Annotated in this window: 53 protein-coding genes; 31 read left to right on the forward strand and 22 right to left on the reverse strand. The window is 52.2% G+C overall.

What is annotated here, in order from left to right; translation table 11 throughout:
* Nucleotides 1–87: 87 nt before the first annotated feature.
* Nucleotides 88–1,923, reverse strand: coding sequence for a DNA polymerase III subunit gamma/tau (locus tag ACS5NO_RS04130; RefSeq protein WP_439413979.1), 1,836 nt, complete (start codon nt 1,921–1,923; stop codon nt 88–90).
* 60 nt (nt 1,924–1,983) lie between these two features.
* Nucleotides 1,984–2,595 carry a DUF6962 family protein gene (locus tag ACS5NO_RS04135; RefSeq protein WP_439413980.1) on the reverse strand — a complete coding sequence of 204 codons (612 nt, stop codon included), beginning with the start codon at nt 2,593–2,595 and terminating at the stop codon, nt 1,984–1,986.
* A gap of 201 nt (nt 2,596–2,796) precedes the next feature.
* Here ACS5NO_RS04135 and sucD point away from each other — a divergent pair, with 201 nt between their 5' ends.
* From sucD to porN, 8 genes are all read left to right on the forward strand, one after another.
* Complete coding sequence (gene sucD, locus ACS5NO_RS04140; RefSeq protein ID WP_114404122.1) at nt 2,797–3,675, forward strand: succinate--CoA ligase subunit alpha; 879 nt, start codon at nt 2,797–2,799, stop codon at nt 3,673–3,675.
* Nucleotides 3,676–3,794: 119 nt separating this feature from the next.
* Nucleotides 3,795–4,955 (forward strand): DUF4271 domain-containing protein, encoded by a 1,161-nt coding sequence (locus ACS5NO_RS04145; protein WP_439413981.1) that lies wholly within the window; start codon nt 3,795–3,797, stop codon nt 4,953–4,955.
* Nucleotides 4,956–4,994: 39 nt separating this feature from the next.
* Nucleotides 4,995–5,780: a uroporphyrinogen-III synthase gene (locus ACS5NO_RS04150; RefSeq protein ID WP_439413982.1), complete on the forward strand. Its 786-nt coding sequence runs from the start codon at nt 4,995–4,997 to the stop codon at nt 5,778–5,780.
* Between the two features lie 244 nt (nt 5,781–6,024).
* A complete protein-coding gene (locus tag ACS5NO_RS04155) occupies nt 6,025–6,993 on the forward strand; it encodes a PorP/SprF family type IX secretion system membrane protein (protein ID WP_439413983.1) in 969 nt (322 codons plus the stop codon).
* A gap of 266 nt (nt 6,994–7,259) precedes the next feature.
* Nucleotides 7,260–8,339 (forward strand): T9SS ring complex lipoprotein PorK/GldK, encoded by a 1,080-nt coding sequence (porK, locus tag ACS5NO_RS04160; RefSeq protein ID WP_138989768.1) that lies wholly within the window; start codon nt 7,260–7,262, stop codon nt 8,337–8,339.
* Nucleotides 8,340–8,427: 88 nt separating this feature from the next.
* Nucleotides 8,428–9,255 (forward strand): type IX secretion system motor protein PorL/GldL, encoded by an 828-nt coding sequence (porL, locus tag ACS5NO_RS04165; protein WP_114404118.1) that lies wholly within the window; start codon nt 8,428–8,430, stop codon nt 9,253–9,255.
* 116 nt (nt 9,256–9,371) lie between these two features.
* Nucleotides 9,372–10,967, forward strand: coding sequence for a type IX secretion system motor protein PorM/GldM (porM, locus tag ACS5NO_RS04170; RefSeq protein WP_439413984.1), 1,596 nt, complete (start codon nt 9,372–9,374; stop codon nt 10,965–10,967).
* A 62-nt stretch (nt 10,968–11,029) separates the two neighbouring features.
* Nucleotides 11,030–12,088, forward strand: a complete 1,059-nt coding sequence (gene porN / locus ACS5NO_RS04175) for a type IX secretion system ring subunit PorN/GldN (protein ID WP_439414568.1) — start codon at nt 11,030–11,032, stop codon at nt 12,086–12,088.
* A gap of 107 nt (nt 12,089–12,195) precedes the next feature.
* On the opposite strand, the gene uvrC is transcribed toward porN, so the two are convergent.
* From uvrC to porW, 4 genes are all read right to left on the reverse strand, one after another.
* Nucleotides 12,196–14,007 (reverse strand): excinuclease ABC subunit UvrC, encoded by a 1,812-nt coding sequence (uvrC, locus tag ACS5NO_RS04180; RefSeq protein ID WP_439413985.1) that lies wholly within the window; start codon nt 14,005–14,007, stop codon nt 12,196–12,198.
* 78 nt (nt 14,008–14,085) lie between these two features.
* A complete protein-coding gene (locus ACS5NO_RS04185; RefSeq protein WP_439413986.1) occupies nt 14,086–15,213 on the reverse strand; it encodes a glycerate kinase in 1,128 nt (375 codons plus the stop codon).
* 96 nt (nt 15,214–15,309) lie between these two features.
* Entirely contained in the window at nt 15,310–17,661 is a 2,352-nt protein-coding gene (locus ACS5NO_RS04190) for a penicillin-binding protein 1A (protein WP_439413987.1), read from the reverse strand.
* Between the two features lie 76 nt (nt 17,662–17,737).
* Nucleotides 17,738–19,951, reverse strand: coding sequence for a type IX secretion system periplasmic lipoprotein PorW/SprE (gene porW, locus ACS5NO_RS04195; protein ID WP_439413988.1), 2,214 nt, complete (start codon nt 19,949–19,951; stop codon nt 17,738–17,740).
* Between the two features lie 156 nt (nt 19,952–20,107).
* On the opposite strand from porW, the gene ACS5NO_RS04200 reads away from it, so the two are divergent.
* The 7 genes from ACS5NO_RS04200 (at nt 20,108) to ACS5NO_RS04230 (ending at nt 24,721) form a co-directional block, all read left to right on the forward strand.
* Complete coding sequence (locus ACS5NO_RS04200) at nt 20,108–20,362, forward strand: AtpZ/AtpI family protein (protein ID WP_114404111.1); 255 nt, start codon at nt 20,108–20,110, stop codon at nt 20,360–20,362.
* 1 nt (nt 20,363) lies between these two features.
* A complete protein-coding gene (locus tag ACS5NO_RS04205; protein WP_138989760.1) occupies nt 20,364–20,726 on the forward strand; it encodes a hypothetical protein in 363 nt (120 codons plus the stop codon).
* Nucleotides 20,727–20,745: 19 nt separating this feature from the next.
* Nucleotides 20,746–21,816 (forward strand): F0F1 ATP synthase subunit A, encoded by a 1,071-nt coding sequence (gene atpB / locus ACS5NO_RS04210; RefSeq protein WP_114404109.1) that lies wholly within the window; start codon nt 20,746–20,748, stop codon nt 21,814–21,816.
* A gap of 160 nt (nt 21,817–21,976) precedes the next feature.
* Complete coding sequence (gene atpE / locus ACS5NO_RS04215; protein ID WP_114404108.1) at nt 21,977–22,234, forward strand: ATP synthase F0 subunit C; 258 nt, start codon at nt 21,977–21,979, stop codon at nt 22,232–22,234.
* 155 nt (nt 22,235–22,389) lie between these two features.
* Complete coding sequence (gene atpF / locus ACS5NO_RS04220) at nt 22,390–22,884, forward strand: F0F1 ATP synthase subunit B (RefSeq protein WP_138989759.1); 495 nt, start codon at nt 22,390–22,392, stop codon at nt 22,882–22,884.
* 76 nt (nt 22,885–22,960) lie between these two features.
* On the forward strand, nt 22,961–23,497 hold the full coding sequence (gene atpH, locus ACS5NO_RS04225; protein ID WP_439413989.1) for an ATP synthase F1 subunit delta: 537 nt from the start codon (nt 22,961–22,963) through the stop codon (nt 23,495–23,497).
* A 165-nt stretch (nt 23,498–23,662) separates the two neighbouring features.
* A complete protein-coding gene (locus ACS5NO_RS04230; protein ID WP_439413990.1) occupies nt 23,663–24,721 on the forward strand; it encodes a CHC2 zinc finger domain-containing protein in 1,059 nt (352 codons plus the stop codon).
* A gap of 3 nt (nt 24,722–24,724) precedes the next feature.
* Here the strand turns inward: ACS5NO_RS04230 and ACS5NO_RS04235 are convergent, their stop codons facing one another.
* Nucleotides 24,725–25,165, reverse strand: coding sequence for a GNAT family N-acetyltransferase (locus ACS5NO_RS04235; RefSeq protein WP_150876183.1), 441 nt, complete (start codon nt 25,163–25,165; stop codon nt 24,725–24,727).
* A gap of 95 nt (nt 25,166–25,260) precedes the next feature.
* On the opposite strand from ACS5NO_RS04235, the gene ACS5NO_RS04240 reads away from it, so the two are divergent.
* Entirely contained in the window at nt 25,261–26,490 is a 1,230-nt protein-coding gene (locus ACS5NO_RS04240) for a DUF6786 family protein (RefSeq protein ID WP_439413991.1), read from the forward strand.
* Between the two features lie 79 nt (nt 26,491–26,569).
* On the opposite strand, the gene ACS5NO_RS04245 is transcribed toward ACS5NO_RS04240, so the two are convergent.
* Both ACS5NO_RS04245 and ACS5NO_RS04250 read right to left on the reverse strand, forming a co-directional pair.
* The gene (locus ACS5NO_RS04245; protein WP_439413992.1) at nt 26,570–28,504 is read right to left on the reverse strand and encodes a D-apionate lactonase family protein; all 1,935 of its coding nucleotides are present in this window, start codon (nt 28,502–28,504) and stop codon (nt 26,570–26,572) included.
* Between the two features lie 3 nt (nt 28,505–28,507).
* Complete coding sequence (locus ACS5NO_RS04250; protein WP_150876181.1) at nt 28,508–29,158, reverse strand: oxidoreductase; 651 nt, start codon at nt 29,156–29,158, stop codon at nt 28,508–28,510.
* An 83-nt stretch (nt 29,159–29,241) separates the two neighbouring features.
* Here ACS5NO_RS04250 and ACS5NO_RS04255 point away from each other — a divergent pair, with 83 nt between their 5' ends.
* Nucleotides 29,242–31,710 carry a TonB-dependent receptor plug domain-containing protein gene (locus ACS5NO_RS04255; RefSeq protein ID WP_439413993.1) on the forward strand — a complete coding sequence of 823 codons (2,469 nt, stop codon included), beginning with the start codon at nt 29,242–29,244 and terminating at the stop codon, nt 31,708–31,710.
* Between the two features lie 18 nt (nt 31,711–31,728).
* Here the strand turns inward: ACS5NO_RS04255 and ACS5NO_RS04260 are convergent, their stop codons facing one another.
* Together ACS5NO_RS04260 and ACS5NO_RS04265 are read right to left on the reverse strand one after the other, a co-directional pair.
* Complete coding sequence (locus ACS5NO_RS04260) at nt 31,729–32,256, reverse strand: PAS domain-containing protein (protein WP_439413994.1); 528 nt, start codon at nt 32,254–32,256, stop codon at nt 31,729–31,731.
* Between the two features lie 95 nt (nt 32,257–32,351).
* On the reverse strand, nt 32,352–33,200 hold the full coding sequence (locus ACS5NO_RS04265; protein ID WP_439413995.1) for a DUF481 domain-containing protein: 849 nt from the start codon (nt 33,198–33,200) through the stop codon (nt 32,352–32,354).
* A 90-nt stretch (nt 33,201–33,290) separates the two neighbouring features.
* Between ACS5NO_RS04265 and ACS5NO_RS04270 the strand changes: the two genes are divergently transcribed.
* The 8 genes from ACS5NO_RS04270 to lgt all read left to right on the forward strand — a co-directional run bounded on the left by ACS5NO_RS04270 (nt 33,291) and on the right by lgt (nt 38,907).
* A complete protein-coding gene (locus tag ACS5NO_RS04270; RefSeq protein WP_439413996.1) occupies nt 33,291–34,274 on the forward strand; it encodes a Gfo/Idh/MocA family protein in 984 nt (327 codons plus the stop codon).
* A 114-nt stretch (nt 34,275–34,388) separates the two neighbouring features.
* On the forward strand, nt 34,389–35,357 hold the full coding sequence (locus ACS5NO_RS04275; RefSeq protein ID WP_439413997.1) for a Kelch repeat-containing protein: 969 nt from the start codon (nt 34,389–34,391) through the stop codon (nt 35,355–35,357).
* 3 nt (nt 35,358–35,360) lie between these two features.
* A complete protein-coding gene (locus ACS5NO_RS04280; RefSeq protein ID WP_439413998.1) occupies nt 35,361–36,533 on the forward strand; it encodes an AIR synthase related protein in 1,173 nt (390 codons plus the stop codon).
* Nucleotides 36,534–36,596: 63 nt separating this feature from the next.
* A complete protein-coding gene (locus ACS5NO_RS04285; RefSeq protein WP_439413999.1) occupies nt 36,597–36,986 on the forward strand; it encodes a tautomerase family protein in 390 nt (129 codons plus the stop codon).
* Between the two features lie 10 nt (nt 36,987–36,996).
* A complete protein-coding gene (locus tag ACS5NO_RS04290) occupies nt 36,997–37,266 on the forward strand; it encodes a DUF167 domain-containing protein (protein WP_439414000.1) in 270 nt (89 codons plus the stop codon).
* 60 nt (nt 37,267–37,326) lie between these two features.
* Complete coding sequence (locus ACS5NO_RS04295) at nt 37,327–37,839, forward strand: RNA polymerase sigma factor (protein WP_439414001.1); 513 nt, start codon at nt 37,327–37,329, stop codon at nt 37,837–37,839.
* Complete coding sequence (locus tag ACS5NO_RS04300; protein WP_439414002.1) at nt 37,836–38,033, forward strand: hypothetical protein; 198 nt, start codon at nt 37,836–37,838, stop codon at nt 38,031–38,033. The genes ACS5NO_RS04295 and ACS5NO_RS04300 overlap by 4 nt, the downstream gene beginning before the upstream one ends.
* Before the next feature lie 13 nt (nt 38,034–38,046).
* Entirely contained in the window at nt 38,047–38,907 is an 861-nt protein-coding gene (lgt, locus tag ACS5NO_RS04305; protein WP_439414003.1) for a prolipoprotein diacylglyceryl transferase, read from the forward strand.
* A gap of 9 nt (nt 38,908–38,916) precedes the next feature.
* On the opposite strand, the gene ACS5NO_RS04310 is transcribed toward lgt, so the two are convergent.
* The 3 genes from ACS5NO_RS04310 to ACS5NO_RS04320 all read right to left on the reverse strand — a co-directional run bounded on the left by ACS5NO_RS04310 (nt 38,917) and on the right by ACS5NO_RS04320 (nt 41,475).
* Nucleotides 38,917–39,474 (reverse strand): hypothetical protein, encoded by a 558-nt coding sequence (locus tag ACS5NO_RS04310; RefSeq protein WP_138989743.1) that lies wholly within the window; start codon nt 39,472–39,474, stop codon nt 38,917–38,919.
* A gap of 121 nt (nt 39,475–39,595) precedes the next feature.
* The gene (gene fabF, locus ACS5NO_RS04315; protein WP_439414004.1) at nt 39,596–40,837 is read right to left on the reverse strand and encodes a beta-ketoacyl-ACP synthase II; all 1,242 of its coding nucleotides are present in this window, start codon (nt 40,835–40,837) and stop codon (nt 39,596–39,598) included.
* A gap of 83 nt (nt 40,838–40,920) precedes the next feature.
* Nucleotides 40,921–41,475, reverse strand: coding sequence for a TetR/AcrR family transcriptional regulator (locus ACS5NO_RS04320; RefSeq protein ID WP_439414005.1), 555 nt, complete (start codon nt 41,473–41,475; stop codon nt 40,921–40,923).
* A gap of 193 nt (nt 41,476–41,668) precedes the next feature.
* Here ACS5NO_RS04320 and hemE point away from each other — a divergent pair, with 193 nt between their 5' ends.
* Together hemE and ACS5NO_RS04330 are read left to right on the forward strand one after the other, a co-directional pair.
* Complete coding sequence (gene hemE / locus ACS5NO_RS04325) at nt 41,669–42,703, forward strand: uroporphyrinogen decarboxylase (protein WP_439414006.1); 1,035 nt, start codon at nt 41,669–41,671, stop codon at nt 42,701–42,703.
* Nucleotides 42,700–42,933, forward strand: a complete 234-nt coding sequence (locus tag ACS5NO_RS04330; RefSeq protein WP_439414007.1) for a hypothetical protein — start codon at nt 42,700–42,702, stop codon at nt 42,931–42,933. The genes hemE and ACS5NO_RS04330 overlap by 4 nt, the downstream gene beginning before the upstream one ends.
* An 11-nt stretch (nt 42,934–42,944) precedes the next feature.
* Here ACS5NO_RS04330 and ACS5NO_RS04335 read toward each other — a convergent pair whose 3' ends face one another.
* The 4 genes from ACS5NO_RS04335 to ACS5NO_RS04350 form a co-directional block, all read right to left on the reverse strand.
* On the reverse strand, nt 42,945–43,385 hold the full coding sequence (locus ACS5NO_RS04335; RefSeq protein WP_439414008.1) for a GNAT family N-acetyltransferase: 441 nt from the start codon (nt 43,383–43,385) through the stop codon (nt 42,945–42,947).
* Between the two features lie 4 nt (nt 43,386–43,389).
* Nucleotides 43,390–44,385, reverse strand: a complete 996-nt coding sequence (locus ACS5NO_RS04340; RefSeq protein WP_439414009.1) for a bifunctional heptose 7-phosphate kinase/heptose 1-phosphate adenyltransferase — start codon at nt 44,383–44,385, stop codon at nt 43,390–43,392.
* Nucleotides 44,386–44,421: 36 nt separating this feature from the next.
* Nucleotides 44,422–45,078 carry an SGNH/GDSL hydrolase family protein gene (locus ACS5NO_RS04345; protein WP_439414010.1) on the reverse strand — a complete coding sequence of 219 codons (657 nt, stop codon included), beginning with the start codon at nt 45,076–45,078 and terminating at the stop codon, nt 44,422–44,424.
* A 231-nt stretch (nt 45,079–45,309) separates the two neighbouring features.
* Nucleotides 45,310–46,593, reverse strand: a complete 1,284-nt coding sequence (locus ACS5NO_RS04350) for a UDP-N-acetylmuramoyl-tripeptide--D-alanyl-D-alanine ligase (RefSeq protein ID WP_439414011.1) — start codon at nt 46,591–46,593, stop codon at nt 45,310–45,312.
* Nucleotides 46,594–46,695: 102 nt separating this feature from the next.
* On the opposite strand from ACS5NO_RS04350, the gene ACS5NO_RS04355 reads away from it, so the two are divergent.
* The 3 genes from ACS5NO_RS04355 (at nt 46,696) to ACS5NO_RS04365 (ending at nt 51,228) form a co-directional block, all read left to right on the forward strand.
* Complete coding sequence (locus tag ACS5NO_RS04355) at nt 46,696–48,960, forward strand: FG-GAP-like repeat-containing protein (protein ID WP_439414012.1); 2,265 nt, start codon at nt 46,696–46,698, stop codon at nt 48,958–48,960.
* Nucleotides 48,961–49,008: 48 nt separating this feature from the next.
* Nucleotides 49,009–49,938: a D-2-hydroxyacid dehydrogenase gene (locus tag ACS5NO_RS04360; protein ID WP_439414013.1), complete on the forward strand. Its 930-nt coding sequence runs from the start codon at nt 49,009–49,011 to the stop codon at nt 49,936–49,938.
* A 264-nt stretch (nt 49,939–50,202) separates the two neighbouring features.
* Nucleotides 50,203–51,228 (forward strand): glycoside hydrolase family 43 protein, encoded by a 1,026-nt coding sequence (locus tag ACS5NO_RS04365; protein WP_439414014.1) that lies wholly within the window; start codon nt 50,203–50,205, stop codon nt 51,226–51,228.
* Between the two features lie 13 nt (nt 51,229–51,241).
* On the opposite strand, the gene ACS5NO_RS04370 is transcribed toward ACS5NO_RS04365, so the two are convergent.
* Genes ACS5NO_RS04370 through ACS5NO_RS04380 form a run of 3 tightly spaced genes read right to left on the reverse strand, consistent with a single transcriptional unit; the run spans nt 51,242 to nt 54,625 of the window.
* A complete protein-coding gene (locus ACS5NO_RS04370; protein WP_439414015.1) occupies nt 51,242–51,529 on the reverse strand; it encodes a UBP-type zinc finger domain-containing protein in 288 nt (95 codons plus the stop codon).
* A 39-nt stretch (nt 51,530–51,568) separates the two neighbouring features.
* Nucleotides 51,569–53,230, reverse strand: coding sequence for an NAD(P)/FAD-dependent oxidoreductase (locus tag ACS5NO_RS04375; protein WP_439414016.1), 1,662 nt, complete (start codon nt 53,228–53,230; stop codon nt 51,569–51,571).
* Between the two features lie 3 nt (nt 53,231–53,233).
* Nucleotides 53,234–54,625 (reverse strand): sensor histidine kinase, encoded by a 1,392-nt coding sequence (locus tag ACS5NO_RS04380; RefSeq protein ID WP_439414017.1) that lies wholly within the window; start codon nt 54,623–54,625, stop codon nt 53,234–53,236.
* Nucleotides 54,626–54,745: 120 nt separating this feature from the next.
* On the opposite strand from ACS5NO_RS04380, the gene ACS5NO_RS04385 reads away from it, so the two are divergent.
* Entirely contained in the window at nt 54,746–56,590 is a 1,845-nt protein-coding gene (locus ACS5NO_RS04385) for an outer membrane protein assembly factor BamB family protein (protein WP_439414018.1), read from the forward strand.
* Between the two features lie 2 nt (nt 56,591–56,592).
* On the opposite strand, the gene ACS5NO_RS04390 is transcribed toward ACS5NO_RS04385, so the two are convergent.
* The gene (locus ACS5NO_RS04390) at nt 56,593–57,636 is read right to left on the reverse strand and encodes an SGNH/GDSL hydrolase family protein (RefSeq protein WP_439414019.1); all 1,044 of its coding nucleotides are present in this window, start codon (nt 57,634–57,636) and stop codon (nt 56,593–56,595) included.
* Nucleotides 57,637–57,671 lie beyond the last annotated feature (35 nt).

Raw genomic sequence — 57,671 nt, forward strand, 5'->3', positions numbered from 1 at the left:
ATGCGGTTGGCTGACGCAAGCTGTAACAAATGCGTCAGCCAACCGCATGGGCGGCCCCGTCTTCATTCTTAACTCTTCATTCTTAACTCAATAATCAACATCCAGGCCCAGCGTTCGTTTCAACTCCAGCAGGGCCGGGTTTTTTTCGGCCAGGTAATTGAATTTGTCCTGGGGCGTGTAAATCATTTTTCGGGTTTCCTGGAGCGCAATCGTATCGGTCAGTTGAATCTGGCTGTTTTGCAATTCCCGCCGGAGATAGGTAAGTAAATCCTGTCGTAGGTCGCTCAAAAGGTTGGCTTGCAGGGAGTTGTCGATCGCAATGTGAATCATGGTCCCTTCCAGGCGAAACTCCCGGTTCAGCATCACCTGCTCCGTTCGCGAACCATCCTGCTGATCGCGCATCCGGGCGTAGGTTTGCCAGACGGTTTTTAACTCCTCAAAAGTGAACGGTTTGTCCACCTTTGGCATTTCGGGAGCCTCGGCCAAGGCCGTCGCGACGGCATCCGCCATGGTGGCCACCGGCCGTTCGACGGAGACCAGATTAGACGTGGTTCGGAGCTTACTGCCCACCGGTTTTGGAATCCCTGCGATCACCGGACTCCGTTCCGGGAGCGGTTTCGCGGTTCCGTTGCCATTCGGCTGGGGATGATAGCCGTTCGTGGGTTCGCTGGTGTGCGACGGCAGGGCGACGGGTTCCCGGTTTGTGGCTAAGGCGTCACTGTCGGCTGAACTGTCCTTTTTTTTTTCAGCCCGTTCCGGGTTCCGGTTTTCGCCGGGTTCTGAATGGTCGGTTAAAACCGGAACGGCATGGATGTCCAGCACATTCGGCAGGTTCGCCAGTTTCATCAGGCAAACTTCTACGTGCAGCCGCTGGTTTTTGGCCGACTTGTAATTCAGATCGCACTGCGCACCGACGCTCAGGGCCGAGAGCAGAAAACTCAGGGGTGCTTCGGTGGCCTGTTGCAAATACTTTTGCTGAATGCTTTCCGTCACCTGTAACAACTGAATGGTTGCTACATCCTTGCAAACCAGCAGGTTCCGAAAATGCTCGCTTAGTCCGACAATGAACTGGTGACCATCGAACCCTTTCCGCAGAATTTCGTCGAACAACAACATGCTCTGCGGCAAATTACCCGCCAGCAGCAGGTCGGTTAGCCGGAAATAGTAGTCGTAGTCGAGGATGTGGAGGTTTTCCAGCACTTCTTTGTAGCGCAGAATCCGGTCTTCCGAGAAGGTCACGTTCAGGTCGAACATCGAAAGCGCATCCCGCAAACCGCCGTCAGCTTTCTGGGCGATGAGTTCCAGGGCTTCGTATTCGGTTTGAATGCCTTCTTTCTGCGCAATGTTGGCCAGATGGTCGGCGATGTCGCGTGGCTGAATCCGGTTGAAGTCGAAGAGCTGACAGCGCGACAGAATCGTGGGCAGGATTTTGTGCTTTTCGGTGGTCGCCAGAATAAAAATGGCGTAGGAGGGAGGCTCTTCCAGTGTTTTCAGGAACGCGTTGAACGCGGCCTGCGACAGCATGTGAACCTCATCGATGATGTAAATTTTATACTGACCCGACTGGGGCGGATAGCGTACCTGATCGATCAGGTTCCGGATATCTTCCACCGAGTTGTTGGAAGCGGCATCTAATTCATGGATGTTGAACGAAGCGTTCTGATTGAAACTCACACACGAGTCGCAGTGGTCACACGGTTCGACGGCTTCGCTTTTTCCGAGGTTCTGGCAGTTGATGGTTTTGGCCAGAATCCGGGCACAGGTCGTTTTTCCAACCCCCCGTGGTCCGCAAAACAGAAATGCCTGCGCCAGGTGATTGGTTAAAATCGCGTTCTTGAGTGTAGTCGTAATATGTGCCTGTCCGACGACGGTATCGAAGGTAGCCGGACGGTATTTCCGGGCCGAGACAACGAAGTTATCCATGTCGGCAAGTTAGCCAAAAAAAATGGTCCGCCGTAAGGTTTGGAACTACGCTGTCCAAAATTACTTTCCTCCCGACCGGTTCTCCGAGTCCGTTTTTTGAACCGATTTTCCGAAGCAAAGCAGTGATAATGAAAGCGTATAGTGGTAAAAATCGACAGGATGAATAGGCAGATTTTTTGATTGACCCACGCGGGTTGCCAGGGCCAGAATCATCACAGCCAACACCACCCAGGTGGCACGCGGGTCCCGACGAACGACGCCCAGAAACGCGATCAGCAGCACGATCACCATGCCCATCGACGGGATTACCGGCTCGAAGGCCCGGATGGTGGGACTTAGCAGCAAAAGCAGAAATAAAACGATGCCGAGCGTGACGGTGACAAAAAAACCGGATCTCGTAATTTTCTGCTTGAGAATCAGGCCCCACACCCCAACGATGACGCAAACGACCCCCAGACTGGCCGCGAGTGTTTCCAGCGAGCGGTGTAACGGCACCACGCCCTGAATGCCCGCAAACACCAGAACGCCGATCAGGGCTGTCATGGAAATGGTAATCAGAAAGAGTCCCCAGAGTACCCGGTTATACCAGCTCAATGCCATAAAATACCGCCAGAAGACCCAGATACCCGTGAAAGCCAGGACGGCATCTGACACCATGTTTGAAAGGTTCATGCTGGAAATAACGATTTTTCGGGGAAAAAGGCAAAAGGGAGTTATGAGTGAAGAGTTATGAGTGAAGAGTTGGCTGACGCGTTTTAACTCTTCACTCATAACTCTTCACTCATAACTTTTTTCTTTAGCCATTTCCCTCTACTTTTGCGCCGGTTCCAAGGGCTTATACCTTCACACGCATAGCACAGCTTTTCATTCATCATGAGCGTATTAGTTAACAAAAATTCCAAGGTTATCGTCCAGGGCTTTACGGGCTCTGAAGGTTCATTTCATGCTCAACAGATGATCGAGTATGGTACCAACGTCATTGGCGGAGTCACTCCGGGCAAAGGCGGACAGACCCATCTCGACCGACCTGTATTCAACACCGTGAAGGAAGCTGTTGAAAAGGGCGGAGCCGATGTCTCGATTATTTTTGTACCACCGGCTTTTGCCGCTGACGCCATTATGGAAGCCGCTGACGCCGGTATCAAGGTGATTATCTGCATTACGGAAGGAATTCCGACGAAAGATATGATGGTAGCCAAAGACTATCTGACCGGGAAAGACGTCCGGCTGATCGGGCCGAACTGCCCCGGTGTGATGACCGCCGAGGAGTGTAAAGTGGGCATCATGCCCGGTTTTATCTTCAAAAAAGGAACCATCGGCATTGTTTCCAAATCCGGTACCCTGACCTATGAAGCCGTTGATCAGCTTTCGAAAGTGGGACTTGGCCAGACTACGGCCATCGGAATTGGCGGTGATCCCATTATCGGAACAACGACCAAAGAAGCCGTTGAACTGCTGATGAACGACCCCGAAACCGAAGGCATCGTAATGATCGGCGAAATTGGCGGAGGCATGGAAGCCGAAGCGGCACGCTGGATCAAAGCCGACGGAAACCGCAAACCGGTCGTTGGGTTCATTGCCGGACAAACCGCCCCGAAAGGCCGCCGGATGGGCCACGCGGGCGCCATCATCGGTGGTGCGGACGACACGGCAGCCGCCAAAATGCGTATTATGTCCGAATGCGGTATTCACGTCGTCGAATCACCAGCCCTGATTGGTGAAACGATGCTGAAAGCCATCGGGAAGAATTAACAAGTGAAGAGTGAAGAGTGAAGAGTTAAGAGTTAAAAGTTATAAGTAGATTCAGGCATAATGCGCCAGCCAACTTTTAACTTTTAATTCTTAACTCTTAACTTAATAATTCCTGACTCGTGCGGATTCGTTTTATTTTGTCCATTCTGGCCCTGGCTCTGTGGGCGTTGGGAAGTATGGCACAGGGAGTCGGGCCGAATCAACAGTTTTTTCCCGTCCACGACTTCCGCAACGACTGGTTGGTCTATGACCAGTCCTATAAATCCTACGTGCCTTTCATCGACGAACAGCACGCTCTGGTTTCTTCCGTTAGTTTTTTTCTGGATATTGAAAGCAACCGCCGGTACAGTCTGCTGATTTCGACCCGGCAGGATGGTTATCTTTTCATCGACGCGGCTCTCAAACACAAACTGGTGGCCAATGAATGGCTGGTGTTGAACCTGGACAGTTTATACCGTGCCTACCGCAAACCGGAACTGTTTCTGACGCTCCACGGGAGCCCCGGTGTCGAGGATAAACTGGTCTTTATCGGCCACCAGAAATCGGCCACCCAGAAAGACGTGGTGGTAACCGACACCCGGCTCAGTATTCTGCCCCGCCGATTGTCGATGTACACCAATTTTTTCACGCTTTGCCTGCTGTTCATTGTAGCCGTCAATGCGTATTTATTCAATTTTCACCACCGCGCTTTCCTCCGGTTTTTCAATCTGGCTGATTTGCTGTCGGTAACGGTTCGGGATGAATTGTTTCTGGTAAACCGGCCGCTGAGCCGAACGAATCTTCTTTTTTTGATGAATCTGGGGTTCATCACGGCGTATTTATACCTGATTATTCAGAGCAAAAACATCGATCTTTTTCTGTCGCGTGCCTTGTTGCTGCGGGGGCAGGGACTGCTGGATCTGACCCTTACGTTTTTTGAGTTGAGCTTTCTGGCTTTTTTTCTGTTGCTGGCAAAATATCTTTTTATCGTGACCATTGGGGGCTTATACCGGCTGGAGGAGGTGGTGAATTTGCATTTCTTCAAGGTCATGCAGTCTTCCTTGATTTTTTTCACCGGCGGCACCATTTGCGTCGCTACCATTGCCGCCAACACCGCTGCCACCAGTACCTGGCCCAGCCTCTGGCTGATTGTTCCGTTTGTCGGCTTTTACGTCATCCGGCTGGCCCTGTTATATGTTGTCATTGCAAACAAAGCGGTTATCAAAAATCTGTATTTATTTTCGTACCTTTGCATCGTTGAATTGATCCCGCTAACCATTGGGGTACGGTTCGCACTGTAGCCAGTGGGCAAGCTTTAAACACAAAACGCGAGGTATTCGATGAGTGAGATTTCTGCTAAGTACGACCAGGAAAGGCTGACCAAAGTAGCCAGTATTTTAGTTACCCAAGCCCGACCTGCCGACGCTAATTCGCCCTATTTTGAAATCGCAGGGAAATACAACCTGCAAATTGATTTTCGTCCGTTTATTCAGATTCAGGGCGTTTCCTACAAAGACTTTCGCAAGCAGAAAATCAATATCCTCGACCATACGGCCATCATTTTTACGAGCCGTAACGCCGTCGATCACTTCTTCCGAATCTGTCAGGAAGCGAAACTGGAAATGCCGGCTGATATGAAGTATTTCTGTGTGACGGAGCAAACCGCCAATTACCTGCAGAAGTACATCGTGATTCGGAAACGGAAGATTTTTACCGGCAATAAAACCGCGGCCGACCTGTTCGACCTGATCCGGAAACACAAGAATGAGAAGTTTCTGTTTCCGTGTTCCAACATCCGGGGCAACGATATTCCGGATTTTATGGACACCAGCGGTTTGCACCTGGCCGAAGCCGTGATGTACGAAACCGTCCCGGCCGATCTTTCGGATCTGGACATTCATTCGTTCGATATCATTGCGTTTTTCAGTCCGTCCGGCGTCAACTCGCTGCTGCATAATTTCCCCGGGTTTACGCAAAACGGCATCCGGATGGCGGCTTTTGGTCCCACCACGGCGCGGGCCGTTACCGAGGCCGGTTTTATTCTGGACATTGAAGCCCCCCTGCCCAATGCGCCGTCGATGGCGGGTGCTCTGGAACTGTATATGAAGAAGGCCAACAGCCACTAGATGGCAACGATTCTGCAAAGCGATTGCGCTGTCCGAATGAACGAAGACCGTGATTTTTTCGAATCCGGCAGGTCATTCAGACCGCGCAATCGGAGTTTAACGGAGTCTCCTTTTTTATACCAATATTTTTGGAAAATCTCCGTTTAATAGGTAACATGCCGCTTAAGCAGGTTTGGCAACTGATCGGGCGGTTGATCCGTTCGGCCGCTTTCTGAAATTAGTCTGGTGATTGTTCTGATCGTATATGAATCGTAAGTTTTACGTTGTCCTGCTTGGTTTGGCCTGTTTCATGACGGCTTTGGGCGTTGAGGCTCAGGATCAGGATCCGCAGTTTAGCTTGTATATGTTTAATCCGGTTTACTACAATCCAGCCGCAGTCGGTTCGGAAGGGGTAACCCGGTTTCAGTTGGTACACCGCACGCAATACCTGGGTTATCAGGGTACCTTTGACGAAGGAGGAGCCCCCAGCACCCAGTTGTTTTCATTCAACATGCCCCTGAATAAAATCCGGGGAGGGATTGGGTTAAACGCGGTGAACGAAACATTTGGTCCGCAGGGATTTCAGAAGGTTCAGCTTGCCTACGCTTTTCGGATACCCCTGAAAAAAGGAACGCTTTCGTTTGGGGCTGAGGGCGGGATTCATAACCGGTCGATCAATTATGACCGGTTTCGGCCCAATGATCCCGGAGATCCGCTGATTCAGAACGGACGTGTCAATCAGACGCAGCCGGATCTGGGCGCGGGAGTTTATTACAATGCTGATACCTATTATGTTGGTGCCAGCATGAAACACCTGACCCAACCTGATTTTAAATTAGGCAACGACACGGGACTCAATCCGCTTTACCGGACTGCTTACCTGACGGCGGGGTATCGGTATGCGTGGAATGAACTCATCGACATCATGCCATCAGCCATTTACAAATTCAACACCAACGCAACGTATTCGTCGATCGAAGTCAGTGCGTTGGCCATGTACGACAAGCGGCACTGGGTCGGTTTTGGCTACCGCCAAGGCGATGCGTTCACCGCAACGGCCGGCCTTAGTTTACTCCGGAATAATGCCCTGCGCTTCGGGTATGCGTTCGATTTTGTGGTCAGTAACCGCGATGCGAAAAGCCCGACGTCGCACGAAATCTTATTGTCTTATTCGCTTCCCGAACCCCGTTCAGGCCGTAAACCGATCATCAGAACGCCCCGATTCCGCTATTGAGAGAACAACTACACAAACTGCCCTCTTTTCATTGCTCCGTTGCCATTTCTACGATTGGCGTAATTATTGTTAGGCTGTTAAAGGCCAAAGTGATAATTTTGAGAAAATTAGTAGGCTACGTGATAGAACTGATCGCAGGTTAGTTTGTACTTTTTTTGAATAATAGATGCATTTAATCAATTCAAATGTACGTATACAATAAAATGCTTTATTTTCGTTCTAAGACTGGTTTGCACGCGAAACAGATTTTAACGTACCCTACAACTATGAGTAACAAGTGGTTTACCGGCAACGCAGCCCGAGGGGTGATGGTGGTGGCAACGATTCTGCTGATGCAGGGTTGCGGGTTTATCAAATCCAAATTTGGTGGTGGAAAAGGCAAGGGCGAAGATGTCGGCATTGTCAATGGAGAAGTCACTGCCAATGGACGAAAAGGCTGGAAACAAACCACTCCGTATGGTATGGTGCTGGTTCCGTCGGGTTCGTTTATGATGGGACAGGCCGATGAAGATTTAGCAGCAACCCAGACGAACATGAACCGGCGGGTAACGATCAGTTCATTCTATATGGATGATACGGAAATTACCAACCACGAATACCGCCAGTTCGTCAATGCCTTGCTGACCGATTCGGTTTCGGTGCTGGGCGAAGAAGAAATCATGACAAAATTCTACCCGGATACGACCGTTTGGAAAAACGATTTTACGTATCACAACGGGGACCCCATGCTGGAGTATTATTTTTCACACCCGGCATTCGACACCTATCCGGTGGTTGGGGTAAGCTGGCAGGCAGCCCAGTATTTTTGCACCTGGCGCACGAACCTGTACAACGATTACCGCACGAAAGAAGGCCAGTTTGTTTCTCCCCGCTATCGTCTGCCTTCCGAAGCAGAATGGGAATGGGCGGCCCGCGGTGGTCATAACTCCGCTAAGTATCCCTGGGGTGGCCCATATGTTGCCAACGGAAAAGGCTGTTATCTGGCCAACTTCAAGCCGCAACGCGGGAATTTTGACGCCGACGGTTATCCATATACCGCCCCGGCCAATGCTTACAATCCGAACGATTACGGCCTCTACAACATGGCCGGCAACGTGGCCGAGTGGACCCGCGATGCCTACGCCGAAAATGCATCGGCCATCGTTTGGGATATGAACCCCGATAACCAGAACGCCGACGAGCCCCGGAAAGTGGTTCGGGGTGGTTCCTGGAAAGATATCGCGTATTACCTGGAAACAGGAACACGGTATTACGAACTCGAAAACAACAAACGGTCGTACATTGGCTTCCGGTGTGTGATGGACAACCTGCAGGGACGAACCGCTTCCCGGGGCGCCCGCCGTTAATCCGGTTCGTTTTCGGAATGGAATAGACTCAACCCCTATTTAATACCTATACACAACACATAATACCCATTTAATTTTTGCTTTAATCATGGCTAAAAAGAACGGTAACGGTTCGAGTGTTTTCTTTGACAAAATCCTTCCGACAATGTATAGTCTGGGTGCTGCCGTCGTTATTCTCGGCGCACTGGGTAAAATTCAGCACTGGGAGGGTGGGGGCACCATCTTGACCATTGGTCTGCTGACCGAAGTAGCAATTTTCGTCTTGTTTGCTTTTCAAACCTTTGCTCAAAAAACGCAGAAAGAACCGGATTGGGAGCGGGTTTATCCCGAACTGTCCGACGATTACGATGGTGAATTGCCCCAACGTCGCCCGGCTTTGCAAAGCAACGGTTTGACCGCCAATATGGATAAGATGCTGGCAGATGCGAAAGTGTCGCCAGAGATTTTTGAAAAACTGGGAACGGGCCTGCGCAGCTTTACCGATACGGTTGGTAAAATGCGTGATGTTTCGGATGCCACCATTGCCACCAACGAATATACCCAGAATGTTCGCCAGGCGGCTAGCTCTATCAATGAAATGAACAAATCGTACGGTGTCGCGGTCACTTCGATGAACGCGATGGCTGATGCAACGCAGGATGCCAAAGAATACCGTACACAATTCCAGAAAATCACCCAGAGCATGGGCGCTCTGAACGCCGTATATGAACTGGAATTACAAGACACCAACAAGCACCTGAAAGCCATGAACGCGTTTTATGGCAATCTGACCAGCGCGATGGAAAACATGTCGGAAGCCAGCCGTGACACGCAGCAGTTCAAAAGCGAAATGTCAAAATTGACCAACAACCTGTCGTCACTCAACAATGTATACGGCAGTATGTTGACGGCCATGCGCGGAAATGGTGCCAAATAATCGTTGAAAGTAACGGAGTTGGTATTTAACGATTTACAATCGTATCGTTAAATACCAACTATAGACTTTAAGCGACACTTTTTTATCTACATTACAAGTTACTCTACCATAAACTAATGGCAGGCGCAAAAGAAACACCCCGTCAGAAAATGATCGGGATGATGTATCTGGTATTGACCGCGATGCTGGCCTTACAAGTCAGTTCGGCTTTACTGGAGAAATTTATCTTATTGAATAGCAGTCTGGAAACGTCGACGGGTTCTGCAAACCGCATCAACCAATCCACGTTAGACAATATCAAGGCCACCGTTGATAAATCAGGAAACCGGGCCGCCGATGTGGCCGTCGTGAAACAGGCGGAAGAAGTTCGGACCATGACCTCCAAAATTGTGGAAGAACTGGAAACTGTGAAACAACAGTTGATCACGGAAGCAGGTGGCGGACTCGATGAAGAAGGCCGGCTGAAAAACCCGAACGAAGAAGACAAGGTTGGGATTATCATGGTGGGTGGCCGCAAAAACGGTAAAGCCTACGAGCTGAAAGAAAAATTGAACCAGTTTACCCAGCAACTTCAGAAGTATAATCCCAACGCTAAATTCACGGCACTGGCGGCTGATGCCAAAGACGATCCAATCGCCAGTCGTTCCAAAGAACAGCGCAACAAGGATTTTGCCGAACTGAACTTTGAACAAACACCGGTTCCGGCAGCTTTGGCCGTGTTGAGCCAGCGTCAGTCGGACATCCGGCGGATGGAAGGCGAAATCCTGGACTACCTGGCGAGTAAAGTAGGAGCGCAGGACATCAAATTTGACAAGATTCTGGCACGGGTCAGTATGGAATCAAAAGTGGTAGTAGCCGGTACCAAGTTCAAGGGCGAAATGTTCCTGGCGGCTTCGTCGAGCGGGATTTCTCCCCGCATGAGCCTGAATGGCGGTGCGGTTCGGGTGGAAGATGGTGTTGGTAAAATTGAATTTACGGCGCAGGGCGGTACTTACGATAAAAGCGGGCTCGCCAAACGTTCGCTGGTTGGTTCAATCAGTTATCAGGCACCGGACGGTATGAAAACCGTTAACTTCAATCAGGAGTACTTTGTCGCCAAACCGTCTTATGAAATTGAAACGGCTTCTATGCCTCCGCTGTATCTGGGTTGCGCCAACAAATTGAGCATTCAGAGCCCGCAGTTGGGTGCCTTGTGGAACCCGACGTTTACGGCCAACGGCGCAGCGGTTTTAACCAGCAGTGAACGGGGTAAAATTACGGTTATTCCAAGTTCAGCTCAGGTAAGCCTGAACGTCAACAACGGCGGTAGCCTGTTGGGAACCAATCAGTTCAAGGTGAACCGGGTGCCTCGCCCGACCTTACGGGTATATGCCGGTGGGGCCGAAATCGACGAGCGCCGGGGGATGCCGGTATCCAGTGTACGGAGTATTCAGGTTCGGGCCATTCCGGATGAAAGCTTTAAAAACTTTATGCCGGACGATGCTAATTTCCGGGTAAAAGGCTTCACGGTTCGTTTGGCGCAGGGCGGTCGTCCCATTGGGGCTCCGGTTTCGTTAGGGCCAAACGGGGGTTCGGTTGGAGCCTTGGCGGCTGATGCCCAACCAGGGATGCGGTATGTTATTGAGGTAGAAGGCGTGGAACGCCGGAACTTCCGGGGAGAGATCAGTGATGTCCCCGTCATTCAGAAGGTTTATACAATTAATTTGAATTAGTCAGTACGATAGCTGACAATCAGTTCGTTATTGTGAAGAATAAACGCAAAAAGCACAAGGTCATGAAACAGGCGGGAAGCGTAGCAGTAGCTGCTGTATTGGCAGTAATGGCAGGAGGGGTGGCACAGGCGCAGGAAAGAGACAATACGAAAACCAATCCATTGTCGGTTCGGGAGATCAACGAGAATGACGTCATGATGAAGAAAACATTATGGCGTCGGGTCGATCTGAACGAAAAGCAGAATCAGGCCATGTTTTCCAAGAACAATCAGATTACCAAATATCTGATTGATGCCGTGAAAGCCGGCGTTCTGGTTGCCTATCCCAATGATTCAGTCAACACGCCGATGCCGGTAGAAAAATTCGCCGAAAAACTGGCCGCACCCGAACAGGGTGCTACCCTGACGGCTGAAGAAAGAGCCGCCGGTTTTGGCAATGAAGACAAAACGAACGATGGTTGGGGTGATGCCGCCAAGGATAAAAATGCGGCAGCTAAAAAGCCGGCGGATGATGGCTGGGGGACACCCGCACCGCAAACCGCCAAGGCAAAACCGGTAGATGATGGCTGGGGAACACCGGCTCCTAAGAAAAAGACAACGGCTAAAAATACCAAAGGTAAAAAGCCTGTAAAACCCGCTCCGGTAGTTCCGGAAGTGCCAAAAGTGGATTCAAGCGCGATGGCAAAGGCGAATCCGTTTACAGGCATTGAACGGCTGAATGACGAATATAGCGTTCTGGATATCAAGGAAGACTGGGTTTTTGATCGCAAACGCTCCCGCTTGTATTATGACATTCAAACCGTTGGTATCGTGATTCCGGCCGATAAAAGTCCATCGGGTCTGGAAACGCAGGTGGCCTATTTTAAATACAAAGATTTGGACAAACTGTTCCGCAGTGATCCGAAGAAGTTTATCTGGTATAATTCACAGAATCAGGCCCAGCACAAGAACCTGGCTGATGCCTTCGACCTGCGGTTGTTCTACGGACGGATCTACAAAGTGTCGAACCCGAAAGACCGTGACCTGATTGGTCAGTACGGTAGCGAACGGGAAGGCCTGATGAAATCGTACCAACTTGAACAGCAGTTGATGGAACAGGAACACGGTTTGTGGGAATATTAATCCCATTTCACTTATAACAAAAAAGGGAGCTTCTGCTCCCTTTTTTGTTATAAGTGAAAGTCAGTGTTCCTTCTTTATTTTCTTGTCTTTACTCTCTTGTCTACTGATCACAACTGAGCGATGGTCTCGAAATACTGCTTGACTTTCTGCGCTTTATCGGCTCCCACAACGGTTACAATATCATCGATGGGTGCTTCCCGGATCTTTTTCACACCTTTGAAATACTTCAGGAGTTTAGCCGCCGTTTTTTTGCCGATGCCTTCAATGTTTTCCAGTTCACTGATCAGGCTGTTTCGGCTGCGTTTGTCGCGGTGGTAGGTAATAGCAAACCGGTGCGCTTCGTCGCGGATGCGCTGGATCAGCTTCAACGACTCGGACTTTTTATCGATATACAGCGGAAGGCTATCTTCCGGGAAATAAATCTCTTCCAGTCGCTTGGCAATGCCGATGATCGGTACCTGACCGTACAGATTCAACTCCTTCAGCGCTTCACAGGCGGCACTCAACTGGCCTTTACCACCGTCGATCACAATCAGATCGGGTAAGCCGCTTTGCTCGTCCAGCACGCGGATATACCGCCGGGAAACGACCTCGTGCATCGAAGCAAAGTCGTTGGGTCCGACAACGGTTTTGATCGAAAAATGGCGGTAATTCTTGGGTGACGGTTTTCCATCGATGAAACAAACCATCGCCGAAACCGGGTTGGTTCCCTGAATGTTGGAGTTATCGAAACATTCGATGCGGTTGGGCAAGGTTTTAAGCTGCAAATCCTGCTTCAGCCGAATCAGCACCCGGTCTTTTTTGCTGGCATTTCCGGTGGCTTCGGCGGCTGCCCGCTCGGCCCGTTCGCGCCGGAAATACAGCACGTTTTTCATCGACATGTCAAGCAGCTTCTTCTTATCCCCGATCTGCGGCACCGTAATTTCGGCTTTCAGATCGGCCTCCAGCGGAATGTTGGTGATAATCTCCTTAGCCTCGCTGCCGTATTGCGTTCGAAACTCAATAATCAACATGGTCAGCAGGTCGATATCGGATTCGTCCAGTTTCTTTTTGACCTCCACCGTATTCGTCTGCGTGATGGTCCCGTTCACCACCTTCATGAAATTGATGTAAGCTGCCGACTCATCCGAGGCAATCGTATATACATCCGCATCCGAAATCTTGGGGTTGACAACCGTCGATTTGCTTTGGAAATTTTGCAGGACATTCAGCTTTTCCTTGTACTGCTGCGCCTGCTCAAACGCCAGTTGATTGGCTGATTCCAACATGCGTTCTTTGAAATACTGCTGGGCCGGTGCCACATTCCCCTTCAGAATGGAATGGATCTGATCGATGTCTTTCAGGTAGTCGGCCTCGCTGACGAGTCCTTCGCAGGGTCCTTTGCAATTCCCGATGTGGTATTCGAGACACACCTTGAATTTTTTGGCTTCGATGTTTTCCGGTGTCAGATTGAGATTACACGTCCGGAGCGTAAACAACTGGCTGAACATCTCCAGCAGGGTATACATGGGCCGGAGTTGGGCGTAAGGGCCATAAAACGTCCCCATCTTCCGGTCGATGCGACGGGTGGTAATCACACGCGGAAACCGCTCGTTGGTGACGCAGATGAACGGATAGGTTTTATCATCGCGCAGTAGAATGTTGTAGCGGGGCTGGAACCGCTTGATCAACTGGTTTTCCAGCAACAGCGCGTCAAATTCCGTATGAACAATGGTGAATTCGATCTTGCGAATCTGGCTGACCAGTCTGAGGGTCTTGCGGTCGTGTTGGTTCGATTTGGCAAAATAGCTACTGACCCGGTTTTTCAGATCCTTGGCTTTGCCGACATAAATTACTTCTCCTGATGCATCAAAATACCGGTATACGCCCGGTTCGTGCGGAACCTTCGCCAGTTCTGGTTTATAATCGAATTCGGCCATTTTTTGGGATGGGAACGCGGATGTAACGGATTAAACGGATTTTCACGGATAGAATCAGTTTTAATCTGTCTGATCCGTTTAATCCGTGTTCCTATTTAACAAACGAAGAACATTAAAAGTTGTCTGCCTGACAGTGTCATGAGCACCGGATAACGCTTCGTCGAGCGACTGGGGATGAGTCAAAACGGAGAAGGCGGCTGTTAAACCGAGGGCCATCAAATCCTGCGGTTCGGCCTCCAGCGTTCCGCACAGGGCAACGGTCGGCACGGCAAACTTTTTGGCTTCCTGAGCAATGCCGTTGATCAGTTTACCCTGCAAAGTCTGGTTGTCGATCTTGCCTTCACCGGTCAGTACCAGGTCCGTACCCGGCAGGTATTCCGCGAAGCGGGTTTGCTCCATGACCACTTTTACACCCTCTTTCAGCGTAGCCTTCAGAAAAAACAGCGCACCGGCTCCCAGTCCACCCGCGGCCCCGGCCCCCGGTTGGTCGGCTAAATCGACGCCAAACTGCGCCTGAATCTGACGCGCCAGATGCCGTAAGCCCTGATCCAGTTTTTCCACATCGTCAGCCGAAGCGCCTTTTTGGGGTCCGTAAACATAAGCCGCTCCGGTAGGGCCAAAAAGCGGATTCGTCACGTCACAGGCAACTTCTACGGAAAGATTCAAGGGCAAAACCGGCGGAACAAGCTGGGCAATACGCTCCAGATTCCCACCGCAGGGAGCAAGGGACTCGCCCTGCGCATCCAGGAACTGCCACCCTAGAGCGGCTGCCATACCGATACCGGCGTCGTTGGTAGCACTACCGCCGATCCCCAGCACCAAATGCGTAACACCCCGGCTGATGGCATCCAGAATGAGTTGACCCGTGCCGAACGTGCTTGCTTTCAGCGGATTCAGTTCATTTCGATGGAGTAACCGCAGGCCCGAAGCCTGGGACATTTCAATGAAAGCCGTTTGGTGATTGGAGGAAATACCGTAAGAAGCCTGAATGGGTCGGTCGAGCGGATCAAGAGCCGGAACCGTAATCCATTGCCCGTCGGTGGCCTGTGTCAGCACTTCGGCGGTTCCTTCTCCGCCGTCGGCCATCGGCAACGCTACAATTTCGGCACCAGGATGAGCCAGCCGAATACCTTCCGTCATGGCGTCACAAACCTGCCGGGCGGTCAGTGAACCTTTGAATTTATCAGGAGCCAGCAGAATTTTCATGAGTAGACGAAAGAGGCTAGAGGTAAGACAAGAGACTAAAGTAGTAGTGGATTGAGTAGTCTCCTGTCTTTCATCTCACCTCTTTTGTCTCACGCATTAATTCAAAATTTCTTCCTCTTCCGACTCGACGACTTTGGGCGCAATATACCGCTGGCTGGAGTCGATGGAATAACCGCCACAATCCAGCGACAGGTTGAAACCGTCGGGTTTTCGGAACGGCACTTTCGGATAGGATCGTCTCAGCGTGGGATCGGCGTAGACTTTCTGCATGTACATGCCCCAGGCCGGCATGGCCACCCGCGCACCCTGTCCCAACGCCATGTCGCGAAAGTGGATACTACGATCATCGCCACCCACCCACAAGCCAGACACCAGATTCTGCGTCATGCCCATGAACCAGCCATCGGAGTAGCTGGAGGTCGTACCGGTTTTGGCCGCAATTTCGTTGCCGCCTTCCAGCAGCTTATACTGGGTCCGGAGCCGTTGTGAGGTTCCATCGGCGTCTTCCACCGCACCGCGCATCAGATAAAGCATCTGGTAGGCCGTATTGGCGTTGATCACCAATTTATTCTCGGCAAAAAAGCTTTTCAGCAGGTTGCCATTTTTGTCGCGGATCTCCAGAACCGTCAACGGTTTCACCCGATAACCGGCATTGGCGAAGGTGCAATAGGCCGCTACCATTTCATAGACCGACACATCGCTCGTTCCCAGACAGAGGGTTGGGTTTTCGGTCAGTTTGCTTTCGATACCGAGTTTATGGGCATACTCGACCACCGACGCCGATTTCGCCTGTTTGATCAGGTAGGCGCTGACCGAGTTCACCGAACGACCCAGTGCCTGCCGCAACGACAGTTGCTGATAGCTCCACTTGCCGTTTGAATTGTGTGGTACCCACGCTCGAGGACCGTTGTTGTCCTCCTGCGGTTCAAACCGAACGGGCTGATCGGTTACGCGGTCGCAGGGCGTCAGGAAGTTTTTGTCGATGGCCGTCAGGTAAACAAACGGCTTGAAGGTCGAACCCGGCTGCCGTTTGGCCTGTTTAACGTGGTCGAATTTGAAATATTTGAAGTTGATCCCGCCTACCCAGGCCTTCACGTGGCCGTTGCGCGGGTCCATCGACATGAAACCGACGTTCAGAAACCGCTTGTAGTATTTGATCGAATCCAGCGGACTCATCACCGTGTCTTTCTCGTTTCGCCGACCGCCATACACGAATACCTTCATCTTCACCGGTTTCCGCATTTCGGCCCAGATTGCCTTCTCGTCGTCGCCATATTCGCGTTTCAGTGCAATATACCGGGGCGTTCGCTTGGCGACCTGTTCGATGAAACCCGGTATTTCGCGGTATTTACCGCCGATTTTCTGGGTCCAGGGATTCCGGCCCCGCCAGTGTTCGTAGAACTTTCGCTGCTGTTCGCGCATGTGTTCGTAAACGGATTCTTCGGCGGCTTTTTGCAAGCGGGAGTCGATGGTCGTCCGGATTTTCAGACCGCTGGTTTCCAGATCCAGTTCATCGTCCGGGTGGGCTTCGTTGTATTCATCCAGCCACTTCTGAATATCACTTTTGATGACAGAACGGAAATAAGCTGCCCGGCCGGTATTCTGGTTTTCGATGTTAAAATCGAGCTTGATCGGTTTCTGTTTGTAGAGCGCAAACTGATCGTCGGTCAGAAAACCGTATTTCCGCATCTGAAACAGCACCACATTACGCCGTAAGAGCGAACGATCTTCATACAACCGGGGATTGAAGCGCGACGGATTCTGAAGCATTCCCACCAGCATGGCCGCTTCCTCGACGTTCAGTTGCCAGGGTTCTTTGTTAAAGTACGTCTTGGCGGCTGTTTTGATCCCAAACGTGTTGTTCCCAAACGAAACCGTGTTCAGGTACATCATCAGAACTTCCTGTTTGGTGTAGTTGCGCTCGAGCCGCACGGCCAGAATCCACTCCTTGGTTTTGTCGATGATGACGCGCACGTAGGGAATGCTGCCGAAGACGCCCCGGAATTTTTCAGTCCGGGTTTCAAACAGGTTCTTGGCTACTTGTTGGGTCAGCGTACTGCCCCCGCCCGAACTGCTCCGGCCCGTCAGAACGCCATTGACCGCCCGGAAAATACTGCGGGCGTCTATTCCGGAATGTTTCACAAACCGCGCGTCTTCCGTCGCCAGAAGGGCCGAAATGACGTTGGGCGAAACCTGGGAAATTTCAATGGGCGTCCGGTTTTCGAGATAATATTTACTGAGCAGAACCCCGTCTTCGGTATAAATTTCCGAAGCCAGGTAACTCTGCGGGTTTTCGAGTGCTTTCAGACTGGGCATTCCGCCAAACAACCACAGAAAATTGAAACTAACCGCAACGATATACAGAATGAGCAGGACAACGCCGGCCAGGGTCAATTTCCAGAGTCTTGCAATCAGGCGTCGATACAAACCCGGTTGTAACTCAAACATAGGGGAATCAGGGATTAAACTTGATACTGGGATACACTTCCGCTTTTGTCAAATGTACACATTTTAACCAAAAACGTCACTTTCGCTTGGCCGTCTGCTGCTCGGCGGCTACCTGCATTTCTCGCACTTTCGGAAGTAAAGAACTGGTTGGATAATCGCGGATGAATTCGATCAGGGCCTGACGGTAAGGCTCTACACCGCGCACTTTGCCAATCAGAATGACGCGCAAAACGGCCATTTTATCTTCAATCAAACTGCCGGTCAACGCACCCAGAGCGGTTTCGGCCCGGCTGAGGGCTTCACTCAGATTATTGGCTTTATACAGTCCGTAGATTTCCGTGTAAACGCGCTGGGCTTCGGTTTCGCCGGTCGCCGTGGGGGCACCATTTGCGCCGGTTTTGCCGACCTGACGGGCATAGGACGACGTTGGGAATTCGGCCAGCAGTTTGTCTTTCCAGGACGAAGTCCGGTTCAACTGGTCGTTCGAAACCATCAGCAGATAATAAACTTCCGGTTTCACGGAAGTGTTCGGATAACGGGTCAATAAGGTTTCGAAGGTCGGAATGGCTTTGTCCGGCTGATTGAACTGAAATTTATACAATTTTCCCAATCGGTAATACGCATCTTCGAGCCGCTGGTTCGATTGGGCCAGCGCTTCCGGACTGAACGGTATGGTCGCATACAGCACATCTTTCTGGGCTTTCCGCTCTTCGGCCGTCAGGGTTACCGGAGCAGAACCGTCGGACCCCGTCGCATTCAGGGCCGTACCGGTTTGGGGGGCCGAGTCAACCGTGGCCAGTTGCGCCGTGGATTCTTTCTGACTCCGGCGCCAGTTGTCTTCCAGTTGCCGGTTGCCCCATTTCTGCGTAAACTCGGTTTTTCCCTGCGTAATCATGATGGGGTTGTACAGAAGCCACCGCTGGTCGGCCGGAATGTCGGACGAGGTGGCGGGGCGGTTCGACGCCTGAGCGGCTATTTCCTGCGCCTGCTTGAGTAAAGCCTGTTGCTGTTTCAGCTTGCGGTCGATGGCTTCATCCAGATGACGGTCCAGAGCCGCCGGGTTCATCTGCGCCAGTTTTTGCAGGCTGTCTTCCGTCAGAATGGTTTGCTGCTGGGCGACGAATTCGTCGAGAAAGACTTTTCGACCGGCCAGCAGTTTGTAGTCGGCCGATTGCTGGGGCAGCAGCGCCAGCGCACTGTCGTAATAAGCCTTGGCGGTGGGAAAATCCAGCAACTTTTCAAAATACAGTTTCCCCATTTCCTGGTAAGTATACGGAATCTGGAGGGTGTTCGTCGTCGTTTCCCTGATGGATTTTTTCCAGTATTCGATAGCTTTCGGATACCGTTCGTTTCGGGCTTCCAGCAAACCCATCGTGTAATAAATCTTATCTTTCAGGTCGATATTTTTCCGGTCGTTCAGCATCCGGCTAAACCGTTCGCTGCTGGTTCGTCCGCCCTGAATGGAATAAATCGTAGCATAAAACGACTGCTCGTAAGTGGGGCGGTTTCGTAACACCGAACGATAATGCGCAACGGCTTTCTCCGATTTGCCGGTTAAATCATAGAGTTGACCGGCAATCAAATGCAAACGGGCCGTGGTTTCACCCTTTTTCAGGAACGGAAACGTGGCGTCCAGCAAAGCCGCCGACACCGCATATTCCTGTTTTTTCTGGTGCAGATACGCTTTCGTTAAATAATAATCCCGCGTATTAACTTTGTTAAGCGGCTGAACGCGAAGGTATTCCGCCACATTCAACCCATTTGCATAATCCGCGATTTCGACGTAAGTCCGCATCAGCAGAATCAACGCTTCGTGCTTTTCGTCCTCGCTTTCTCCTTTCGTATTCACGTATTTGAACACCTCCATCGCATTGCCGTAATCCTGGCGATACAAGCGGGCGGTTCCCAATAAAATATAGCTGTTATCCAGCCACTTGCTGTTTTGATGACGTTCGGCTACCAGCGATGCCTTCTTGATGGCGTCGTCCAGTTGCGCTTTCACAGGTTCCAGTTTGGTGGAATCGAGCGGCAACAGAATGGGCAGCGGTTGGTTGTAATTTTCCTGGTAGGTTTTCTGTTGGTAACGTTCCACTTCCCGAAGCCGGTCGCGCGCGATGAGGTACGCATTGTAGCGGGCGTTCAGGTTGTGATAGGCCACCGGAAGCTTTTTCTGGCTGTATTGCGAACAGCCACTGACCCAAACCGTCAGGACCACCCACAGCAGAGAAAGCCGGAAACCGTCAGCTACGGATGGAGAAATGGAATATCGGTTGAAAAACCCGCCTTGCATGGAAAATGGTGAGATACTTGGTAACCGACGGAAGGCTTTCTACCTTCGCAGAACCAACACTACTGACTAACGACGTCGACGCAAAATCCGTATCGAAAAGTGTGCCACGCCTACAAAAATACGAAATAACTGACACCAAATCCGAAGACCTGACGCATGGAACCCGATAATTCCCATTCCGACGATCCGGAAAAGCCGTTCCGGAAGGTTACCCGCAAGACCAGCTCGTTCGTGCAATACTCCGCGATCGGTTTTCAAATGCTGGCCACGATTGGTCTGGGCGTTTGGGGTGGCATCAAACTGGACGAGTGGCAGGGCAACCAGAAACCCATCTGGACGCTGGTGCTGTCGTTGGTTGCCATTGGTTCGTCTCTGTACCTCTTTATCCGCAGTTTACCCAAACAACCCTGATATGCTCCCGAGTCTTGGGGCCACGGCCCTGCTTGCAATTGTATTTTTTGTAGCCGAACAGTACGGAGCCGAACGCTGGTTACATCCGTACTGGAAGTTCATGCTGATTTTTTTTCTGAGTATTTCGTTTCTGATCCACCGGTTGATGGAGGTTGGTTTTCAGAATAATCGTGAAAAATTCATCCCGTTTTACATGGCGACCATCGTGGCCCGGATGATTCTGTGCCTCGTTTTTGTCGGGTTCTTTTTGTGGCGGGGTGTCGATGGCGTGAAACTGTTCATCCTGGACTTTCTTGCACTATATATATTTTACACAGCCTTTGAAATCTACATTTTGAGTCGTAACTTGCGACGCGGTTTGTGATATATACCATTTACTTCATATGTCTCGTTTCCTGATTCGTAAAGCATTTTTAAGTATTGTATTGTTTTTGAGCACGTTGGCCGCCGTTACGGCACAGCACGACGAGCATCACGACCACGGCGCAACCGGGGAGAAGAAGAAATTCAATGTGGGCGACATGATCATGCACCACATTAAAGACGACCACGGTTGGGAATTTGCACACGGATTGACGCTGCCTTTGCCGGTTATTCTGTATACGCAGGACAAAGGTCTGGACGTGTTTTCGTCTTCCCATTTCGCCCACGAAGCCAATTACAACGGCTATGTAAAAGAGCACAATAAGATTTACCGCGCCGGTGCCAACGGCGAGGCTGACAAGACGATTAAAGTCTACGATTTTTCCATCACGAAAAACGTGGCTTCTCTTCTGTTGAGTGCGGCTCTGCTTTTACTTGTATTTTTCTCCGTTCGGAAAGGCTATGAGAAAAACCGGGGCAAGGCTCCCAAAGGCTTGCAGTCGTTTCTGGAACCGGTCATTCTGTTTGTGCGCGACGAGATTGCCAAACCGAACATCGGTCCGAAATACGCCAAATACCTACCCTTCCTGCTGACGCTGTTTTTCTTTATTCTGTTCAATAACCTGCTCGGTCTGTTACCGGGTGGTGCCAACCTGACCGGCAACATCGCCATCACGATGACGCTGGCGGTGATCACCTTCCTGATTGTCAACCTGAGCGGAAACAAGCATTATTGGGCTCACCTTTTCAAGCCGACCGGCGTGCCGGTGGCGCTGCTGCCAATCATGATTCCGGTCGAGATCGTGGGTGTCTTCATGAAACCGTTCTCCCTGATGGTGCGGTTGTTTGCCAACATCACGGCGGGTCACATCATTATTCTGAGCTTGTTAGGCCTGATTTTCATTGCCAATGACCTGGGCGGTTCCGGGATGGGCTGGGGAGTTAGCCCGCTGATTATCGTTTTCTCGCTCTTCATGAACCTGATCGAATTGCTGGTTGCGTTCCTGCAAGCGTTCATTTTTACCCTGCTCACGTCGATGTACATCGGTAGCGCGATTGAAGACAGTCACGAAGCCGATCACGGGCATTGAGTTTTATAAAGTTTACGGTTGTCAGTTTACGGTTTACGCCGGGCCTTCGAAATGGAGGCTAAATCCTGAGAAATGACGGGTCTGAATACCGAAAACCGTAAACCGAATACCTTTTTTTAGTTTGTATTTTTTTGTTTAACCATAAATCAATTTATCGAGCATGTTTGCAATGTTGCTCTCTATTCTTCTGGAAGCTACGGGTAGCTTCGCAGTAATGGGTGCCGCCATTGGCGCAGGTCTGGCCGCTATCGGTGCAGGTCTGGGTATTGGCCGTATTGGTGGTTCGGCGATGGAAGGTATCGCCCGCCAACCGGAAGCTGCTGGTCGGATTCAGACCGCGATGCTGATCATCGCAGCCTTGATCGAGGCCGTGGCTCTGTTCGCAGCCGTTATCTGTCTGCTGATCTCACTGGGCTAACCAGGAAACCGCATCCGGGTCGCTGATTGCATTAGGCGTTGGCATACGACTCACAAAACTGGAAAAGGCCCGTCGGTATGAATTAGTCAGCCGACGGGCTGATTTCAATCAAAAAAGAAATTCAACGTATTTATATATTCTAATTTCGTACGTCAATGGATCTGCTCATTCCCGACATTGGGTTGTTATTCTGGATGGTGGTCGTTTTCGGGCTGCTCTATTTCATTCTGTCAAAATTTGCCTGGGCACCGATTACGGAAAGCCTGAAAGAGCGGGAAGACGATATTCAGAAAGCCCTGGATATGGCCGAAAAAACCCGGATCGAAATGGCGAAACTGCAGGCCGACAACCAGAAGCTGCTGGCCGAAGCCCGCGCCGAACGGGATGCCATTCTGCGGGGAGCCAAAGAAACCGCCGACCGCGTTATTGCTGAATCACGCGATAAGGCAACGGAAGAAGGCAATCGCATCATTCTGAAAGCCCGCGAAGAATTGCAGACTGAACGTCAGGCCATGGTCGCCGAGGTGAAGCGTGAAGTGATTACTTTGTCGCTGGACATCGCAGAAAAAATTCTGAAAAAGGAATTGAGCGATAAAAAATCACAGGAAGAACTGGTTAAAAGCCTGGTTGCCGAAGCACGATTAAATTAAGAATTGAGAGTTAAGAGTGAAGAGTTATGTGCGTCAGCCAACTCTTCACTCTTCACTCTTAATTCATCACTCCAAGATGGCAGAATCTACAGTAGCATTCCGATACGCTAAATCGCTGATCGACCTCGCGAAAGAGAAGCAGAAGGTCGAAGAGGTGTACAAAGATATGTTGTTTTTCAGCGACGTGGTTCGTAAAAACCGCGACCTGATGCTGGCCCTGAAAAGCCCGATTTTGCGTCATGAGAAGAAACTAAACGTTTTGCGGGCGATCTTTGAAAGCCGTGTCGATCCCCTTTCGTTTACGATCTTCAACATCATTTCGAAGAAAAACCGGGAAGGAATTATGGATAGCATCGCTACCGAATTCGTCCGGCAATACAACGAACTGAAAGGCATCCAGAAGATTCAGGTGACAACGACGATACCGCTGACTGAAGAAATTCGGAAGCAGTTTATCGAGGTCGTTGCCAAGGCAACCGGAAAGCAAATCGAACTCGAAGAAACCATTGATCCGAAGCTGATCGGTGGGTATATTCTCCGGATCGGTGACCGCCAGATCGATGCGTCGATTCGCAACCAACTGGCTGAACTGCGGTTGAGTTTCCTGAATTGATTTTTTGAGATAAAAGAGATTAGACAAGAGAAGTAAGACAAATACCACCTGAGCGGTTAAGTCTTTTATCTCACTTCTTTACTCTATAACAAAAAAACCGGACATCAAAGCATCTGCTTCGATGTCCGGTTTTTTTGTTAACATGCAGGGTCAAACGGTTACTAAATGGATCTGCTCACGCAAACCCGTACCATCGACATCGTCCGCGTTGTAACGGATTTGGGGTATGAACTGCACGAAAACCGCAAGATCGTGTGTCCGTTTCATGCCGAAAAAACGCCGTCGCTGGTCATTTATCCGCAAAACAACTCGTATCACTGCTTCGGATGCGGCAAACACGGAGACGTCATTAACTTCTACGCCGGAGTTGCCAAGCTGGAATATACGGCGGCCATGCACGAACTGGCGTTCAATTACCTGCCCGATTATAAGCCGGAGCTATATAAGAAAGGCCATCTGAATAAAATACAGACACCGGTTTCTGCAAAACCGACGAAAATGGCCTTACCGTCTGATACGAATGCCTACGTTTACCAACCGCTGCACAGCACGATTTACGAAGATTTTCAGCGGATTTGTACGTCACAACCCACTAATGCGGTGCGGGAGGAAGCCTGGCAGTATTTAGTCGGTCGCGGATTTTCAGAAACCACGTTGCGGAAGTTTCGCCTGTTCATCGTCAATGATTATCAGGCGGCACAGGCGTATCTGCGAAGAACCTACACCTTGCCGGATTTACAGGAATGTGGGTTGTTCAACGAAAAAGGCAACCTGATTTTTTACCGGCATCCCATCATCATTCCGTATTACCGGAAGGGCCGCATCGTTTATTTGCAGGGGCGGGTGATCCGAAACCCGTCCGAAACCGTATCCCGGTATCAGTTTCTGAGCGGTGTTCCGGTTGAGTTGTTCAATGCGGATGTAACCGACCTGATCAAAACCGGTCAGACGCTCTACGTCACCGAAGGCGCGCTGGACTGCATGACGCTGATGCAGGAAGGCATGCCCGCCGTTAGTCTGGGCAGCGCGACGATGTTCAAACGGGAATGGATGAAACTCTTCCGGCGGTTCGAGGTGTGTTTTTACTTCGACAATGATGCCGCCGGACAGAAAGCCGCCCGCGAATACGGCGATTTGTTCAGCCAATACCGCATTTCGACCCGAACCAAAACGGTGAAAGAAGGCTACAAAGACGTGAATGATTACTTCTCGAAGCGGGAGTAATTGCTACTGAAACTCCTTCACAAACTTGAAATGCGAGGGCCGGAACGTTAGCTGCTGGTAAAACCGGTGCGTGTGTGTCCGTTTCTGGTTGGCTGTCACTTCGAGATTGACAAAACCGTGGGCTTCGGCGAGTTGTTCCATCGCGGCCACGAGTTGGCGACCAATCTGCTGGTTGCGGTATTCCGGCATCACGTACAGCTCCTGAATTTCGCCCACTTTGCCGGTATGATGCAGCAGGTATTGCACGTGGCAGCTAATGAAACCGACTATATCTTCGTTGATTTCCGCGACTAAATAATGCACCCGTTTGTCGGTCAGGTTCCGTTGAAAAACCGCCCGAAACGCCACCGCATTGAGTTGGGTTTCTTCCAGTTCGCAAATGAAACGGTAAAGCGTTCCAACATCCTGATAATCAGCCGGGCGAATGGTTGCCTCGAAGGTCATGTTCGGAGAAAGATTAAATGAGGTTTTCGGGAAGTGAATAAGAAGTGGTTAATTTCGGAAAATTCTGACAAATCCTAAGCCAAATGATGAAAAAAATGAGTTTTTGGGTAGTCTTGCCCTTCCTGGCGGGCGTCCTGGCCTGCCAATCCACTTCTTCGAATGAAGAAAAAACATCCCAAACCGATACTACCCAAACCCGTATGTTTGCTTCCGACGCAGCCTTCCTACAGCAATACCACCCCGATTTAGTGACCCTTCAAGATGGTAAATCCCAGGTTCTTATCTGTCCGGCGTATCAGGGACGGATCATGACCAGCACCGCCGATGGTGAAACGAGCTACGGCTGGATTAACCGCGAGCTGATTCAGTCGGGGAAATTACTGCCGCACATGAATGCGTTCGGCGGAGAAGACCGGTTCTGGCTTGGGCCGGAGGGTGGACAATTTGCCATTTATTTCAAACCGGGTGCAAAATTTACCGGTGACGACTGGCAAACGCCCGCAGCCATCGACTCCGAACCGTTCGCGCTGGCGTCGAAAGATGAGCGTTCGGCCCGGTTTACGAAAGCCCTTGAACTGACGAATTATTCAGGCACTCAATTCAGCGTGGGTGTAGAGCGTGAAGTCCGGCTGTTGGGCGCAGAGCAGATCAGCCAGATCCTGGGCGCAACCGGTGCGTCTTTAAACGACTCGCTGAAGATCGTGGGAGTCGAATCCGTCAATACCCTCATCAATACCGGAAAAGAGCCGTGGACGAAAGAAAAAGGGCTGTTGTCGGTCTGGATTCTGGGCATGTTCAACGCGTCGCCAGAAGCTACCATTGTGGTGCCGGTTCAACCCGGACCGGGGCAGGCCATCAACGACGGTTATTTTGGTAAAATACCGGCGTCGCGGCTGGTGGTGAACGACAGCGTGGCTTTCTTTAAGGCCGATGCCAATGCGCGCGGCAAAATCGGGGTGCCGCCCGCCCGCGTCAAAAACCGGTTGGGCAGCTACGATCCCGGTTCTCAAACCCTCACGCTGGTCACGTTTACGTTCGATCCGTCCAACCGCGACTACGTCAATTCGGCCTGGGAAATCCAGAAAGAACCGTATGCAGGGGATGTGGCCAACGCCTACAACGACGGGCCGATGAAACCGGGCCAGGTGCAGATGGGAAAATTCTACGAACTGGAAAGCTCGTCGCCCGCTGCTGCGCTCGCGCCCGGTGGTCGCCTGACGCATACACACACGACGCTGCATATCCAGGGCGATGAGCTGCAACTCGACAAAATGGCGCGGCAATGGCTGGGCGTTTCGCTGGCGGAAATTGTGAATGCGTTTTGATAAACCGGACAACGGCTCAGGGCTTATTGGCTAGTCTGAAAAAATATACCAGCCCACGGTTTGAACCGTGGGCTAAACATTAAACGGCCCTGATTTCCCATTCCGCAAAAACCGTTGCGTACGGGGGTAAGCTAAACCGCAACAGCTCTTCATTCTCAGGAATGAGACTTTCGCCCGATGCTTCCCAAAAGGATTCCGGCGTAAAACAAGCTTGGGAAAATGAGGATTCGTCCAGCGTCCGTACGACGACTGTTCGGGTAATCGGAGCAGAAACCGTTTGCGGTTCATCGATCAGGTTAGTCAGGATCAAAACCGCTTTGTCGTCCTTTTGCAGACAGAGCGCTTCGACCTTCAACGGCTGGCTGCTGGTGGTCGGCATTACCCTGCCCTGTTGAAAACCGTTCACGAATCGAAAGATCCAGTACAGCGGAAAAACCATACCAGCTTCGGCAACGAACTGGTTGGGGTAAGCCGACGCAAAATCGCCCTGGACAATCCCCTCTTCACCTACTGTTTCGTAATAGGTAACGGAACGCGCTTTGGCCTGAATCAATCCTTTCAGACTGGCCAGCGTCCAGGCAGCTCCGAACAGCGACATTTGCCGGGGATCTGTTGAAAAAGGTATCTGAACGTTTGCCGGATCGGCATCGTCGCCGGTTGCGTCGGGATTAAAACGCGGTCGCAGCGTAACGGGCGAAATGTGAACGTTCGGCGTCCAGTGCCGGGCATCCCGGACGGTGTCGGGTTGGGCGGTGGTATTTTCCATCAGCGTCAAATTATCGACCGCGTGGGCTTGTGGGCTGATGGCGTAGCTGAGAAAATCGACGGTTTCGAGCGGTGGCGTTTGCCGGTTGACGGCTACAAAAAAAGCATTGGTTCCGGCACCGATCCGGGCATCGGGAAAAGCCTGACGAATGGGCGACGTCACTTCATGCAGCAGCGTTGCCGGGGTTGATTTGGCAAAATTACTGAGAATGGTTACGGAATAAACCAGCGACGGCTCAACCGGTTCTTTCAAAAAACTGTACAGCTCATAATTGGCCAATTGGTTGAAAATCAAAACCAGTTCGAGCTTTAAATCCAGCAAAACCGCATCGCCGACGGCTTTCCGGAAAGTTCCGTGCCAGTCGTGGTGCTGAAAGTTAACCTCCACGCGCAGGTGATGGAAGCGGGCTGCTTTGAGCAGACGCACCGTCGAATCCGTCAATGCTTCCGGGTTGGCACCCAGCCCGATGACGGGCAGTGGAAGCGTTTCGGAATCAAAGGTTAGAGCGGTTTCGTCGGTTTCAGATTCTGAAGTTAAAGGCTGGGAAAACGAACCGACCAGACGAAGTTCAACCGACTGCTGGATGGTATCACCGGTTTGAAGCAGTACCGGAAACGCACGCGAGAGGGGCGTACAATATGTTTTATACGAAGCATCGGTCCAGTTGCGCTGGTCTTCAGTTTCGAAAACATCGCCCACAAACCACAAAACCGCTGAGCCGTCGTTGGAAACCGGCCACTGCATCTCCCGAATGTTCAGAAAAGGCTGGTGGGGGCTGATGCCTTCGGGAAACTGAGCGACCGTCTGGCTGCCATCGGGGTGTGTGAGGGTGCAGGGTTGGCCGGCACATTCGGGAATGGGATGCAGGATGCAGAAACCGGCGCGGTTACGCTGGAAGTCGGCAAGAGCTTCACCGTCGATATTGAATTGGATCGTTCCGTCCGGTTCGCCGATGATTTCGCATTGCCAGCGCAAGTGGACAGTCTCATTTTGGCAAACGCTCGTATAGCGAATGTGAAACGAATCGGTCTGTTGGTCAATGATTTCGTCTTCGATCACCATCGGGGCCGTGGCCCAGTTGGGGTCGCGGACGGCGTGGTAAATCAGGCGGAGAACTTCATGGTTGCCCAGACGGATATACCGGAGAAAACCGTGTTCATACCGCATCGTCAGTGGTCCGGCGCGGAGCATACGGGGTTCCGGCAGCGGCTCAGGCTGCCCATACTGAATCAGGGAGGGAGCGTACATAGGTTAAAAATTCTGCAACTGATCCGATTCAATGATGTGCTTGCCGGTCAGTCCTTCCTGGGCTTTTTGAAACATAGCGTTGGCCACGCTTTCTACCCGGATGCCTTTGTATTTGGCGGGAATCAGCGGATTGAGCAACTTCATCAATCCTTCCCCAATGCGTTCGCCGAGCCGGAATTCGTTACGTTCGCCGAGCAGGAGGGAAGGCCGGAAAATAAACAGGGCCGGATAGTTCAGGGCGGCCAGGTCACGTTCCAGTTCACCCTTGACGCGGTTGTAGAAAATCGACGAATCTGGATTGGCTCCCATCGACGAAACTAAAAAAAATTGCTTCGCCCGGTTGACCAAAGCCCGTTGCGCAACGTCTAATGGATATTTATAATCAATTTTTCGAAAGGCATCTTTGGATCCCGCTTTTTTCATGGTGGTACCGAGGCAGCAAAAAACGTCGTCGGCCTGCACCAGTAAGCCGTTTGGATGGTCAAAATCGTACTGGATTTCCTGTAAACGGGGGTGTTGCCACCCTAACGAATGCCGAACCAGCACTTTAACTTTTTCGTAGGCTGACGAATCCAGCAGGCGATGGGTCAATACATTTCCAACAAGACCAGTCGCTCCAACAACAAGCGCGGTTTTAAGAGTGGGCTTTGTCATTATTTAGGGTTAGTGGCCGTTAAGATTGCTAATTTATGAGCGAGTATTTGTTTTTTTAACACATTATTTTGAAAAACTACCAAATGAATCTACTAAGTGCTTCGTTTCGACGTTTCGGGTGGTTTGTAACCGCATCGGTTTTGCTGGCATTCAGTTTGGACGATGATAAGTTTCCGGTCTATCTGGTCGAACGGTTACAGGCGTTCAATACGGCCTACCCGAAAGAAAAAGTCTATGTTCAGACCGATAAACCGTATTATACTGTTGGCGAAACGATCTGGCTAAAAGGCTATTTGTTCGATGGCCCGTCGCACCTGGCCGATTCTGTCAGCAAGGTTCTGTATGTGGATCTGCTGCAAATCGAGAGCCAGAAAGTGGTGGTGCACCGAATTTTAAAAGCAGAAAACGGATATGCCACCGGTAATATTGCCCTGGGCGACTCCCTGGCGTCGGGCGCGTACCTGCTGCGGGCCTACACGGGCTGGATGCGGAATTTTCCGGAAGACTATTTTTTCAGCAAACCGCTGACCCTGCTGCGAACCGACGTCGGACCTGTTCAGGCCATGACCACTTCGCCGGATTCGCGGCAACCGGACGTGCAGTTTTTTCCGGAAGGAGGCCAACTGGTGAACGGAATCGAGGGGCGGGTGGCTTTTAAAACGCTGAGCCCGGCGGGAAAAGGGCTGGAAACATCCGGTTTTGTGCTGAGTTCGGCGGGCGATACCGTCACCGGTTTTTCGACCAAACACCTCGGCATGGGGTATTTTTCGATCAAACCGGAAACCGGCCAGACCTATACGGCTTTTGTTAAACTCGGCGATGGCAGTACCCATCAATACCCATTACCAGCCGCCCAGCCGGAAGGCTATATGATGGTGGTCGATAACATCACCAACCGCGAAAATGTGCGCATCTACGTCCGAAATAATAAACCGGCCAGCGTTCAGGGGCGTTTTACCGTGATTGCACAATCGCGGGGGAAAGCCGTTCAGGCCGCACAGGGTGAGGTCACGAAAAAAGCCGTCGTGGTGCAAATTTCCAGACAGTTGTTCCCGGAAGGGATTTCGCAATTGACCTTGTTCGACGAAGCCAACCAGCCGGTTTGTGAGCGACTCATTTTTATCGAAAAAAATAACCGGCTAACCATTCAGGTGAAACCATCTAAACCCACGTTCAGTCCGCGCGAGAAAGTGGAGTTGGATGTTTCCGTAACGGATGAGTCGGGAAAACCGGCCCGTGCCAACCTTGCGCTGGCGGCCACTGATGCTGGTCAGGTACTGGACAAAGAACCGTATGCCGCCGATCTGGTGTCGCATCTGCTGCTCAACTCCGATCTGAAAGGCAGCGTGGAGCAACCCGCTTATTATTTCGATCCCGCGAACAAAGAACGATTGCCGGATCTGGATGTGCTGATGATGACGCAGGGCTGGCGTCGGTTTGTCTGGAAAGAGGTGTTGCAGGAAACCTATCCGGCTCCGCAATATCCGATCGAACAGGGGCTGACGCTGTCGGGCCGGGTGGTTCGGCCCAACCAGAAAACGCCCGGCAAAGTCACGTTGACGGTGCTGGTGATGCAGCCCGATAGCAGCCGTGACATCCTGTCGGGCGAAGCGGACGAAAACGGTCGTTTCGGCGTATATGGCCTGTCGTTTCAGGATTCGACGCGGGTGATGATTCAGGCGGTGATGGGCAAAAACAACCGAAATGTGGAAATTCAACTCGACAACCTCGTTAAACCCACGGTGAAGCTGACGCAAATACCGTACAATCCCCTGGTTTTCCAGCGGGATGAACTGGCCGATTACTTGAAACACGTGAAGGAATACCAGGAAATTGAAGCCCAAATTCGGCGAAACCGGGAGATTTTACTGAAAGAAGTAACGGTTCGTAAAAAGCGGGAAGCGCCCACCGATTCCCGGAAAATTTACGGGCAGGCCAGCAATACCATCAAAGTGGATCAAACCATGACGGGCGGGGCCATGACGGTGCTGGACATGCTGCGGGGGCGGGTTGCGGGCGTCAACGTGTCGGGCAGTGCCATGAATCCAACCGTTCAGATTCGCGGTTCCGCCAATTTTGCGGGGGTGGTCGAACCGCTGTTTCTCATCGACGGTATGCCGGTTTCCAAAGAAAGCATTCTGACTGTGTCGGTGTATGATGTGGAGTCCATCGATGTGCTGAAAGGCGCTTCGGCCACAATCTTTGGCAGCCGGGCGAGTGGTGGCGCGATTGCGGTGTATACCAAACGCGGCTCACCGGATTATGACTACACCAAGGACAAGTCGCCCGGAACGCTGGTGGCGGTGGTGCCGGGGTATCGGGCCATCCGGGCGTTTTATGCCCCGCGCTACGACGAACCCAAACCCGAGCACGTCCGGCCGGATTTCCGGTCGACCCTGCACTGGGCACCGATGATTCAAACCGGAGACGACGGGAAAGCGCAGATTACTTTCTTTGCTTCCGACGCCCGCACCCCGGTTCGGGTGGTGGCCGAGGGTGCGTCGACCGATGGCCGGCCGGGCGTTGGAAAGGCGGTTTTCGAGGTGAAGTAAGCGGTTTTGTCCCGTCTGTTACACCTCTTTTTCAAGAGCAATGTAGTGGGTTAGTTCACCTTTTCTGTTCCAGATCGGGTCAATTTCAATGTCGCAGAGATACGGCGACCCGCCTTTTCGGTAATTGACAAGCTGTTGAAAAATGGGTTGCGTACGTTTTGTACGTTGGGCCAGCGCCAGATCGTTCGATAGCTCACGGATTCGGGCAGGGTCCGTGTTTGGTCCCTGCAAAAGCCGGGGTGTGCGGCCGATGACTTCCGTGGGGGTGTAGCCTGTCATGGCCAAAAACCGGTGACTGACCCACAGAATCGATCGGGCTGCGTTCGAAACAATGAGCGTGTAGCCGTCATTGAGCGCCTTTTCGTAGTCGCGGGTGAGTTTCCAGTCAAAAACCTCGGCGAATTCATTCAGTCTGTCCACTTCGCGCCGGTGTTGACGATCCTGAGCCTGGTCGAGTAAAAACACTTCCAGACAGGCCACCGGAAAAGGCCGCGCCGAAGCCGACGTGTGCTGCAGGTAGTCCGTGTAGGATTGGTTCAAATTCATGAAAATGGGCCTGTGGGGGCAGTTACGTATAGTGTGGGTGAGTTCACGAAAGTGGAAAAGATAAGCGGTTTGTGGATGGTTACCAACAATACCCGTTATTTTACCTCCAGCACCAGACCCGTTGTCCACCGGAAATCGTTGTTTTTCCGCCCCGCGGCCACCACACTTTCATACGAATTCTGAACCGCCGTGCGTACACCGATGAGCGAGGTCAGCCGGATTTGGAAAGCCAGATTGCCGTTCCAGCGGAGGTTGGGCTGGTTGAGGGCCGGTTGCATAAAAACCGTATGGCTGATCGAATACCGGCCCTGATCCCACTGGTACTCCCCAAAAATGCGCGTAGAATTTCGTAACACATTGACATCCTGCACCTCAGCCGAGTTGGTGATGAAATCCGTGTATTCGTACAACAGCACATTGGTAACGGACAGGTAAGCATTCTTGCGACTGAGGAGTTTGTAGCCAACGCCCGCTCCGCCAGTGAGCCGCTGGTGGATTTTGCGGAGGTTGCTGATTTCGACGGCCCCAAAACCGAGGTAATAAAACTTGCGTTCGTGGAGGTAGGTTGTGCGAAAATCGGCCAGAATTTCCCGTTCATTCAACTGCTGGTTCTGGCGTCCATAGGCAAAGGAAGGATTGCTCGCAAACCGGAAAAGTTGACTCACCGCCCAGTCGAACGCTCCGCCAACCTGAATCAACGCCCGGTTGACGTTCCCGGCGGTTACGGTGCCGTCGGCCGTAATTTTGTAGTGAAAACCTGTCGGGTCGCTGGCTGCGACCGGTGCCGCCTTGGCTGCTTCCTCTTTTTTCAGGCGGGCGGTAGAATCCGACGCGACCGAGTCAATGGGCGCGGCCGGTTTCAGGGTGTCCGGCGTAACAACTTGAGCGTGGCCCGTTAGCGGTAAAAACAGGCCGAATAGAAGGCTGATTTTAAAGAAAGTCATAGGCAAAAATACGATGGCTTCTTGTCTATAACCCCTGATGCCGTACATTTGGTCTATAGTTATTCCCAAAATGATTCAATTGCCCTGCTTATGGCCGTGATTCGTTGGGGTGTTCTCGGCCTGGGCCGGATTGCCCATAAATTTGTTCAGGATCTCCAAACCGTACCGGATGTCGAACTGCTGGCGGTGGCTTCCACCAGCCAGGAGCGAGCCGATGAATTTGCCGCCCAATACGGTGCCAAACACGCCTACGGTTCCTACGAAGACCTGCTGACCTGCGAGGGCCTGGACGTGGTCTATATTGCGACGACGCACAATCACCACTTCGAAAACACGCTGCTGTGCCTGAATGCGGGCATTGCGGTTTTGTGTGAAAAACCGTTTGCCATGAACGCCGGTCAGGTTCGGCAGATGGTCGAAACGGCGCGGTCGAAACAGGTGTTTCTGATGGAAGCCCTCTGGAGCCGGTTTATGCCGTCGGTGCAGAAAGCCCGGGAACTGACCGAAAATCAGGCGATTGGGCGCGTGAAAGGATTGCGGGCCGACTTCGGTTTCATTGCGCCCGTCGATCCCGAAAAACGGATGTATAACAAGGCGTTGGGCGGTGGTTCGCTGATGGACATTGGGATTTATCCGCTATTTTTGTCGTACGTATTTCTAGGAACTCCCCAAACGATTAAAGCTACGGCGGTTTTCGGTTCAACGGGGGTAGATGAACAATGCGGCATGGTGTTGACCTACGCCGAAAACCAACTGGCGGTTTTGAATAGTACGGTGGTATCGAAAACCGAAACCGACGCGGTGTTGTACGGCGAAACCGGAAATCTGTATTTACCCGGCCGGTTCCACGAAGGCGATTCGGTGGTTCACCAACCCACTAATGGCGAGCCGCAAACGTTTACCTTTGCCCGGACGACCTGGGGTTATGATTACGAAGCCGAACACGTTTCGGACTGTTTGCGGCTGAAGAAAACCGAAAGTCCGTTGTGGTCGCTCGACGACAGCCTGAACCTGATCGGTTTGCTGGACGCCGTCCGGGCCGAAGCGGGGATTGTGTATGAAGAAGATAAGTAGTTTACGGTTTACAGTTTTCAGTTTACGGTGGCTGACGCATGCTGGCTATCGTAGGAACAAGAATGCGTCAGCTAACCGAAAACCGAAAACTGTAAACCAAAAACCCATATTGTTATGAACAAAAAACTCCTTGCCTTTTCCGTCCTGACGCTCCTGAGTCAATCCTGGGTGGTGGCCCAAACCTGGGAGCAGGTCAAGTATAAAAATGAGTGCGAAAAGCGCCACGAAAACGCAGCCGCTCTTGTTGGCGACAGTCTGTATGCCATCGGTGGTCGCGGCATGAAACCGCTGGAAGCCCTGAACCTCAAGACCCTGATGTGGAAAAAGCTGCCGACGCCACCGGTGGAAATGAATCATTTTCAGGCCATTAACTACAAAGGAGAAATCTACGTGATGGGCGCGTTTGAGGGGAAATACCCGCACGAAACGCCGATTCCGAACATTTATATCTACAGCCCCAAAACAGGCGTCTGGCGCAAGGGGCCGGAGATTCCGAAAGACCAATTGCGCGGATCGGCCGGCGTGGTGGTGTATAACGACAAGATTTACATGGTTTGCGGCATCATCGACGGCCATTTTGACGGCCACGTTTCCCGCCTGGACGAATACGATCCGAAAACGAATACCTGGAAACAACTGGCCGACGCACCCCGTTCGCGTGATCACATCAGTGCCGCCGTGGTGGGCAACAAAATGTATCTGGCGGGTGGACGTCGCTCGTCGGCCAAAACCGGGCATGTGATCGATACGACCATGCCGGAAGTGGATGTCTATGATTTCAAAACCGGCAAATGGGAAACGCTTCCGGCCGAAAGCAACTTCCCGACGCTGCGGGCGGGCAGCACGGCGGTGACGAAAGACAACAAAGTGTGGGTGATTGGGGGCGAAAGCGAACAATTGCTGTCGCACAACGAAGCCGAAATACTTGACCCCAAAACCAATCGCTGGACGTCGGGGCCGAAACTGAACGAAGGACGGCACGGTACGCAGGCGGTGGTCTATAAAAATCACATTTATATCCTGGCCGGATCGGCCAACCACGGCGGTGGGCCGGAATTGAATACCGTCGAAGTTTTAAAATAACCAATGAATCAACCAACTGATCGTTACGCGCAGCGGGGTGTTTCGGCTTCCAAAGAAGACGTTCACAAAGCCATTGCCAACTTAGACAAGGGACTGTTTCCCAAAGCATTCTGCAAAATTGTTCCCGATGCACTGGCGGGTGACCCGGACTATTGCACCATCATGCACGCTGATGGCGCTGGCACCAAGTCGTCACTGGCGTATCTCTACTGGAAAGAAACCGGTGATCTGTCGGTCTGGCGGGGCATTGCGCAGGATGCTGTCGTGATGAATACCGACGACCTGATTTGTGTGGGTTCCACCGGCCCACTGCTGTTGTCTTCGACCATTGGGCGGAACAAAAACCTGATTCCGGGCGAAGTCATTGCCGAAATTATCGACGGGACCGAAGAGGTGCTGGTGATGCTGCGGCAACACGGTATCGACATTTCCAGCACCGGGGGCGAAACCGCCGATGTAGGCGATCTGGTCAGAACGATCATTGTCGACAGCACGGTAATTGCCCGGATGCGCCGGGATGAAGTCATTAGCAACGACCGGATTCAGGCCGGGGATGTGGTGGTCGGCCTGGCGTCGTTCGGGCAGGCGACCTACGAAAAAACCTACAACGGCGGCATGGGCAGCAACGGCCTGACCTCCGCGCGGCACGATGTGCTGGGGCATTATCTGGCCGACAAATACGCCGAAAGTTTCGATCCCGCCGTGGACCGGAGCCTGGTCTACAGTGGTTCGAAGCAGCTAACCGACCCGGTTGATGCGACCGGTCTGAACGTCGGGCAGTTGATTCTGTCGCCAACGCGGACGTACGCGCCCGTCGCGAAAGCCCTGCTGGATGAATTGCGTTCACAGATTCACGGGATGGTGCACTGCAGTGGGGGAGCCCAGACCAAAGTGCTTCATTTTATTGATAATCTGCACGTTATAAAAGATAACCTCTTTCCGATTCCACCTTTGTTTGCGTTGATTCAGCAGGAAAGCGGCACGCATTGGCAGGAAATGTATAAGGTGTTCAACATGGGTCACCGGCTGGAAATCTATCTATCCGAAGCGAACGCCCCGCGCGTGATCGACATTGCCGGTCAGTTCGGCATCGAAGGCCGGATTATTGGTCATGTCGAAGCGTTTGAAGGAAAGCGCGTAACCATTCAGAGCGAAGTCGGAACGTTTGTGTATTAAAAGAAATACGGTTTTTTGAGTGTACTTCTTTTGTCTCTTTTCTAACTTCTCTTGTCCGTCACCATGAGCCAGGTCAAGATTTACGGTCTTCAGGAACCGTTGCGGGCTATCCGAAATACCTTGTCGGATGTGATTCATTCCTGTGTGGTCGATGCGTTGCAATTTCCGCTAAACAAACGCGCCCACCGGTTTTTGTATCTTGAACCGGAGGATTTTTTCATGCCGGAAGGTCGCTCGGAAAAGTACATCATCATCGAAATTCTGATGATTGAAGGCCGGACGATGGAGACGAAAAAGAGACTGATCAACCTGCTTTTTGAACGCATCACCCAGCAGACCGGCCTGTCGTTGGCCGATATTGAAATCTGCATTCTGGAAAGTCCGGCCCACAACTGGGGCTTTCGGGGCAAAACCGGCGATGAAGCAGCAATAAATTATAAAATTAACGTGTAACCGTTCGTCTATGGTGCTGCATCTGAAAGTGAAACCCGGCAGCAAAATCGACAAACTCTTTTTCGATGCGGCCGGGCAGTTGAATGCCAAAATCAAAGCACCGGCGCAGGACGGCAAGGCCAATGCGTATCTCGTAGAGTTTCTGGCTCGCCAGTTCGGGATATCTAAATCTTCGGTTGAAATTGTTTCCGGGTTTACCAATCCCCACAAACGACTGGAAATCAGTGCAGAAGGAGATGTTGTTTCGAAGGTCTTATCGGATTTGGAAGGGGTCAATTAAAAAAAGTCAGGCTGCGTGTGACTTTTTCAGACTTTCGGCAACTAATACCCCTGAATCCATTTGTTGACTCCGTCTGTGGCCAAAGCATCCGTACAACAGGAATTTGTGCAGCTCATTGCACAACACCAGAAGCTGATCCACAGCCTTTGCAACCTGTATTATCGGTTGCCGGAAGACCGAAAGGATCTTTTTCAGGAAATTGTACTGCAACTCTGGAAGTCCTATCCTTCATTTAATCACGAGTCCAAAGTTTCCACCTGGATTTACCGCGTAGCACTCAACACGGTTTTTGCCCGAATCCGGAAGGAGAAAGCACAACCCGAGCATGTGCCCTTTTCGGAGCGGGAGTTTCAACTTCCGTCGTCGGAAGTTGACAATGAATTAACGCAGGCGTTGTATCAGGCCATTAGCCAGTTGTCAGACGTTGATAAAGCCATAATCATGCTCTACCTGGACGAACACAGTTACGAGGAAATAGCGGCAATTCTGGCGATGAGTCGAACGAATGTCAGTACGAAAATTAATCGAATTAAAACCCGGTTGGGTCAGCTATTAAAAAAAGAACCGCTATGAATACCGACGACTTGAAACCGATCTGGAATGCCTACAAAGATCAGGTGGGCAAACAATCCCAGTGGAGCGAGGATGAACTGCTGCGCCTGATTCAATCGAAAACCGTCGTCTATCCGTGGTATAAACCATATCAACACGCGGCCCTTAATTTTTGTGTCAGCCTTTTTTTATTGGGCATCACCACGGGCTGCTAATCTCCTGATTTCTATGCTTTCTCACGCATTGGTGTTTATCATTTGGGACTTTGATCCCCAAATTTACACCCTGTCTATTTTTGGGGTCGAATGGCCGATTGCCTGGTACGGGTTGCTATTTGCTGCCAGTTTTTTAGGTGGTCAAATGGTGATGCGTTACATCTATAAACGGGACCAGAAACCGGTTGCAGACCTGGAAATTCTGATTCTGTATGTCGTGCTGGCAACGGTGATTGGTGCGCGACTGGGCCATTACCTGTTCTACGAGTGGGAGTTACTCTTTGCTCAGCCCGGTCGATGGCTAAAATCAATGCTGAGCTTACCGTTTGAAGGACTGGCGAGCCACGGAGCGACAATCGTTATTCCTGTGGCATTGTATCTGTATAGTCGAAAGCGGAGTGATCAGCCTTTTCTTTGGGTCGTCGATCGGTTGGTGATTGCCGTCAGCCTGGGTGGAGCGCTGATTCGGCTGGGGAATTTATTGAACTCCGAGATTTATGGAAAACCGACCACGCTGCCCTGGGGTTTTGTCTTTGTTCGGGAAACCGACCCGGCCTTGCTGCCCCTCGTCCCCCGCCATCCGACGCAACTCTACGAGTCGCTTTTTTGCCTGTTTTTGCTCGCGTTGACCTTCGCCTTGTGGAAGCAGAAACGCTATCGACTTCCCAACGGTTTTATAACCGGCATCTTTCTAATTCTCCTGTTTAGCTTCCGGTTTCTGGTCGAATTTTTGAAAACCAGTCAGGAAGATTTTGAGAATTCTATGGTGCTTAACATGGGTCAGATTTTGAGCATTCCGGCCATTCTGGCTGGTGTTATCCTTTTGTTGGTTATCAGACGTAAAAACCGACCGGTTTTGACTGTAAACTGCTAGTATTCGGTACTAGGGTTTCCACTGTTTCGGCAGGCCGAGTTGTCGGGCATACAGCCCCGGCCCGTGGGTATAAATGAAATCGAGGGCCTGGTTGACATCGGTTTCAAATTCGATGTAATAATCGGGATCGATCTTCTGGAGTTTTTTCAATATCGTCTCCGCTTTTTTGGCCACAAAGGCGCAAGAATTCTGGTTGTGGTGGTTCAGATGGGCAAAAAGGCTCGGCTGAACGTTGAAAAAAGCCGTCAGGATGTAGATGTTCAGTTCGACTTCGCCGTACTTGTCCTTCGTGATTTTGACGTGGTGGGCAATCGCAGAGGTAAGCGAGCGCAGGGCTTTCAACATCCAGCCGTCAGGGTGGGTGTAATGTCCGTGGGCGGTTTCGGCAATTTTCTCTTTCAGGTTGTGCCGCCGTTCCTCGGTCGTGGTTTCGCCCTCGATCAGCACAAAATGCAACCGTTCGACCAGGTCCTTGTCTTTGGCAATCAGCCGCAGCAACAACTTGTCTTTCTCGCCCGGCGGCAGTTTCAGAATTTCTTTCTTGAGGTCTTTTTCGATGGCTGGCATCTCCTAATATTTCCTAATTTGGGTGAAATTAGGAAATATTAGGAGATATAGGAAGTTTCAGAAACCTGCAAGGTCTTCAAGACCTTACAGGTTTTGTCGTGGTTTTGTTGTTTAGGTGATCTTACACCCGCTGAAAGGCCACAATCGCGTTGTGTCCGCCAAAGCCGAAGGTGTTGCTCATGACTACATCAACCGGCGTTTGAACGGCCACGTTGGGGGTCAGATTCAGGTCCGAACTGATGCGTTCATCGCGCTCCTGCAAGTTGATCGTGGGGGGAATCGTGTTGTGCCGGATCGCCAGAATACCGGCAACGGCTTCGATGGCTCCGGCGGCTCCGAGCAGGTGTCCCGTCATCGATTTGGTGGCACTCAGGTGGAGTCGTGCCGGATTCTGCCCAAATACCTTCTGAATCGCCTGGGCTTCGCTGAGGTCACCGACCGGCGTTGAGGTGGCGTGAACGTTCAGATAGTCAACGTCTTCCGGTTTTAGGTTGGCTTCCCGCAGGGCTTCATTCATGGCCAGCGTGGCCCCCAGTCCTTCGGGGTGGGTGGCCGTCATGTGGTAAGCGTCGGCGGTGGCACCGGTGCCCACCAGTTCGGCGTAGATTTTGGCACCCCGTGCTTTGGCGTGTTCATATTCTTCCAAAACAAGGGCGGCTGCCCCTTCGCCCAGTACAAAACCGTCGCGGTTGGCATCGAACGGGCGCGACGCCGTAGCCGGGTCATCGTTGCGTTCCGACAGGGCTTTCATGGCGTTGAACCCACCGACGGCGACTTCCGTGACGACCGCTTCCGAACCCCCGGCAATGATCACCTCGGCCTTGCCCAACCGGATGTAGTTGAAGGCATCAATCAGGGCGTGCGTCGCAGAGGCACAAGCCGAAACCGGCGCAAAGTTGACACCCCGAAAACCGTACCGGATCGAAATCAGGCCCGACGCCATGTTGGCGATCATTTTGGTTATAAAAAACGGATTAAAGCGCGGATTCCGGCCGCCAGCGCCGTAGGCAATGACTTCCTCTTGAAAGCTGTACATCCCGCCAATGCCCGACGCCCAGATCACGCCCACGCGGTTCTGGTCGACTTTATCCTCAATCAGATGTGCATCCCGGACGGCTTCGTCGGCCACCACCAGCGCATACTGACTGTATTCGTCCATTTTACGGGCTTCTTTTTTATCCAGAAACTGGAGTGGATCGAAGCCTTTTACCTCGCAGGCAAACTTGGTTTTAAACAGCGTGGCATCGAATTTGGTGATCAAAGCCGCCCCACTGCGCCCCTGAACCAGTCCGTTCCAATATGCTTCTACGGTATTTCCAATGGGCGTCAAAGCCCCTAATCCCGTTACGACGACTCTTTTCATTTGATCATCCGGATTCATTCATCCGGTCTTTTAATAGATAATAGTTTTTTTTAACCGCCTGTCAATCACGGCCTGAGGTGGTTTTACAGACGTTCGACGGCGCGATTCCGGCAGTCGGTCAGCAATTGTTCATTCCCAAACACTTTCACCAAGACCAGAGAGCCCTGGATTTCGGCAGTAGCCTGTTCGGCCAGCTCACGCGCTTTTTCCGGTGAATGGTTTGTCCGGTAAAGGTGTGCGAGAGCCGCCAGCGCATTGTTAAAATGAACGCGCAACGGTTCGGTAAACGCTTCGGTGACTAAAGACGTTTCCAGCGCCGTATTACCCATTAGACAACCCCCTTCCGACCGCACAATGCCGTTGAACAAGGCATCGAGCAGGTGTTCCAGCCGCTGTTTCGGTGGCTTATCTTCATCATAAGCAATTGAAAAAAGCTGCTTTTCATTGATTGCATTGAAATACAGCAGCACTTCTTTCATTAGGACTTCCTTGCTGCGAAAGTAGTGGTAAAAACTGCCTTTTAACAAACCGCAGGCTTGCGCCAGATCCTCCATCGTGGTTCGGTGGTAGCCCTGCCGTTTGAAAACCAGCATGGCTTTCTGCAAAATCTCCTCCCGCGTGACTTTCTGAACTGGCATGGTGCAAATGTAGAGGGTTGTTTTATTTTTACCAAACGTTTGTTTGATAAAAATAGCGGTGTTTTGAGTTATTTATTGTTTCGCAGAGTTGAGCGGAGTTTAAAAGGGTTCAGCGAAGTTTTTTCTCTGCGAAACTCCTTTAAACTCCGCTCAACTCTGCGAAATAACCTTTTAACCAGACTATCTTTGCACCATGATTTTACAAAATGACCTGTTCCTACGGGCTGCCCGTGGCGAAAACGTAGAACGTGTTCCCATCTGGCTGATGCGGCAAGCGGGCCGGATTCTGCCTGAATACCGGGCGGTTCGGGAGAAAGCCGGGAGCTTCATCAAACTGGCTACAACGCCAGAGTTAGCCGCCGAAGTTACCATTCAACCCGTTGATATTCTGGGTGTTGATGCTGCTATTATCTTTTCGGATATTCTCGTAGTCCCGGAAGCGATGGGGCTGCCATACGAAATGGCCGAGCAACGGGGACCGGTTTTTCCGCAGACCGTTCGCAACCGGCAGGAGCTGGATCGGATCAAGGTTGCTGATGCCGAAAGCGATCTGGCCTATGTGCTGGATGCCATCAAAATCGTTAAAAAAGAGCTGAATGGCCGCGTTCCGCTGATCGGTTTTGCGGGGGCGCCGTTCACGATATTTTGCTACATGACCGAAGGCAAAGGCTCCAAAACCTTCTCGGTGGCAAAGAAATTGCTGTATGCCGATCCGGCCTTTTCGCACGCCTTGCTGCAAAAAATTACGGATAGCACGATCGATTACCTGAAAGCGCAAATCCGGGCGGGTGCCGATCTGGTGCAAATCTTCGATTCCTGGGCCGGTATTTTGTCACCCGATCAATACCGAACGTTTTCACTGCCTTACATCAAACAGATTTGCGACGCCCTGGCCGAAACCACCAGCGTTCCGGTGACGGTTTTTGCGAAAGGCGCGTTTTTCGCCCGCCAGGAAATCGGGCAGTTGAGCTGCTCGGTGGTGGGGCTGGACTGGAACATGGACGCGGCCGAATCGCGGCAGTTGATTCCGGACAAAACCCTGCAAGGCAATCTCGATCCCTGTGTTTTGTACGCCGATTATGGTCAGATCAAAACGGAAGTGACGAAGATGTTGCAGACCTTCGGAACGCAGCGGTACATTGCCAATCTGGGTCACGGGGTCTATCCCGATACCGATCCACAGAAGGTTAAGTATTTTATCGAAACCGTAAAAGAATTCACCGCATGAGCGAGAAGAAGAAAGCCGACGCCGTATTTACCCGGCATTCCGAAGCGGAAATTCAACAGTTCGATACGTCGGAAGAAGCGATTCAGTACCTGGAACAGGGCGCAAAAGACAAAGAAATTCAGCCGGTTGCCGTGATTTCCAATTACAAAGTGGTTTGGCGCTATCATAACAACCGGGGTAAAGACTACACCGACGATTACATCAACGAAATCAGAAGGCAGGCGGAATAAATCAGTCGGTTTCAGCGCCGAATGGCCGAATCATCGAATTTCTCCATCATGGTTTCCGGTTTGGTGAGTTCCGTGAAACCGAATTGCCGGTATAAACCGTGGGCGTCGCGGGTGGCCAGGAGCCAGCGCCGGATGACTTGCAACTCAGGATGGGCCAGAATGGTCGCCATGAGCCACTTCGACAGCCCTTGTCCACGGTAGTCTTCCAGCACGAAAACGTTGCCGAGGTAGGCAAAGGACGTAAAATTAGTCAGCACCTGCGCATAACCAATTTGGTTTTCGCCATCATAGAGCCCGAAATGCAAGGTCGTGTGGTCCAGTTGCTTTTGCAGCGTTTCGCGGCTGATGCCGGTGGCCCAATAGGAGCGGTTGGTCAGAAAATCGTAAATGACCTCAAATTGGAGCCGCGCCGGATCGGTTGAAATGGTGTAGTTTTCCTGCTGAACTTCCATGGGTTTACAGTAACTTTTCTTTGAGGGCTTCTATTTTCAACCGTTGTTTGTCGATGGGCACGACGCCCAGCGATTCGCAGACCAGCCCCCCGGCCAGGTTCGACAGACCGGCGATGAAGCGCGGAGGCAATTCGAGGGCCACGCAACAGGCTGCCACGCTAATAACCGTATCGCCCGCGCCCGACACATCCGAAATCTGGCGGATGTGGGCCGGAAACCGGTGAATTTCGCCCTGAAAATCGATAAAAACGCCCCGCTCCGAGAGGGTAATCAACGCCCCTTTCAGACTCATTCGGGCTTTCAACTGGTCGATAGCCGCCTGAAATTCACCGGTTTTCGTTACATCGAAGTCAATTTTAAGCCCCTCTTTCAATTCTTTCAGGTTGGGCTTGAAAAGCGTGGTGTGGTGGTAGGCCAGAAAATTCCGTTTTTTTGGGTCCACCACCGTCGGAACACCCTGTTCGTTGGCAAAATCCGTAATTTCGGCAATGGCTTCCTGGCTCAGAACACCCTTGTCGTAATCCTGAAAAATAACTACCTGACACGTCGGGATTAGCACTTTTGCTTTCGCAATCAGAAGATTCCGTTCCGATTCGGAGATGTATTGATCGGTTTCCGTATCCACCCGAACCACCTGCTGCGAACCGGCCATGATCCGCTCCTTGATGGTGGTAATGCGGGAATTGCTCCGAATCAGTCCGTCGCAGTTTAAGCCGTTTCCCTGGAGTTGACCGATCAGCCGGTCGCCCGGTTCGTCGGTTCCGATCACGGAGCAAATGATGGGTTCGGCACCCAGCGCCTGGACGTTCAGAATCACATTACCGGCACCGCCCAGCCGTAATTCCCGCCGTTGAACGGTTACAACCGGCACGGGGGCTTCCGGCGAAATCCGATCCACGCGACCCCAGACGTAGGAGTCGAGCATCACGTCGCCGACGATCAGGACGCGGAGCGAATTGAACGCTTCAAAAATTTCTTCCAGGGATGCGGTGTTAATCAATGCGGTACTGGTCAATGCGTTTGGTTTTAATCATTCTTACTTCAGGAGCGGTTTCAGTTTGGCCGTCCAGATTTCGTAGCCTTTCGGACTCATATGCAGGCTGTCGGCCCGGAACAGTTCGCCCCGGATCTGGCCGTTGGCATCGAGCATGGGCGTATAAATATCGAGGTATTGCGCCTGTTTTTGTTTGGCAATGTAGTTCTTAATGAGGTCGTTGGCTTCCATCGTGATCGGCAAAAACTTCCGGCGCGACGGGCTGGGCTTCATCGAAATGAAAACGATGGGCGTTTTGGGCAACGATTTCCGGATTTTCGTAAACAGCGTAACAAACCGGTCGCGCACTTCCTGAGCCGTCACGGTGCCGCTGGCGACGTCGTTTTCGCCGGCGTAAATCACAATCTGTTTGGGTTTGTAGGGGACCGTTACGCGGTCGGCGAAGTAAATGACATCGGGCAATTTGGAACCGCCAAAACCACGGTTGAGCACCTTTTTGTCCGGAAAATCGGCCTGGAGGGTTTGCCAGAGCTTGATGGACGAACTGCCGGTAAACAGAATCACGTCCTGGGGGGGCGACGCGCTGCGGTCCTGTTCCTCAAAAGCCTTGATCTCGTTTTCAAAAGGAACGACTCCCTGAGCGAGCGCAATATATTGAATAACAACGGTTAACAGAAATAGGAGCGGGTATTTTTTCATAAAGGATCATTTAGGAATAAAACAAAAATGGCATTCACTTTTTTGTATAAGCCCACGGTTTTAACCGTGGGGCAGGTTTGTAATTCCCTAATTTACGCTAACCGTTTTAACGGTTTTTTCCGTGGTCAATGGCCAAAACCGTTAAAACGGTTGTTGTGGTTGTCCGTTGTTTCGTTGTAACCCACGGTTAAAACCGTGGGCTGTTTTTTATGCCTTGTCAATTTTGGTGCCTTACAAAAACTGCACAACCGACTCCAACCCCATGCCGCGCGACCCTTTGATCAGGATGGCCGTGTCCTGAAACGGATTGTCCATAATCCAGTTGTGTAACGAAAATTTGTCGGGGAAATAATACGCTTTCGGCAACGCACTGAGCGCATACCGCATGTCCTGCCCGGCCAGAATCACGGTGTCGAACTTCCCCTGAGCAATCAACTCGCCCAAAGCCGCGTGTTCGGCGGGGCTTTCAGGTCCGAGCTCGTACATATCGCCCAGAATCACGACTTTATGAACCGCATCCTGCTTCATGAAATGCTGAATGGCCGCAGCCATCGAACTCGGATTGGCATTATAGGCGTCCATCAAAATGGTGTTGCTGCCTTTCCGGATGAACTGTGACCGATTGTTGGTCGGATTATACCCCGCCACCGCTTCGTTCGCTTCCTCTGCCGGAACGCCAAAAAACTTCCCGATGCAGAGCGCGGCCGCCATGTTGTCAAAGTTGTAACGACCCGGCAGATGCGTGGTGATGACCTGACCGACCTCGTCTTTATAAACCACCGGATTGTCGCTGAGGATCTCGTACTGATCGGTGAGCTGGTAAAAAACAGCCTCGCGGAACAGCCGTTCGGCCGCCATCTCCATCAAAACCGGGCTGTGGGCGTTGATAAAAACCGTTCCGCCCGTTTCGGCCAGAAAATCGAACAGCTCGCCTTTGCCTTTGCGCACTCCCTCAACGCCCCCGAACCCTTCCAGATGGGCTTTTCCGACGTTGGTAATCAACCCGTGCGTCGGTTGGGCGATGGAGCAGAGAAGCCGGATTTCGCCCTGGTGATTGGCCCCCATTTCCACGACCGCCATCTCGTAACCCGCATCGATGGCCAGCAAAGTGAGCGGCACACCAATGTGGTTGTTGAGATTTCCCTGCGTGGCATATGTCCGGTATTTTCGGGACACGACGCTGGCGATCAGTTCTTTGGTGGTCGTTTTTCCGTTCGAACCGGTCAGGCCGATGACGGGAATGGTCAGCGTATTCCGGTGGTAGCGAGCCAGTTCCTGCAAAGCCGTCAGGCCATCGTCGACCAGCAAATACCGGCTGTCGGTCGCCAGTTCCGGCGTATCGACCAGGGCGTAGCGCGCGCCTTTTTCCAGCGCATCATTCGCGAATAAATTTCCGTCGAACTTCTCACCTTTGAGCGCGACATACAGACAACCTTCTGTAATTTTACGGGTATCAGTCGATACGCCCGCGCATTCGCGGAAGCGATCGTACAATTCAGGAATGGATATAACCATTTTCCGGAAAGAAGTAAACCAACGTTATGAGTCTGTTCGTTATGAGTTAACCGCGCGACCAGCTAGTCAGCCCTTGCCACGCGGTTAATGAGCCAAAGTTACATGAAAAAGCTGTTTACCGTACTTTGTTTTCTGATTCTTCAAATCGCCCGGGCTCAAACCGGTGGTTCTTTTTCCTTTCGCTACGAGGCCGGGGCCACCGTCAAAATTGTGGGCCGGAACCTGGCTAATCCGTGGGCGGGCGGCATCAACGGGGCGCAATATTCTACCCTCCACCTCAACACCGATACGGTTGAAGACCTGGTTGTATACGACCGGCAGACCAGCCGAATTATGACCTTTGTGGCTGAAAAACAGGCCGATGCAAGCTACGTCTGGCGGTATGCTCCGCAGTACGAGGAACAGTTTCCGGCCATTACGTTCGGTACCTGGATGCTGTTGGCCGACTACGACCACGACGGCAAAAAAGACCTCTTTACGCACACCAACGGCGGGCTTCGGATTCTGCAAAATACCTCGGCAAACGGCCAATTGTCGTGGAAAACCATTGCCGACCCGGTTTATCACGAAGGACTTTCCGGTACGCTGAATTTATACATCAACTCGGTTGACATCCCGGCGATTCTGGATGTCGACAACGACGGCGACATCGATATTTTGACTTACGACATCAACGGAGGGACGGCGAATCTGTACCAGAACATGAGCGTCGAGCGGAAAAACGATTCGAATGGCCTGGATTTCAAACGAATCGGGTTTTGTTGGGGCAATTTTAAAAGCGACGATCACTGCGACGAATTCATTTTCGGACTGGATTGTGTCTATGTCGGCAACGAAACCGGGGGCGACAATTCGGGTGCGCGGGTGAAGCACAACGGAAATTCCATGCTTGTGATCGACCTCGACGGCGATGGCAACAAAGATTTGCTGACGGCCCACGTCACCTGTCCCAACGTTTCGATGCTGACCAACGTCGGCGGCAACGGCGCTTCGGCCCGATTCATCACATCGACCAGCCGCTTTCCGGCGGTTACCCCAATTTCTTTCGATATTTTTCCGGCCCTTTACGCCGAAGATCTTGATTTTGATGGGATTAAAGACCTCGTTGCGTCACCCAATACGTACGGGAATGAGGGCAATCTGATCGATTACCGGGCGTCCAATTGGTTTTATAAAAATGCCGGAACCAATCAACTTCCCAATTTTCAGTACGTCAGCAAGAGTTTTTTGCAGGAAGACATGATTGATCTGGGCGAAGGGGCAACCCCGGTTCTGGCCGATCTCGACGGCGATGGCGACATGGATTTGCTGGTGGGCAATGCGGGTGTTCGGGCCGCCACGGGCTACCGGGCCAGCATCGCCCATTTCGAAAATACCGGCACCAAAAGCAAACCTGTTTTTGAGTTGCGAACTTCGGACTACCTGAAACTGTCGGAGCAATTTCTGTTGACGGACCTGAAAGTGGCCGTGGCTGATATCGACGGCAACAACAGCTTCGACCTGATTTTTACCGGGAATTCGATCAACCGCGCACCGGAAATCCGCTACATTCTGAATCAGGCCGGACGGGGTGCGGCTTTTCAACTTGACCCGACCAAGGTGCAGCAAATCCCGACGCCCGACCGGCTGGGCGTGATCGATATGCCGACCTGGTATGACGTGGATCGGGACGGAAAAACCGACTTACTGATCGGAAAACAGAACGGAACGATAGAGTATCACCGCAATACTGGGACAGCAACGGCTCCCAGGTATGAACTGCAGCAACAGAATTACGGACAGATCAACGTGGTGCCTGGCGCGACCAGCCCGTCTATCATAGTCATTGACCTCAACGGCGACCAGCGCCCCGAACTGTTGACCGGCACCCGCGACGGTAGTCTGCGGCTCTACCAACTGCCGGAAAAACCCACCGACAAAATGGTATTGCTGGACTCCACGCTGGTGATCAACGAGATTACCCAGACCACGGACAAGGCCACGCCCGGTGCCAATCTGGCCCTGACGGTTGCCGATCTGAACGACGACGGTTTGGCGGATGTGCTGGCCGGAACCAGTGCTGGTGGGGTTCGGTACCTTCGCAACACGTCGGAGAAAGTGATCATTACGGGTATTGAAGACGAAGAAACGAAACTGCCGTGGGTGTACCCGAGTCCGACCGACCGGTTTTTGCGGGTTAAGTCGCCCAACAACGGCGTCGTTCAGGTCATGAATCTGCTCGGTCAACCCGTGACGGCCCGGCAGGGGGTGCAGGCACATACGGAGGCTACGCTGGATTTGGGAACCCTGCCGATTGGCGTTTATTTGATCCGGCTGATTCGCGAAGGGCAACCGGTGCGGCACCAGAAGGTAGTTTTGTCGAAGTAAAAAAGGGGGATTGATTACTTTTACCCTCATACACCTAACACCGCTGGCATGATTGTTTTTGTAAACACCCCCTTGAACGAGTCCGATAAAGCGTATTTTCGTGCACAACTGCCTGATAACTATGAAGTAGTCTTCAAAAAAGACCTTCCCGAAAGCGAACAGCCAGCGGCTTTTCAACGCGCCGACCTGGTGCTGGGAAACCCGCCCCCAGCCTGGTTTTCGGGCGGTACCAACCTGAAATGGTGGCAGTTAGATTCTGCCGGGTTCGACGGCTACAAGAATATCCAACTGAATGCGCCGGTGACCAACATGGGCGATTATTTCGCCTGGCCCTGCGCCGAAACGATTGTGGCCGGGATCATCGCGTTTTACCGGGATATTCACGGACTAGCGGTGTTGCAAACGCAGAAGAAATGGGTGGGTGTACCGCTGCGTTTTAAACTGGGTTTACTCAAAAACAAGAAAGTCGTCATTCTGGGATCGGGAACCATTGGTCAAGCCGTCCGGCAAATGCTGACCGGTTTTCAGTGCGAGGTTAAATTTTTGGCCCGAACCAACCCGGAAGCGGAACTGCACACACCTGAAGAATTAAAAGCCGCCCTGCCCGAAACGGATCTGGTGGTCAATTGCTTACCCGGAACGGCCAAAGGCTTTTTCTCGGCTGAGATGATTGCGGCTATGAAAACCGGTAGTGTTTATGCCAACATTGGCCGGGGCAGCACGACCGACGAAAAGGCGCTGATCGACGCCCTGCAAAGCGGACAATTAGCCGGTGCGGTGCTGGATGTCACCGAAGTAGAACCGCTTCCGCTCGACAACCCGCTGTGGGAGATGCCCAACGTAATTCTGACGCAGCACACGGGTGGAGGGCAGGCGACGGAAGACAAAGGGAAAGTAGACCTGTTTTTTCAGAATCTGAACCGGTTTTCCAACGGAAAACCGCTGGAAAACCAGGTTGAGTTGTCGAAAGGGTATTGAAGCATTCTTGGAAAGAATATCAATGGTACGTATGAACCCCGGAGGGGTAAAATGTTAATAGGAAACAGCGCCCCGTATTTTTCCAAGCTCCGGAGGAGCGTCCTGACCCTTTAGGACGCTCCTCCGGAGCTTAAATTTCTTTCCTGTTAGCGTAACGATTAACATTCTACCTCTCCGGGGTTAGTTTTGTGACTACCAACATTCCACCGCCCTGAAAAAGTTAACGGACTGCTACCATTTTGCCCCCTTTGGACATTTGCATAGATGAAAAAAATATTTCTTTTCCTATTCCTGCTCTGGGCGTCAATTGGCTTTAGCCAAACCCTGACCAATCCGTTGTTGCCGTCGGGGGCCGACCCGTGGAGCATTCACAAAGACGGTTTTTATTACTACACGCACACCACCGGGCGCAACCTGACGCTCTGGAAAACGCGTTCGCTGGCGGATTTGAAAACCGCTGAGAAGAAAATCGTCTGGACACCTCCGGCATCGGGGATGTATTCCAAAGAAATCTGGGCACCCGAACTGCATTTTATCCGGGGGAAATGGTACCTGATTTTTGCCGCCGATGACGGCCAAAACCGCAACCACCGCCTATGGGTGCTGGAAAACGAATCCGCCGACCCCTTGCTGGGCACCTGGACGATGAAAGGCCAGATTAAAACACCCGACGACAAATGGGCGATCGACGGGTCGGTTTTTGAGCACAAAGGCAAACTATACCTGACCTGGTCGGGCTGGGAAGGGGATGAAAATGGACAACAGGACATTTACCTGTGCCAGATGGAAAACCCCTGGACGGCGACGGGCAAGCGCGTCCGCATTTCGTCGCCGACCTACGCCTGGGAAGTAGACGGCAAGATTCCGAAACCGGGGCCGGACGACAAGCCGGTTGTGCTCGTCAACGAAGGGCCGCAGCCCTTGAAGCACGGCAACCGTCTGTTTGTGGTGTTTTCGGCCAGTGGCTGCTGGACCGACAGTTACGTCCTGGGCATGCTGTATATCGACGGTGACAAAGACCTGATGGACACCCGGAACTGGACCAAACTGAATCAGCCGGTTTTCAAAGCCGTCAATGTTTCGGGAACGAATGCCGCCGGTCACAACTCCTTTTTCAAATCGCCCGACGGCACGGAAGACTGGATTCTGTATCACGCCAATCCCGAACCGGGGCAGGGTTGCGGAGGACACCGGTCGCCGAGGGCGCAGAAATTTACGTGGACGTCCGACGGAATGCCGCAGTTTGGCCAGCCGCTCGCGCTTGGCGTAACCCTGCCGGTTCCGAAATAACGTATCACCGCCTTCAGACCGTGGGTAAGGTATACGGCATAATCTGCTCATCGACAAAGCACCACAGCCACGACTCGCCGGGTTCGGCCGAGGCAATAACCGGGTGGCTGGTGGCGTGAAAGTGCTTGGTGGCGTGTTGGTTGGGCGACGAATCGCAGCAGTGCGTCTGCCCGCAAGTCTGGCAGGTTCGCAGATGTACCCAACGATCTCCGGTTTTGACGCATTCCACGCAAACCGTCGGCCGGTCCGGCAGCGTAACGGATTCAACAGCACTCAGATGGGAACAGGCTTTTTGTCTCATGGTAAAGAAAAATCAGTCGTCGGATTCCCGGCAATGGGACTACGTTTCGGCTAAATATTTATGAACAAAACTGACCGCCATGGCTCCTTCGCCCACCGCCGACGCCACGCGGTTCATGGCTCCGGCGCGTACGTCGCCCGCGGCAAAAATGCCTACGCTGCACGTTTCGAGCAGGAACGGATCGCGGTCTAACTTCCAGAATTCCTTGTAATCGTCGTATCGCGCCAGGTCGCGGCCCGTTTCAATAAAGCCTTTCGGATCCTTGATGATGTTCATTTGAATCCAGTCGGTATACGGTTTGGTCCCGATAAAAATGAACAGGGCGCTGGCCGGAACCTTCGTTCGCTCCTGGGTTTGTATATCCTCCAGAATCAAACATTCCAGGTGCGATTCACCCAGTCCTTCGGCAATGGCGGTGCAGGGATGAACGTGAATATTCGGCGTTTTTTCGATCTGGTCGATCAGATACTGCGACATGGTCGCCGTCAGGTCGGGACGCCGGATGATGATGTGTACCTCGGAAGCCATTCGGGAAAGGTACATGGCGCCCTGTCCGGCCGAATTGCCACCGCCCACGACGTAAACCGGTTTCCCCTTGAAGGCATAGGCTTCCGTGGTGGCGGCACCGTAATACACTCCCGCCCCCGTCAGTTTATCCAGCCCCGGACAGTCCAGTTTGTGATAAGCAACGCCCGTGCTCAGCACAATACTCCGGGCTACCACCTCGCTTCCGTCGCTTAGCTCGATGTGTTTGTACTGGCCTTTCGGTTTGATGGCAACCACCTCGTGCGGAGCCAGAAACTCGACGCCAAAGCGGGTGGCCTGCGTAATGGCCCGACGCGCCAGTTCAGAACCGCTCAATCCTGACGGGAAACCGAGGTAATTCTCAATCCGGGAACTGGTTCCGGCTTGTCCGCCGGGCGCGCGTTTGTCGATCAGGATGGCCCGAAGCCCTTCCGATCCGGCGTAAACGGCGGCTGCCAAACCGGCTGGCCCCGCGCCAATAATCGCCAGGTCGTAGAGCGATTGGGTGGCTTTGGCACTCAGCCCCAGCTTTTCACCAACGGCCGGCATCGTCGGCTGTTTCAAAACCGCTCCGTTTTCCAGCAATACCGCGGGCAGATCGTTCGGTTGAATACCGTGTAACTCGGCCAGCCGTTTGGCTTCCGGATTCGTCTCAAAATCAAGCCATTGGTAGGGAAACAGATTGCCCGCCAGAAAGTCTTTCAACTCGTGCGTCTGGGGTGAAAACTGATAGCCGATCAGCTTGAGTCCTTCAAACGGCGGGCGGTAGTTCGACTGCCAGTCGCTCAGCAATTCGTCCAGAATCGGATACAGTTTTTCCGTTGGCGGGTCCCAGGGTTTGTTCAGGTAGTAATCCAGTTGAACGTCGTTGATGGCCCGGATGGCAGCTTCAATGTCGGAATAGGCCGTCAGCAACACGGTTTTGGCGTTGGGAAACGTCTTGCGGGCTTTGAGCAGAAAGTCGACGCCCAGCATTTCCGGCATCCGCTGATCCGACAGAAACAGGGCTACTTCCTCGTTTTTCTTCTTCAGTTCAACCAGCGTCTCCAGCCCTTCGCTGGCGGAGGTGGTGGCCAGAATCTTGTAATTTTTCCGGTATTGCTGCCGCAAATCCCGCTGGATGGCCTGCAAAACCGCCTGATCGTCGTCAACGGCAAGGATGATGGGGAGTTTCATGCGTTAGGATGTAATGGGCAGACAGACTTTGAATTCGGTTCTTCCCGGTTTGGAGTTGACGTAAATCCGGCCATTGTGGTGACGGACAATGCCCTGGACGATGTCGAGGCCGAGCCCGGTTCCTTTGCCAATGGCTTTGGTGGTATAAAACGGATCGAAAATGTGGTCCAGGTGTTCAGCCGGAATGCCCGATCCATCGTCGATCACGCGAATCAGTTCAAATTCGTGGTCCACTTCGCCGGTAATCTGTAAGTGACCGCCTTCGTTCATGGCGTCGATGGCGTTGTCGATCAGGTTGGTCCAGATCTGGTTCAGTTCACTGGGAAAGGCTTCAATCTGCGGCAAATCGTCCGGGATCGTAACCGCAACCTGAATACTTTTTTCTTTCAGTTTATGTTTCAGCAAAACAAGCGTGCTGTCGATGCCTTCGCGCAGGTGAATGCATTCCCGACCGGTTCCGCGATCCATGTGCGTATACGACTTGATGGCATCCACCAGAATGGCAATGCGTTTGGACGCTTCCTCGATGTCGGTGACCAGCCGCTCCGTCACCAGATTATTGACCAGCCAGTTCAGAACCGTGGCCCGGTTATCCGGTGCAACGTCTACCAGGAGGGTGTCCAGATCGTCGGTCGTAAAGCCAAAATCAACCAGCGATTCGGTCAGCTCGCTGCCATCCGCCACGTCGTTGTCATCGAACCAGTCGAGCAGTTCATCTTCCAGGCTGCTGCGTTCCATCAGCGATAACCGCTTGCCCTCCGCCGGGCCTTTCGTTTTGCGAAACAGCAGGTTGCTGACCCGGTCGACCATCTCGTCGGTGACCCGCAGCGCCATCACGTCCTTGAACCGTTGCGGGGTGTTGTGCAAATGCGATTTCAGCGTGTCGGAACTTCGGACAATGGCCGAAACCGGGTTGTTCAGTTCATGCGCCAGCCCCGCCGACATCCGTCCCAGCGCCATCATTTTATCGTTCTGCTGTAACTGCCGTGTCGTTTCGCGCACCCGGGTGGTCATGACATGCACCAGCGTTTCGGTCAGTTCGAACTGGGTCTGAATCATTTCGCGGAAGTGGTCGCGGTGCAGGGCCAAAACCGCCGTTGGGCCGATGGTTTGCCAAAAGGCCACGGATTCTACCATCCGCGAAAACGGCAGGACGCCCTCCAGCGAGCCGTCTTCCGACACCCGCAATTCCTGCTGCTGCCCTTGCTGGATGAGGTAAAACCGGATGTGACCTTTCAGCACAATCAAAAAATGATCGGTCGGGTCGCCGGGCTTGTAAATCAGGGCATCAGCCGGATACTCGCGGCATTCCGAGCGATCGACCAGCCAAAGGAGCTGTTCGTCCGGCACACCCGTAAATCTCGGATTGTTTTTCAGTTCGGTCAGGCAATCCATGAAAAAGCGGTTTGAGAATCAAAAGATAAGCAATCGGCGGTTATTTTCCATAACTGAACTTCCCGCCGATCGGTTTCATCCCGCGTCTTGTTTCTGGTTTTGTCGGTTGTAATTTGCGGTATGAAGTATCTCGCCCTCCTGCTGGTTTCCCTGCTCGGGTTAAAACCGGCACTCACCCAACCCATCCGGTTTGCGTTTGTAACCGACACCCACGTGGGCGCACCCGCCACCGCTGCCGAAGATTTACAGCGAACCGTCAACGACATCAATGCCCAGGCCGACCTTGATTTTGCGGTTTTTACGGGCGATGTCACCGATTTTGGCTCGGATGAAGAGTTCCGGATTGCCAAACAGATTCTGGACGGGCTGAACAAGAAGTGGTACATTTTTCCGGGCAATCACGACACGAAATGGTCGGAGAACGGCTGCAACAGTTTCCGGAAGGTATTCGGAGCAGAACGGTTTGCGTTCACCGTCGGGAAATACCGGTTTATCGGCTGCGGCAGTGGTCCCAACATGCGGATGTCGCCGGGGCTGGTGGCCCGCGAAGACGTGCTGTGGCTCCGGTCTGAGGTCGGGAAACTGAAGGGTTCCGACCAGCCGGTTATTTTCATGAACCACTATCCACTCGATGAGTCGCTGGAAAACTGGTATTTGCTGATTGACGAACTCAAGAAAACCAACGTTCAGGCGGCTTTTTGCGGCCACGGCCATGCCAACCGCGAACTCAATTTTGAAGGCATTCCGGGAACGATGGGCCGTTCCAACCTGCGGGCGAAGGATCAAGTGGGTGGGTACAACATCGTCACGATGCAAAACGATACGATGACGTTTGCCGAACGGACGCCCGGCCAGGCAACAAAAACCGCCTGGCGCACCATCGTGCTGGAAAACCATCATTTCAGCCAGCAACCGGCCAAAACCTTTCCGCGTCCTGACTATAGCATGAACGAGCAATACGCCAGCGTAAAACCGGTCTGGGCCAAACAGGACAGCAGCGACATTGGGGCGGGTATCGTTGAAAGCGACGGTTTCTGCATCTATCCCAACACCAGCGGGCAGATCGTGGCACTCTCTACGGCCGACGGAGCGGTGCGCTGGCGGTTTGCCACGGGCGGGAAAGTCTATTCAACCCCGGCGGTTCGTAAAAACCGGGTCGTGGTCGCTTCGACCGACGGAACGATTTATTGCCTCGACAAACGCAGCGGCACCCTGCTCTGGAAACAGGAAACCGGCCAACCCATCGTGGCGTCACCGGTGATCGATGGCAAGACGGTTTTTATCGGGAGTTCCGAAGGGAAATTCCGGGCGTTGTCGCTGGCGGATGGCTCGGTACGCTGGACGTTCACGGGCGTCAAAGGCTTTGTGGAATCGGTGCCGGTGGTCGACAAAAAGCGCGTGTATTTCGGTTCGTGGGGCTCGTCATTGTATGCCCTGAACAAGAAAACCGGTGATTCGGTCTGGCGGTGGACCAACCGGAAAATGCGCAATTTCTCGCCCGCAGCCTGTGTGCCGGTTCTGGTCAAAAACCGCCTGTTCATCCAGACGCCCGACCGCACCGTGACGGCCATCGACGCCGAAACCGGCAAGGAAATCTGGAAAACCAGCCAGCACAAAGGCTTCGAGTCGATGGGCGTGTCGGCAGACCGTTCGCTGATTTACGTCAAGTGTATGCAGGATTCCGTCTGGGCCATTCCCACCAACTCGGCCAATGGGCAAGGGGCGTGGTTTGTCAACTGCCAATACGGTTACGAAATCAGTCCGGGGCCGCTGACCGAACGCGACGGACTGATTTACGTACCCACCGACGAGGGCGCGTTGTACGTCATCGACCGCCAGAACCGCAAGCTGCTCTGGTCGCACAAACTGTCGAATGCGATGCTCAACCGCGTCTGGCCGTTGAAAAACCGCCGGGTGCTGGTGACGACGATGGATGGGAAGATTGCGTTGCTGGGCGCGAACTGAAATCAGGCCGGTTTTCGGGCGGTCAGTTCGTTGATGCGGGTGATGAACTTGTTGGCAATCTGCTCGAATCCGGCGCTGTTGGGGTGCAGTTCGTCCAGCCACTGATCGGGTTGAACGGTGTTGCGAAGGTCGATGTAGGAGACGTTGGGACATTCGGCGGCTTCGACTTTCAGGCGTTTATTTAATGTGTCAATGACGTGGCGAAAAAGGGCTTGTTGCTCTTTCGTGTTGTAAGACCTTACTACTTCCATAATAAGCTGCCAAAAGGGATTTTGGGCCTTAAACCCCGGGACTATATAATCGTAGCCGTGAATCAGGATGTGAATTGGTGGATTAGCCGTCCGCGTATCGTTAAAAACACCGTTCCATGAAGATGCAATGAGATCAAGCTTATTATAAAATTCATTACTTAAATAGCGGTCCGGATCTTTTTGAAACCGGTAGGAATCATACCCACTGGAATCTAGGAATTTTCTCAGTGCATCCCGAATCGTGTTTTGGGAGAAAAGTCTTTTATCTATAGTGCTAAACAAGCGCATGCTGACGAGCAGAAAATTCGCCCGGCTTTCTTGAACGGCCTCCAAATAGGGTTGTTTGTCAGCGTTATTGTTCTGTATCGGAACAAAATGAATTGGATACAACTTCGACAACTGATCAACAAGATCGGTTTCGGTGGGGTGATTGAACCACGAATCGCCTATTGCAACGATGCGGGGGCGGTCGGGAAACCGTCGCACCATGCGGTCGTATCGCCGGTCGCGCAGTTGCTGGGCGGCTACCGAGGCCAGTTCAACGGGTGATTCGGTGAGAAATCGATGAGGTTTATCGGTACTAAGAATAATTTGAGGTTTGAGCCGGTAAACGGTTTGCAAATCCCGGTCAACTACCCCATCGAAATAAAGGCCCAGCGCAAACTCCGCCGTCAACGGGTCAGAGAGCATGTCTTTGAGATTTTCTTCGCTGATGGTATTAAACTCCGGGTTATCTTCCTGAAAGGTAAATAATTGCGTTGTCCATCCGGTTTCATCAAAAATTTGTGCTGCCATAAATTGTAGTGTAGGATGGTTGCTTTTAAAACGGT

The sequence above is a fragment of the Larkinella fluvii genome (assembly GCF_051857545.1).
Classification (GTDB): Bacteria; Bacteroidota; Bacteroidia; order Cytophagales; family Spirosomataceae; genus Larkinella.

Coding starts and splice junctions, on each gene's coding strand:
- ACS5NO_RS04130 (WP_439413979.1), bottom strand. CDS start 1,923: ATGGATAACTTCGTTGTCTCGGCCCGGAAATACCGTCCGGCTACCTTC.
- ACS5NO_RS04135 (WP_439413980.1), bottom strand. CDS start 2,595: ATGAACCTTTCAAACATGGTGTCAGATGCCGTCCTGGCTTTCACGGGT.
- sucD (WP_114404122.1), top strand. CDS start 2,797: ATGAGCGTATTAGTTAACAAAAATTCCAAGGTTATCGTCCAGGGCTTT.
- ACS5NO_RS04150 (WP_439413982.1), top strand. CDS start 4,995: ATGAGTGAGATTTCTGCTAAGTACGACCAGGAAAGGCTGACCAAAGTA.
- ACS5NO_RS04155 (WP_439413983.1), top strand. CDS start 6,025: ATGAATCGTAAGTTTTACGTTGTCCTGCTTGGTTTGGCCTGTTTCATG.
- porK (WP_138989768.1), top strand. CDS start 7,260: ATGAGTAACAAGTGGTTTACCGGCAACGCAGCCCGAGGGGTGATGGTG.
- porL (WP_114404118.1), top strand. CDS start 8,428: ATGGCTAAAAAGAACGGTAACGGTTCGAGTGTTTTCTTTGACAAAATC.
- porM (WP_439413984.1), top strand. CDS start 9,372: ATGGCAGGCGCAAAAGAAACACCCCGTCAGAAAATGATCGGGATGATG.
- porN (WP_439414568.1), top strand. CDS start 11,030: ATGAAACAGGCGGGAAGCGTAGCAGTAGCTGCTGTATTGGCAGTAATG.
- uvrC (WP_439413985.1), bottom strand. CDS start 14,007: ATGGCCGAATTCGATTATAAACCAGAACTGGCGAAGGTTCCGCACGAA.
- ACS5NO_RS04185 (WP_439413986.1), bottom strand. CDS start 15,213: ATGAAAATTCTGCTGGCTCCTGATAAATTCAAAGGTTCACTGACCGCC.
- ACS5NO_RS04190 (WP_439413987.1), bottom strand. CDS start 17,661: ATGTTTGAGTTACAACCGGGTTTGTATCGACGCCTGATTGCAAGACTC.
- porW (WP_439413988.1), bottom strand. CDS start 19,951: ATGCAAGGCGGGTTTTTCAACCGATATTCCATTTCTCCATCCGTAGCT.
- ACS5NO_RS04200 (WP_114404111.1), top strand. CDS start 20,108: ATGGAACCCGATAATTCCCATTCCGACGATCCGGAAAAGCCGTTCCGG.
- ACS5NO_RS04205 (WP_138989760.1), top strand. CDS start 20,364: ATGCTCCCGAGTCTTGGGGCCACGGCCCTGCTTGCAATTGTATTTTTT.
- atpB (WP_114404109.1), top strand. CDS start 20,746: ATGTCTCGTTTCCTGATTCGTAAAGCATTTTTAAGTATTGTATTGTTT.
- atpE (WP_114404108.1), top strand. CDS start 21,977: ATGTTTGCAATGTTGCTCTCTATTCTTCTGGAAGCTACGGGTAGCTTC.
- atpF (WP_138989759.1), top strand. CDS start 22,390: ATGGATCTGCTCATTCCCGACATTGGGTTGTTATTCTGGATGGTGGTC.
- atpH (WP_439413989.1), top strand. CDS start 22,961: ATGGCAGAATCTACAGTAGCATTCCGATACGCTAAATCGCTGATCGAC.
- ACS5NO_RS04230 (WP_439413990.1), top strand. CDS start 23,663: ATGGATCTGCTCACGCAAACCCGTACCATCGACATCGTCCGCGTTGTA.
- ACS5NO_RS04235 (WP_150876183.1), bottom strand. CDS start 25,165: ATGACCTTCGAGGCAACCATTCGCCCGGCTGATTATCAGGATGTTGGA.
- ACS5NO_RS04240 (WP_439413991.1), top strand. CDS start 25,261: ATGAGTTTTTGGGTAGTCTTGCCCTTCCTGGCGGGCGTCCTGGCCTGC.
- ACS5NO_RS04245 (WP_439413992.1), bottom strand. CDS start 28,504: ATGTACGCTCCCTCCCTGATTCAGTATGGGCAGCCTGAGCCGCTGCCG.
- ACS5NO_RS04250 (WP_150876181.1), bottom strand. CDS start 29,158: ATGACAAAGCCCACTCTTAAAACCGCGCTTGTTGTTGGAGCGACTGGT.
- ACS5NO_RS04255 (WP_439413993.1), top strand. CDS start 29,242: ATGAATCTACTAAGTGCTTCGTTTCGACGTTTCGGGTGGTTTGTAACC.
- ACS5NO_RS04260 (WP_439413994.1), bottom strand. CDS start 32,256: ATGAATTTGAACCAATCCTACACGGACTACCTGCAGCACACGTCGGCT.
- ACS5NO_RS04265 (WP_439413995.1), bottom strand. CDS start 33,200: ATGACTTTCTTTAAAATCAGCCTTCTATTCGGCCTGTTTTTACCGCTA.
- ACS5NO_RS04270 (WP_439413996.1), top strand. CDS start 33,291: ATGGCCGTGATTCGTTGGGGTGTTCTCGGCCTGGGCCGGATTGCCCAT.
- ACS5NO_RS04275 (WP_439413997.1), top strand. CDS start 34,389: ATGAACAAAAAACTCCTTGCCTTTTCCGTCCTGACGCTCCTGAGTCAA.
- ACS5NO_RS04280 (WP_439413998.1), top strand. CDS start 35,361: ATGAATCAACCAACTGATCGTTACGCGCAGCGGGGTGTTTCGGCTTCC.
- ACS5NO_RS04285 (WP_439413999.1), top strand. CDS start 36,597: ATGAGCCAGGTCAAGATTTACGGTCTTCAGGAACCGTTGCGGGCTATC.
- ACS5NO_RS04290 (WP_439414000.1), top strand. CDS start 36,997: ATGGTGCTGCATCTGAAAGTGAAACCCGGCAGCAAAATCGACAAACTC.
- ACS5NO_RS04300 (WP_439414002.1), top strand. CDS start 37,836: ATGAATACCGACGACTTGAAACCGATCTGGAATGCCTACAAAGATCAG.
- lgt (WP_439414003.1), top strand. CDS start 38,047: ATGCTTTCTCACGCATTGGTGTTTATCATTTGGGACTTTGATCCCCAA.
- ACS5NO_RS04310 (WP_138989743.1), bottom strand. CDS start 39,474: ATGCCAGCCATCGAAAAAGACCTCAAGAAAGAAATTCTGAAACTGCCG.
- fabF (WP_439414004.1), bottom strand. CDS start 40,837: ATGAAAAGAGTCGTCGTAACGGGATTAGGGGCTTTGACGCCCATTGGA.
- ACS5NO_RS04320 (WP_439414005.1), bottom strand. CDS start 41,475: ATGCCAGTTCAGAAAGTCACGCGGGAGGAGATTTTGCAGAAAGCCATG.
- hemE (WP_439414006.1), top strand. CDS start 41,669: ATGATTTTACAAAATGACCTGTTCCTACGGGCTGCCCGTGGCGAAAAC.
- ACS5NO_RS04330 (WP_439414007.1), top strand. CDS start 42,700: ATGAGCGAGAAGAAGAAAGCCGACGCCGTATTTACCCGGCATTCCGAA.
- ACS5NO_RS04335 (WP_439414008.1), bottom strand. CDS start 43,385: ATGGAAGTTCAGCAGGAAAACTACACCATTTCAACCGATCCGGCGCGG.
- ACS5NO_RS04345 (WP_439414010.1), bottom strand. CDS start 45,078: ATGAAAAAATACCCGCTCCTATTTCTGTTAACCGTTGTTATTCAATAT.
- ACS5NO_RS04350 (WP_439414011.1), bottom strand. CDS start 46,593: ATGGTTATATCCATTCCTGAATTGTACGATCGCTTCCGCGAATGCGCG.
- ACS5NO_RS04355 (WP_439414012.1), top strand. CDS start 46,696: ATGAAAAAGCTGTTTACCGTACTTTGTTTTCTGATTCTTCAAATCGCC.
- ACS5NO_RS04360 (WP_439414013.1), top strand. CDS start 49,009: ATGATTGTTTTTGTAAACACCCCCTTGAACGAGTCCGATAAAGCGTAT.
- ACS5NO_RS04365 (WP_439414014.1), top strand. CDS start 50,203: ATGAAAAAAATATTTCTTTTCCTATTCCTGCTCTGGGCGTCAATTGGC.
- ACS5NO_RS04370 (WP_439414015.1), bottom strand. CDS start 51,529: ATGAGACAAAAAGCCTGTTCCCATCTGAGTGCTGTTGAATCCGTTACG.
- ACS5NO_RS04375 (WP_439414016.1), bottom strand. CDS start 53,230: ATGAAACTCCCCATCATCCTTGCCGTTGACGACGATCAGGCGGTTTTG.
- ACS5NO_RS04380 (WP_439414017.1), bottom strand. CDS start 54,625: ATGGATTGCCTGACCGAACTGAAAAACAATCCGAGATTTACGGGTGTG.
- ACS5NO_RS04385 (WP_439414018.1), top strand. CDS start 54,746: ATGAAGTATCTCGCCCTCCTGCTGGTTTCCCTGCTCGGGTTAAAACCG.
- ACS5NO_RS04390 (WP_439414019.1), bottom strand. CDS start 57,636: ATGGCAGCACAAATTTTTGATGAAACCGGATGGACAACGCAATTATTT.